Raw genomic sequence first — 49638 nt, 5'->3', positions numbered from 1 at the left:
TCGGTGCCGAGCCGCTCGGCGACCTTCCGCGCCCAGGGGCCCTCGTCGTACTCGGGCTCGGCGAAGGCGATCGTGTACGTGCGGACCGGCCCGGTGGCGCGCGCCCGCATGAGCGCGACGACGAGCGACGAGTCGATGCCGCCGGAAAGGAACGCGCCGAGGGGCACGTCGGCGATCATCCGGAGCGCGACCGCCTCCTCGAGCGTCGCCGCGAGGAGATCGAGCGCCTCGGCGTCGCTTCCCGCGAACGGGTCTTCCAGCCCAGCGCGCGCAACCTCGGGCAGGGACCAGTAGCGCGTGAGCGCACCGGGATCGCCGGGGCGGGGGACGGCGAGATCGAACGTGCGGACGCATCCCGGCTCGAGCTTCGCGAACCCCTTGAAGATCGCGTGGGGCGACGGGACGAAGTTGAACCGCAGGAACGCGGCCATCGCGCTCGGGTCGACTGCGGCCTCGAACGCCGGGTGGGCGCGGAGCGACGTGAGCTCCGAGCCGAAGAGGAGCGCGCCGCGCGACCACCCGTAGTAGAGGGGCTTGATGCCGACGCGGTCGCGGACGAGGTGCAGCTTCCGCTCCCGCCGGTCCCACAGCGCGAACGCGAACATGCCGACGAAGCGCGCGATCGACGGGACGATCCCCCACGCCTCGAACGCCGCGAGCATGACCTCGGTGTCCGATCCGCCGCGGAATTTCGCACCGCCGGCCTCGAGCTCGTCGCGCAGCGCTTGGAAGTTGAACACCTCGCCGTTGTACGCGATGACGTAGCGACCGCCGGCAGAGACCATCGGCTGATGGCCAAAGGCGCTGAGGTCGAGGATCGCGAGGCGCCGGAAGGCGAGGCCGACTCCCGCCGACGGATCGTTCCAGAGCCCTTCGTCGTCGGGGCCGCGGTGCGCGAGGGCGGCAGCCATGGCACCCAGACGGCGCGTCATCGTCGCCGAGTCCGCGCCGGGGTCGAACGCTCCCGCGAAGCCGCACATGCGGCGTCATTGTAGACGTTGCGGCGTGCTAGCATCCCGGCTCGTCACGTGAAGCTTCTCTTCTTCATCGCCTCGCTGGAGTGCGGCGGCGCCGAGCGCGTGAGCGCGCGCCTCTGCAGCTACTGGGCCGAGTCGGGTTGGGACGTGACCCTAGCGACCTTCGATGACGGAAGCGCGCCGCCGTTCTACCCGCTGAGCACGCGGGTACGCCACGTCACCCTCGACCTCAAGCGGCGCTCGACGAGCTTCCTTCATTCACTCGCGAACAACGGGAAGCGGATCAGGCGCCTGCGCCGGTTCGTGGCGGAGGAGAAGCCCGACAGGATCGTATCGTTCATCGACGCCACGAACGTGCTCGCGCTCATCGCGGCGCGCGGCCGCGGTATCCCGGTCGTCGTCTCGGAGCGGATCGATCCCCATCACCACACGATTCCCTGGGGTTGGCGCGCGCTCCGGCGCAGCGTGTACCCGTGGGCCCATACGATCGTCGTCCAGACGCAGGGCGCGGCCGACTTCTTTCCGGCGGCGTGGCGGGCACGCATCGTCGTGATCCCGAACCCGGTCCCGGACCTCCCGGCAGTCGCGATCGCCGCGCCGAAGCGGCCGTCGATCGTCGCGATGGGGCGGCTCGATCCTCAGAAGGGGTTCGACCTGCTCGTCGACGCCTTCGCGTCGATCGCCGCGTCGATCCCGGAATGGGAGCTGACGATCCTGGGGGAGGGGCCGGAGCGCGCCTCGCTCGAAGCGCGCGTCGCCCGCGGCGGCCTCGCGGGGCGCGTCCACCTCCCGGGGAGGGTGACGGACGTCGCCTCGGTCCTGAACGGGGCCGAGATCTTCGTCCTGTCGTCGCGCTACGAGGGGTTTCCGAACGCGCTCCTCGAGGCGATGGCGGCCGGGCTCGCGGCGGTTGCCTTCGACTGCCCGAGCGGTCCCAGGGAGATCGTGCGCGACGGGATCGACGGGATCCTCGTTCCTCCCGGCGACGTGCCCGCGCTCGCGGAGGCCGTCTCCTCGCTCGCGCGTGATCCGGGAAGGCGTCGCGCGCTCGGCGAGAAGGCGCGCGGCGTCCTCGAGCGCTTCTCGATGCCGGCGGTTGCCGGGATGTGGAGCCGGGTGCTCGACGGCGCCGGCACGAGGGAGAGCTGACGATGGGACAAGCGCGCATCTGGGAATACTTCCAGAACGAGGGGGCCGGTTCTTTCCGTCTCGCCGGGCCGCGACTCCGCTACGTCGCCGGCCTCTTCGCCGCGGGCGCCGACGTGCTCGACATCGGCGTCGGCGACGGGACGTTCGAGCGCCTGGCGGCGGCACGCGGTGTGCGCGTTTTCGTGCTCGATCCGGACTCGCAAGCGATCGAGCGCGCGCGGACCGAGCTCTCGCTCGGCGACCGCGCGCGGACCGGCCTCATCGACAAGCTCCCTTGGCCGGACGGCTCGTTCGACGGCGTCGTCGTCTCTGAAGTGCTCGAGCACCTGGACGACGCGACGCTTGCGGCCGGCCTCGACGAGATCCGCCGCGTCCTCAAGCCGGGCGGCCGCATCGTCGGTACCGTCCCCGCCGACGAGCCGCTCGAGTCGCAGCGCGTCGTCTGCCCCGACTGCGGCCGGCGCTTTCATCGATGGGGCCACGAGCAATCGTTCAGCCCGGAGCGGATGCAATCGCTCCTCGCCGGGCGCTTCGATGCGCCGGAAGTGACACGGCGCTGGTTCGTGCCGTGGTCGCACCTCAACTGGAAGGGGAAGATCCACGGCGCGATCCGCAAGGCGCTCGCCGTCGCCGGCCAATGGGGCGAAGGGCACAACCTCGTCTTCGTCGCGAGAAGGGGACAGTAACCGAGTTTTTGTTACACGCGCAGTTCGCGTGTAACAAAAACTCGGTTACTGTCCCCTTCTTATTTCCTCGCGAGCACCTCTTCGTAGAGCGACGCGAACGACCCAGCGGCGCGATCGATGTCGAAGCGGTCGGAGGCGCGCGCCCGCGCTTCGCCGCCGAGGAGCGCACGCGCCGCCGGCTCGAGGGCGAGAACGCGCTCCCACCCGTCGGCGAGCGCCGCGGGGTCGTCGGGGCGGACGAGCACGCCCGCCTCGCCGATGAGGTCCGGGATGTCGCCGAGCGCGGGAGCGACGCACGGGACGCCGGCCGCCATCGCCTCGAGGAGCGCGTTCGGTAGCGCCTCGGCGTGCGACGACAAGGTCGCGAGGTCCGCGGCGGCGAGGAGATCGGGCACGTCGGAACGGTCGCCGAGAAGACGGGTGCGGTCGCGGATTCCGGCTGCGTCGAGCCAGCTTCCGAGCTCGACGTTCGACCGGTCGACTCCGGCACCGGCCATGACGAACCGGACGTCGGGCCTGCTCCGGCCGAGCATGCCCGCTGCTTCGACGAAACCGCGATGGTTCTTGACCGGATGCCATCGCGCGAAGAGGACGATGGCCGGCGCTTCGCCGGGAAGACCGAGCGCTTCTCGGACCTTGCGCCGCACCTCCGGGTTCCGGGTGTACGACGAGACGTCGATTCCGTTCGCGATGACGCGCGTGCGCTCGGCGTCGTAGCCGGCGGCCTCGTGCTGGCGCGCGGCGTCGTACGCGTTGTAGACGATCGCCGCGGGTAGGTCGGAGCGGCGCGCACCCCACGCGACCGCCATCCTCGTCGTCCAGGGGCTCGTGTCGAGATCGCGCAGGCCCTGGCGCACGCTCCAAACGAGGGAGGGCCGGATCTTCGCCGGCGCGTTCCGCACGTAGCTCGCCGCGATGTTCCCGCGGTACATCCACCCTTGGAGGACCTCGGGCTGGAACGCGCGCACGATGCCGCGAAGACGCCACGCCGCCCGCCCCAGCTCCTCGACGGGAATGCCGCGGGCGGCGAGCACCCCGGCGAGCGGCTCCCCGGATCCGAGCGAGACGACGCGGCACGCGTGCCCGCCTATGGCGAGGCGCTCGACGAGGCGCGCGAGAAACCCCTCGGCCCCTCCTCGCGCCAGGCCCGACGTCACGAAGAGCAGGCGCCGGCCGGGCAAGGGCGAGTTACTCCTCGCCGCCCGTGCCGCGGAACCGGTCGTCGGGATCGGCGAACAAGACGTTGAAGCTCGTGAGGGTGCCGTAACAACCGGTGATGTAGGCCTGGAGCTTGATCTTGACGTCCTCGGGGATCTCGAGCGCGTTGACGTTCTGCTCGAGGACACGAAGGCGGTTCCGGAGCATGACGACCTTGTGGAAGAACGAGTCGATCGGCCAGGTCTTCTCCTGGAGCCCGGGGCTGCCGGGGCGGAGCACCAGCTCGCCGCCGCGCCACTTGTCGGCGGGAGCGACGGCCGTGAGGCCCGACTCCTCGCGGATCACGCGGCGGAGGACCATCTCGAGATCGGCGGGGGACTCGCTCACGGGGAAGCTCCTCTCACGCTCGGAGACGAGGGATGCGGGGTGGGGTGCCGCGGGCGCATAGGGGCGCGGCGACGACACCGTGCGCAGGGGACGATCGGCGCCGCCGTGATAGCGGTGGCGGCTCCCGCAGAAATCGCACTGAACCTGCGCGATCGTGCCGTCGGGGTTCGCGGCGACGACGATGTGCTCCCGCAGGACCTTGCAGGCGCGGCACTCGTCGTCCACGCGCTGTCCGGCTCGATAGTGGCGTGGCGGGGTCGCGCTCACGGGGGAGAGTCTACTCGTCGTCCAGGGAAACGGTGCTGACGACGAAGTCGAGGGCCTGGGTCGCATCGCCGCGCTTGATCTCGACGTGCCGCTTCTCGCCGTCTTGAAGGAAGAGCTGCCGGATCTCCGCGAGGCGGAGCTCGGACGCGGGCTTGCCGTCGATCGACGCGACGATGTCGTCCTTCTTGAGCCCGGCCTTCTCGGCGGGGGAATCCTTGCGGATCCCGGTCACTTTGAAAACGCGGTAGTCGTCGCCGTCCGAGAGGAACGTGGCGCCGAACGTCCTGCGCCCCTTGAACGGCTTGTCGAAGTCGGCGTTCGGCTCGAGGACGATGACGTTCCGGGCGTAGTCGTAGGTCGTCGTGAAGCGCCGCAGGATCGTCTCTCCGACGGTTCCGTCGAAGGCGCGCGACGCGTACGCGCCGGTCTTCGCGACCATCAGGTTGTTCGGGATGTCCTTGACGGTGAAGGCGCCGAGCGTGAGCCCGCCGATCTTCCCGCGCACGCTCGTCTGCGCGAAGAACTCCTTCTCGGAGCCCGCGAGGACGTTGGGCTCGCCCGGTGGCTTCTTCCGCGCGCGCTCGAGAAGCTTGTGATCGAGGACGAACGGCGTGCAGAGGTTCAGCGTATCGGCGGCGCCGGAGTCGATGACGAGGTCGGCGGAGATCGCGGGAGGCGTCGGGACGGTGATCGTCGCGGTGACGTGCGGGTGGCCGCCTTCCTCGATGACGAACGGCATCGCCTTCCCGTTCCCGCTGTACTTGAAGCCGGCCGGGTCGAGGAGGTCGATCACCTTCCGGTCGTAGTCGACGCGCACGACGAAGCGGCTGAAGAAGTCGTACCCGAACATCCCGCCCATCTTCCGGCCGTAGATCTTCTCGAGGCCGGACATGTCGATGACGCGGTGCCGCTGGTTCCGGAGCTCGACCCCGGGAAGGCTGACGACCGGCACCTTCGTGTTCTGGGTCGGAGCGGTATTGCCGCCCCCTTCGGCCTGGGACGCGCCGAACGGCGTGAGCCCGAACTCCGCCATCCGCGTCTTGTTGATGAACGACTGCTCGGCGCCGGTGTCGAGCATGAACCACATCGGCTCGTGCCCGTTGACGCGGACGTCGACCATGAGGTGGTCGTTCTCGAAGTTGAACGGGATTGAGAGCGCCGCGTGGCTGTTCGCGAAGAAGACGTCGCGCGGCCCATCCTCCGGCCGCGCCGGAACGGGGAGCGCCTTCTTCGCCGGCGCATAGAGCGAAAGCGCTGTCGTGTCCTGATCGTCCGCCTCGCCGCCCCCGGTCGCGATCGCGAACGGCACCTTGACCTTGTCGACGGCGCGCCAGTCGGAGGGGACGACGAGGACGTCGTCGCCGAAGTAGTTACGGGTGAACTTCGACGGCAGGCCGGTCGCGTCGTCGATCGTGACGTCGAAGCTCGCGACCTCCTTCGGGGCGAAGCGCAGCACCGTCGCCGGGTGCGCGTCGTCCCTGGGAAGGAGCGTGGGCGCCAATTTCGCCGCATCGACGACGCTCCCCGCGAAGAGGAGCGCCTCGATCAGTGCCTCGGCCCGCTGGTCGGCCCGGTCGCGCCCCTGGACGTCACGCACGTGGCCGTTCCAGTCGCGGAGCCACGCGCCGCCCGCCGCGACGGCCTCTTCCTGCGTGTCGCCCTGCTCGGTCGTGACACGGCGGAACGTGTCGCGGGCGACCGCGACGTCCTGCGTTCCCTTGATCTGCTGGAGGGCCGAGTCGGCCCGGTAGGTGGCCCCCTTGACCCCCTTCCAGGCCTTCTCGCCGCCGGTCGCCTCGACCCAGCGCTTCAGGACCGACGAGACCGTCGGGGTCTCGGCGGCGCCCGCGGGAAGAGCGAGCGCGAGCGCGGCCGCCAGGACGAAACGCCGGACGGTCACGCTACGGCTTCTTCCCTTCGGCCGGCTTCGGCGCGTCGGGCTTGGGTGCATCCGCCGGTTTCGCGAACTTCGCGTCGTCGACGTCGACGTTCGTCTTGGTCTCGTCGACCTTGATCGTGAACCGGCCCTGCGGGCGCGCCACGGTCCAGGTCTGCGCGACCTTCACGCCGCCGTCGTCCTTGTAGTCGTCGTAGTCGATCTGAGTCGGGTTCCGGCCGAGCGGGGTCTCGATGTAGCGCTGGAGCCGAACGAGCAGGCCGCTCTGCTGGTCGAGGTAGAGGCGGAGCGGCGGCTGGCCCTCGTTCCGCGCGATGACCATCCACACGTCGTGGCCGTTGACCTTGTCGGACGGCGCGACGTCGAACTTCGTGTACATCTTCTTCACGTCGGCGGCGAAGGTGAGATCCGCGTCCATCTTCGCGTGCGCGGCCTCGTCCGGCGACATGTCGCGCGCCGGGCGGCCGGGGTTGCCGAGCCAGCCGTTCTTCCCGTCGAACGCCGTGATGTTCGCGCCCTGGCCCATCTGCACGTACGCCGCGCGCTTGTCCGGCGCCTTCGCGAAGATCTCGACCGGCATCGTGCGGCCGCCGAACCCGCTCATCGTTCCCTTCTGGTAGCGGCTCTTGACCTTGGCGAGCGCGTCCGCGCCGCCGACCGCGGCGACGTACTTGTCGAGGAGCGCCTGCGCCGCGGGCAGCGACTCTGGCTTGACCGGCGGCTGCGGCGGCTTCGGCTCGGTGTCCGGGATCGCCGGCACGTTCGCGACGTTCGTGCTCCCGTGATGGCAGGTGAAGCACGTCACCGCCTTGTGCCCGTCGAAGTTCGCCTTGTTGATCTCGTTCATCATCTTGATCATCTCGCGCGCAGTCTTCTTCTCTTCCTTGTCGTCCTTGTCGAAGCTGCCGCGGACGTGGCAGAACTCGCAGTCGGCATTGAGCGCGTTCGAGATGAACTGCATCGCCGGGACGACCTGATCCGCCGGCACGCCCTTCAGGACCTGGATGTTCATGTACTCGTCCTCGGCCTTCTTCACCGGGGGAGCGGTGCTCTGGGCGAGGGCGACCGAGACGAGGACCGCCATCGCGGCGACCGCGATGAGCGCGCGGAACGTGAGACCGGAACGAGACATGGGGGGCCCCTTTTGAAGAATTGAAGCGCCGAGGATACCAGAGCGGAAATAAGGGGACAGGCACCGATTTCGGCCGGACGAGACGCGCCGCAGATCCGTCCCTCCGAAACTCGGGTACTGTCCCCCCATGCCCCGTGTCGTTTACAACTCGGATCGCGGAAGGGTCTGCCCGAAGTGCGGATGGCCGGAGGCTGGATGCCGCTGCTCTTCCGGTGCGGAGGAGGCGGTTCCGGACCGGATCGTGGCCAAGGTCCGCATCGAGAAGGCCGGACGGAGCGGAAAGACCGTCACCGTGATCGACGGCTTACCTCGGAATCAGGGCTTCGTGGCCGCCCTCGCCCAGGAGCTGAAGCGCGCCTGCGGCGCCGGCGGCAAGGCCGGCGACGGCGCCATCGAGCTCCAGGGCGACCTCAAAGAGCGCGTGCGCGAGCTCCTCTCGAAGAAGGGATTCGTCGTCAAGGGATGAAAGTCTTGGAAGTGAGGATGAGCCTGAGATCGTTCATCGCGTTGATCGTCAGGCTTTTCGCTCTCTCGCCCTAGTTCCTGGTGTCCCCGTTTAGAGCTGGAGGTCGTAGATCAGGAAGCTGGGGCGGCCGTCGGGAAGGTAGACGGTGTGGGCGGGCTCGCCGCGATGCCACTCGCCGGGGCGGGCGATGATGAGCACGTGGTCCTGGCGCGCGTCCTTGCCGAGCTCGCGGAGCGGCTCGGCGTCCTCGGGTGTGAAGATGAAATGGATCTTGCCGACGGAGCGGACGAGGTCGGTGTCGCTGCGCGGCATGACGACTTTCTTGTCCGCGAACCAGCGCTTCGGGTCGTAGCCGAGCTCGACGAGCGCGAGCACGAACGGCTGCTCCATCGCGGACGAGGACGTCATCGAGATCCACACCCCGTCGGCGCCGTCGAAGCGCGGCTTGACCCAGTCGAGCGCCTCGAGAAGGTCGACGTTGAAGTATTGCCAGGTGTTCACGTCGCGGTTGTAGGCCGGTCCGTAGAAGATCCGCGCGAAGCGCGCCGTGGAGAACGTCGCCCACGCCGCGAGCACGCACGCCGCCGCGATCGCCACGACACGCTGCCGCTGACGCAGCGCGCCCCACGCCCAGGCGGCGCCGAGGCCTGCCGCGAGCGCGAGCGGCACCATGCCGGGGGCGGTGCGCAGGAGATGCGGGCTCGGATGCTGCGCGAGCGCATCGGCGAGCGGGTAGACCACGAGCATCGCGGCAAGTGTTCGCGCCGAAGGGTCTCGGCGGTACGTGAGCACGATCGCCGCGAGTCCCGCGAGGAGAAGCGGCGCGGTGTAATCGCGTAGAGGCCCCGATGAGGGAAGCGTGTGGAGCGGCCACTCGTCGCCGTGAACGAAGAGGAAGTTCGGGCCGAGGCTGCCGGGGTAGCGCGCGAGGACTTTCCCCAGGGCAACGGACGTAGGGTCGTTCGCCGACCAGCTCGCCTGTTCGCGAGCGCGCTTGCCGATCGTGGGGTCCATCAGGTGGCGCGTCGCCAACGGACCGAGCGTGACGGCGAGGCCGAGGAGGAAGCCGGCGAGCGCGCGGCGGCCGTTGCGGCTTGTCGTGAACCTGGCCACGTTGCGGCCGTTCAGCAGCGCGGCGAGGACGATCGAGATCGGAAGGAAGACGCGGACTGCGAGGTAGCCGTAGCACGCGAGCCCCGCGGCGAAGCCGGCCACCGTCGATCGCCAGGCGCTCGCCTGCTCGGGATCCCGCGAGGTGAACGGCAGGCCAGACGAGGCCATGAGCGCGATGGGGAGCGTGACGAGGATCGGGACGATCCCGGATTCCTGTCCCCAGCGGCTCAAGAGAAGGTGCCACGGCATGAGCGCCAGGACCGTCGCCGCGATCAGGCCGGCGGTCTTGCCGAACATCCGCGCGCCCGCGAGGTAGAGGAAGAGCACCGACAGCGTGCCGGTGAGCGCCGAGGGAAGGACGGTCGTCCTCGCGCTCATCCCGAATGCCGCCTGGAACGGGAGGAGGAAGTAGTAGAAGAGGGTCGACTGCCCCTGGCCGAACCCGCGGCTCGTGAGCACCGGCCACGACTCGCCGTTCCAGTCCTTGCCGGTCGCGAGGAGACACTGCACGTTCCACGCGTTCGACGCGGCGTCGGGGTGGAGGCCGGGCGGCGCCGTTCCGGGGCCGGCGAAGCGCATCACGGCCGCGACGACCACGATCGCGGCGGCGATCCACCGTGCGTGACGCTCCACGAAGCTGGGCTCGCTCATACGAACTTCTTCGCCTTCTGCCACAGCGCGTCGATCGGCATCGTCATGCGGCGGCAGATCCAGATCGGGTTGTCGTCCTCGAACGGCATGCAGAGATCGCAGTGGAACGTCTCGCCGAGCGTGACCGAGCCGAAGATCGTCTCGAGGGTCTCGCGATTGTCGCCGATGACGATCCAGGTGTTCCCCGCGCCGCAGCTCCCCGGCCCCCACATCCAGTACGCGTTGTGGCCGGAGATCGCGCGCGGGAGGCCGAGCGCCGGACCGAAGCGATCGACGGCACCTGCCTCGCCGTAGTTCTGCCCGAAGATGCAGAGGTGGTCGCGCTCGTCCGGCGGCAGGCCGTCACGGACGCGCGCGACCGTTTCCGCCAGCGCCTGCCAGCCGTGCATGTCGGCGAAGTGCTGCGGCAACCGCCCCATCTCGTGCCGCTCGCCCGAGTGCGGCTGGATGTGGAGCGCCTGCGCGTACGCAATGTACGTCTCCTCGGGGAGGAGGCCCTTCGTCGCCGGCGCCAGGAGTGCGCCGCCGATCAGCACGACGGCGGCGAGCGCGGGGCGCAGCCATCGCCACGCCGGCCGGCTCGCTGCGAGTCGCTCCCAGGCCACCGCACCCGCGGCGAAGAGCGCCGGGTAGATCGGTCCGAGGTAGTACGGCTTCGCGCCTGTGGCGATGAAGAAGACGAGGATGACGAGGTACGCCCATCCGATCGCGCGCCACGGGCGGAGCGCCGGTGTGACGAGAAGCGCGCCGACGCCGGCGGCCCACACGGGGAGGAGGAACGGGCCGGCGTGGAGGATCTGCTGCGAGATGAACCCCAAGGGCGTCTCGGCGGACATCTTGAAGCGTTGCGCGTTGTCCATGAACTCGCGCGTCGGCCATGCGTGAGCGAGCTGCCACAGCACGTGCGGGGCGAAGAGCGCGCCCGCGATCAGAGCACCGATCCATGGCCAGCGCGATCGCAGAAGATCGAAGCGGCGTGCGAGGAGAATACCGGCGGCGATCCCCATCCCGAGGAAGAGCACGCTGATCTTGTTCTCGAGGCCGAATCCGGCGACGGCGCCGAACGCGAGCCAGAGACGCGGGTCGGCTCCATCCAAGATCGCGATGAAGAGGCGCAGCATCGCGGTCCAGAACACCATATCGAAGGCGTTCATCGAGAAGAACGCGCCCTCCGCGAGCCCGAGCGGGAAGGTCGCGGCGCACAGCGCGGCGAGACGCTGCGCGAAGGCGCCGCCCGAGAGGGCGCGGGCGCACGACGCCGCCAGGTACGCCGTGAGCCCCGCGGCGAGCGCGGGAGCGATCCTCACCGCAAGGAGGGACGACCCGAAGACGGCCCGGAACGCCGCGAGGACGGCGATCGAAAGCGGAGGATGGTCGACGTATCCCCAGGCGAGATGATCCGCGCACGCCAGGTAGTACATCTCGTCGCGGAAGATGCCGTAGCCGCGGAACGTGGCGAGCTGGAAGAGGACGATCGCGACAGGGATCCCGTAAGCGGCGAGCCGGTCACGGGACGATGCTCCGGGAATCACGGGCGACAGGGTATCCTGGTCGGCCGATGAACGTCACGATCAACCATCGCGGCCGGATCGCCGTCGTCGCCTACGAGGGCTCGCTCACGATCGGGTTCACCGCCGACCTGCTCGAGGAAGGCACCGGCAAGGCGCTCCGCAGCGACGCGAAGGGGCTCGTGCTCGACCTCCGCAAGATGAGCCACCTCGACAGCGCCGGCATCGGCGTCATCGTCGGTTGCGCCAAGAAGGCGGGCGAGTTGGGGAAGGTCGTGAAGATCGTGCTGGATCGCGCGACGGTCGCGAGTCGCATCTTCAAGGTCACACAGCTCGAGCGCGCCTTCGAGATCTTCGATGACCTCGACGAGGCCGTCGCCAGCTTCGCGTAAGCGAGAACAAGGGGACAGCAAAATGGGGACATTCTGCTGTCCCCTTGTTCTCGCTTACAGCAGCTTGCGGATGTTGGCGTAGCCCTTCTTGAGGTCATCGGCGACCTGGCCGAGCGCGTCCTTGAGTGCGGGGCCTTTGACGTTCTTCAGCTCGTGCCACTGCGTCTCGAGGCGCTCCCACTCGGACTGGAGGTCCTTCCGCCCGAGGTTCATCTTGAGCCGCAGCTCGTCCCGCTCGCGCTCGAGCTTCGCCACCATCTCGTCCCACTCCGCCTTGAGCTTGTCGGTATCCATCGATCTCTCCTTCGCCGTTGTCCCGCAGGGGTTCGGGAGCCGTTCTCTCTCCAGGCTATCGCTTCGGAACCGCGGAGGCACGCGCCTCCGCGATTCGCGCCACGTCGCCGAGCACGATGAGGACGGTGCCCGACGACAGCGCTTCCTCCGGCTCCGGGCCGTAGCGATAGCTCGCGTCGCCGTCGCGGAGCGCCAAGGTCGTGAGACCCCATTGCTTGCGGAGGTCGAGCGCGCCGAGGGTCTTGCCGATCCAGGGCGATCCCGCGGCGAGCGGGATCTCCTCGATGCGCACCGTCTGCGCGCGCTCCTTGAGCATCTGGTCGAGGAATCCGACGACGTGCGGCCGCACCGCTTCGGATGCGAGCCGCATGCTGCCGATCGCCGTCGGCGAGACGGCCGCGTCCGCTCCCGCCTTGCGCAGACGGTCGGCCATCAGCGGATCGACGTGCCGCGCGACGATGCGGATCGAAGGGTCCTTCTGGCGGACGAGGACGGTGACGACGAGGTTGTCCTTCTCGTGAGGTAGCGCGGTGACGACGCACGCCGCGCGGTCGAGCCCCGCGCGCTCGAGCGTCGCGAGATCGGTCGCGTCGCCTTCGACGGTGGCGAGCGTCGGCCGGTCGGGCAGCGCCTCGAGGCGCTCGCGCTTGAGGTCGACGACCGACGCGGTTGCGCCCGTCCTCCCCAGCTCGGCGACGACGAGCGTGCCGGTCTCGCCGGCGCCGCAGACGAGGTAATGCCCCTGGAACGTCGCGATGCGTTTTTCCATCCTCCGCCTCCGGAAGATCGACCCGAACTCGCCCTGGACGATGACCGCCGTCGCGAGCGAGATGACGTAGACGACCGCCGCGAATCCTCCGACGAGGACCGCGATGTTGAATGCCCGCAAACCGGCGCTGTGCGAGGTGTCGACGATCTCGTGGTAGCCGACCCCCGACAGCGAGATGACGACCATGTAGAGCGCGTCGAGCCACGGGACGTGCGCGAACAGGCGGAAGCCGACGACGGCGAGCGCCGCGAACGCGGCCAGGAGGCCGACGGCATGCACGAGTCTCCGGCGAAGCTCCACGCCCATTCCGCTCCGTTGAAGCGCGCTATTATGAGGCGGCACGGTCTTCCGACGAAAGCGAGCGCCCATGGCCGAGACGGCCCAGAGGCTCCGGCTCGTCCCTTCCGAGGGCGATGGAGATCTGCGCGCCCGGGCGACGTTCGCCGTTCCCGCCATCGACGACGTGGAGCGCGCGCTCGGAGTCCTCGAATCCGCGGGTCGCGTCGCGCCGAGACACCTCTCGTCGGACGAGCGCGAGGAGCGCTGGCTCGACACCGCCGACCGCCGGATCGCCGCCGCCGTCCGCCTGCTCAGGGTCGAGAGCGGCGGGATCGCGCGCCTGAGCCCGCTCGGGACGCCGCATCCCGTTCCCGCGGACGACGAGGGATCCGTACAAGCCTCTTCTCCGGTGGCGCCGGGCGAGCCGGCGCGGGCCGAGGGAGAGGTCGGCACGCGCGTCGCAGCGCTCGCCGGGCAGCGCCTGCTCGAGACGGTCGCGACCGTCCGCCTCCAGCGGCGTCGCGGTGTCGTCCGGGACGGTGACCGCCGGCTCCTCGTCGAGCTCGACGAGCTGCGGGCGGCGCAGCCCGGCGAAACGGACGGGCGGGTCGCGGCCCGGCTCACGATCCGCGGCACCGACGACGCCTCGGTGGCCTCCTTCGCCGCCGCGCTGAGCGAAACGTGCGCGCTCACCCCCGCGCCGCCGTTCGCCGCGACCGCGCGCGACCTCGCGGGCGTCGAGCCGCCGGGGATCGATCTCGGTCCCACCGAGCTTCCGCCGCGCCCGTCGCTCGCCGAGCTGGCCTTCGCGACCCTCCGGTCCGACGGCCGTGATTTCCTCGCCGTCGAGCCCGCCGTGAGGCTCGGCGACGATCCCGAGGCGGTCCACGACATGCGCGTCGCCGCGCGGCGTCTCAGGGCCGCCCTCGGCCTCTTCGAGGAGGCGCTCCCCGCGCGGGCGCGCGCGCTGCGCCGCGAGCTGAGGCGTTTCGGTGCCGCGCTCGGAGGCGTGCGCGACCTCGAGGTGCAGCTCACGCAGCTCGCCGCGTGGCGCCGGGACAACCCGCGGTCTGCGGCCGCGGCGTTCGACGCGATCGAGGGCGTCCTGCGGGTCAAGCACGCCGCAGCCCGCCGGAAGCTCCTCCGGGTGCTCGAGGCAAAGCGATACGGGCACCTCGTCGTGCACCTGACCTCGCTCTTGACCGACGGACCCAAGCGTCGGCCGGCCGCGGGGCGTCGCGCGGCGGTCGCCGAAGCGCCGCGCCTCATCCGCAAGCGCTACCGCCGGCTCCGCCGCGTCGGCGATCCGCTCTCGCGGCGGTCGGCACCGGCCGAGCTGCACGAGCTCAGGATCGCGTGCAAGCGCCTGCGCTATGCGCTCGATTTCTATCAGCCCCTCTACGATGGCGCCGTCGCCGCGATGATCGACGGGGTCAGCGGGCTCCAGAATCTGCTCGGCCACCATCAAGACATGTGGGTCGCGATCGGACATCTCGAGGCGCTGGCGCAAAGCAGCCGGCGGAAGCTGCCGCCTCAGGCGCTGTTCCTGATGGGAGCGATCTCGGCGCAGTGCGAGCGGCGTGCATCCTCGCTCCGGCGCTCCTTCTCCAGGAAGTACCGCAAGGTCGGGGCCCGCCGCAAGCGCGCCCTCAAGGCCGCGCTCGACGACGCGGCGCCTAAGCGCGCGACGAAATCGCGTCCGCTGCCTTAGACTTCCCGGATGCTGCGTCCCATCCTCGCGCTCCTGGCGGCCCTGGCCGCGCTCGCACCGGTTGCGGCCGCGCCGCCGGAGAACGAGCACCGTATCGATCTCGTTCCGATGATCGGCATCCGGAACGGCGCGACGCTCGAGGCGGACCAGCCCGGCATCGCCCCGGCGGAAGCCTCGGCCACCGCCTCGTTCGGACTGGATGCCGACTTCTACGTCCGCCCCGACGCATGGTTCGAGGTCTTCGCCGACTTCCAGAAGCTGACGTTCGACGCCGACCCCGCGATCTTCGGCGCTTCGCACTTCGACATGCGGGTCGACTACCTCCAGTTCGGCGGCGGTTACGAGCCGACCCAGGGGGCGATCACCCCGTTCGTGTCCGCCGCCCTCGGCGTCACCCGCTATGGCGCCGACACCGGCACCGTCGATCACACGCTCGGCTTCTCCGGCTCGATCGGCGGCGGCTTCAAGACGGCGATCGGCAAGCGTCTCGCGTTCAAGCTCGAGGTCCTCGGGTACGGGACGATCAACGACGCCGCGCTCGCCGTTAACTGCGGGCCCGGCTGCGACGTGCGCTTCGCCGCCGGCGGCTGGTACCAGTTCGAGGCAAGGGCCGGCCTGGCGATCCGGGTCCGCTGACACCCCCCTCACGGGACAACCGGGCGAACTGCGGTTAAATTGTGTGGCGCCATGGATTTCAACGCATGACGGGGTGGCAGCGCCTGGAGCGATTCTCCTGGATCGTGGGCGTTTCCCTCCTCGCGGCGTGGGCCGGCCTGCGCGGCCTGAGCACCTGGGCTTCGGCGCGGGCCGTCGAGGAGTTCGAGCAGCGGCTCGCCCCCTCCGACATGTCCCAGTGGTCCGACTCGCGGCGCCATCATTACGAAGAGAGCCTGGGTCAGGCGTCGGCACCGGCGATCGGCGTGCTGACGATCCCGAAGGTCGGCCTCAAGGCTCCACTCTTCGAGGGAACTGGAGACCTGGCGCTCGATCGCGGCGTCGGCCACATCGACGGCACGACCGCTCCCGGGGAATCCGGCAATGTCGGGATCGCCGGGCACCGTGACGGCTTCTTCCGGGGTCTGAAGGATCTCGGCATCGGCGACGTCATCGTGTTGAAGACGGTGGGAGAGACCGCGACCTACGTCGTCGCGGAGACACGGGTCGTGGCGCCCGAGGATGTCTCGGTCCTCGCGTCGACGCCGGTGCCTTCCTTGACCCTCGTGACCTGTTTTCCGTTCTACCACGTCGGCCCGGCACCGCAGCGCTACATCGTGCGCGCCGTGCGCCGCTGACGTCCGGGGAGGATCAGATGAGGCTCGGCAGGACGGTCGTGGCCGCGGCGTGGAGCGCCGCGGTCCTCTTCGGATCGGCGATCGCAGCGACCTACGACGTTCACGACGCGGAGGTGATCTCGGTCAACGACAACCGCGTCATCGTGCGCGAAGGTGATCACGCGTTCGACTACACGGTCGGCAGCGGCGCGTCGTTCACCGCCGACGGCGCACCCGGCAGCCTCTCCGTCCTCCGGCCGGGGATGAAGGTCAGCGGCACGCTCGGCACCACAGAACCGGTGCGGATGAGTGTCGTCGATCTGCGCGGCGCGCGCGTCGCCTACACGATGGGCGGGCACCTGATCGTCGCCGGCGACTCGGACAACGAGTATCGCGATTTCACGGACGGGACGACGGGGGGGACCGGCATCCTCATCTACCGGGCCGGCCAGATCGTTCCGTTGGCGGCGTTCGTCGCCGGCGACAAGATCACGGCGGCGGTCGTGACCAAGTTGCCCCCGAAGGCGATGTCGGGGTCGGACGTCGAGACGTTCGTCGATGTCGAGAAGCACAGGCCCGTGCCCCTCAGGTCGATCGCGAACACACCGAAGGTGAACCGCTTCTCCTCCAACATCGCCCGCCAGCCCGAATCCGCACCCACGGACGCCGCAGGCTCGACCGGATCGGCCGCGACGGCTCCGGCCGCGCACGCCACCACGCCTCCGGCGACGGCCCCGCCCGCGACGGAGCCTCCGCATACGGCACCGGCCGTTGCGCCGCCCGCCGCGACGCCGAAATCACTTCCGAAGACCGCCGGCGCGCAGCCGGTCCTCGCGCTCGCCGGCCTTCTCTTCGCGGGGCTCGGTGCGTTCCTCACTCTCCGGCGGCGGCTCGGCACGCGGGCATGACCACGATCCCGCCCGAGCACCGCACGCTCGCGGCGCTGACCCATCTCTCCGGGCTTTCCGGTTACCTCGTGCCGTTCGGCGGCGCGCTCGTTCCTCTTCTCATCTGGGTCGTCAAGAGCGATACACCGGTCATCGCGTCGATCGCGAAGCAGGCGCTCTTCCTGAACCTCGTCGTGTTCGGCCTCGTCCTGTGCACGGCCGTCCTGTGGTTCACCGTGATCTTGATTCCCGCGGTCGTCGCCTTCTGGGCCATCCTCGGACTCGCGGCGATCGCGTTACCGATCGTCGGAGCGATCAAGGCTTACGACGGGACGTACTTCCGGTATCCCGTCATCGGTGTCACCCCCTAGCCCTTCCGGGCTTCCCGTTCTCGACTTTCCTTCGCGGCGAGCGCGCGCTCCTGAGGAAGAACCGCGCGCTCAGCCAAGAAGCGTTGCGCAGAGGCAACCGTCCCGGGGCCTCCGCGAGCGGCACGGCATCCCATTTCCCTCGATGATGGCCGGCATGCTCGGAGTCATCTCGAGGCACCGCACGCTGCGAGCGCCGGCTGACGCCGGCTGGCTGCACGTCATGGGCCGCACCGATCCCGGGCGCGGCGGGGCGGAGGCGGTCGTGTGCCTGGCCGGGGCTTGCAGTCGCCTCCCGGTCGACGTGCATGCGTACTGTGTCCTGCCCCGGCACTTCCACATCCTCGTACGCGCTGCGCTCCGTCCCGCGTACGAGGCGGCGCGCAGGATCGCTCCGCCCACGGACGCCGCGATCAAGATCATCGGCATCACCTTCGGGCGCCATCTCATGGAGGTCAGCCGCTACATTCATCTCAACCCGGTCGAGGCGGGCGTCGCCGCGCACGCCGCCGACTGGCCGTTCTCGAGCCTTCGCTCGTACCTCGGCGATCCGGCGGCGCCGCGATGGCTCGTCACTCAAGCGGTGCTCGGCCGGTTCGGCACGATCGGTGCCCGTCACCGGTATCGGGCCTACGTCGAAGCGGGGCTCGATCGCGGGACACGCGACGCGAACGGACGCCCGCGGTGGGACGCGCTCTTCGCAGCCGGGTCCGGCCTCGAGAACACCGCCTGGAGGGTCGAGCCCGTGCTCGCGCCTCGGCGTCCCGCGCCGGCGCACTCGACCATCCCCACGCACGCTCCCTGGCCCAAGCCTGCTCTGGCGCACGCGGTCGCTTCGAGGTTCAGTGTCCCCGTCGCGGCGATCCGCTCCCCGCGCGAAGGCGGTCCCAAGGCCGCGCTCGCACGCGGCGCCTTCATCCATGAGGCGCGCGCCGGCGTGGACATTCGTTTGACTTCGCTCGCTCGATGGCTCGGATACCGTTCGGCCGCCGGCGCCTCCGCCGCGGTAGATCGGTATCGTCGTTCGTGGAAACCCGCTCCGTCGCGGTGCTGCCCGAATTCTCCCGGGGTCTCCGTCGCCGCCCCGTGAGTCACTCGTAGCGACCCTAGGAAGCGCGCGTTAGCGCCGGCCGGTCAGCGCCGCGCGGGCCGCCGCCAGCTCTCTCGCCTTCGCCTTGTCGACCTTCGGATACTCGAGCTTGAGGCTCGCCAACGTATCGATCACCGCCGCTGCGACGACCGCTCGCGTGTACCACTTGTTGTCCGCCGGCACGACGTACCACGGCGCCGACGAGGTCGCGGTCTCGCTGATCAGGTCTTCGTAGGCGTGCATGTAGTCGTCCCAGTGGCCGCGCTCGGCCGCATCGGTCGCGGAGAACTTCCAGTTCTTGTCCGAATCGTCGAGGCGCGCCATGAATCGCTTGAGCTGCTCCTTCTTCGAGACGTTCAGGAAGAACTTCACGACGGCGACGCCCTGGCGGGCGATGTAGCTCTCGAACGCGCGGATGTCGTGGAAGCGCTCGCTCCAGATCCTCTTGCCGACGAGCTGGGCAGGAATCTTCTGCTTGGCGAGAATCTCCGGATGGACGCGGACGACGAGCACCTCTTCGTAGTACGACCGGTTGAAGACGCCGATGCGCCCGCGCTCCGGGAGGCAGCGCGTCGTGCGCCAGAGAAAGTCGTGGTCGAGATCTTCCGCGCTCGGCGCCTTGAAGGAGTAAACCTGGCAGCCCTGCGGGTTGATTCCCGACATGACGTGCTTGATCGCGCCGTCCTTGCCGGCGGCGTCCATCGCCTGGAAGATGAGGAGTACGGACCAGCGATCCTGCGCGTAGAGCCGGTCTTGCAGCTCCGCGAGCACCTCGACCCCGCGCGTGAGCGCCTCCTTGGCTTTCGGCTTGTCCGCGGACTTCAGATCGCCCGTGTCTGACGGATCGAACTTCTTCAGCTTGAAATCCTTCCCGCGCGAGACGCGGTACGGATCGCAAAGCTCATGGCACCGCTGAATGATCTTCTTCAAGTCGTCCATCGGGGTCTCCTCATTCTTCTCCTGAACCGCGCCCCACCTCTCTTGCTCAAGCCCGTCTCCCGTGCGGTCGTGCGCTACACTGCGTCGTATCGCCCATTATCGCGGAGGAACACGTGATGCACGACGACAAATCGCTCCGGATCATCGCTTTCGGCGCGGCGCTGGCCCTCGGCCTGGCGACGCTCGCGACGGCGCAGGACAAGAAGGAAGAGCCGGCGCCGGCGCCGCCGCCCGCGGCGGCCGCAGCTTTGCCTTCGGCGCCCATGGTCAACGACATCAAGATCTACTTCGACGACAAGGCCAAGAACGACGGTCAGCTCCTCTTCCACTTCACGCCAGAAGGCGGCACCGCGAAAGAGATCCGCGTGACGATCGCGAAGAAGATGGGCGCTTCGGAGGTGGCGAAGGACGCCGAGAAGGAGCTGAAGGTCGCGCTCGGCGAGGCGTTCAAGGTCGACCGATACGATCCCGACAAGATCAAGATCGAGGGGAAGAACAAGGCGAAGTTCAGCATGACGATCGCCTCGCTCACCGCCAACGGCCTCTCGGTGCGTCTCAAGTGAGGACGACGATGCGTCACGCTTCGGCCCTCGCGCTTCTCACCCTGACCCTCGCCGCGTCGTGCACGACCCGAACCGAGCTGGTGACCTCGTGGGCCGCGCCGGGCGCGTCCAAAGCGAGCGTCAAGAAGGTGCTCGTCCTCGGGATCTCCCAAGACAACGGTATTCGCCGCCGCTTCGAGGACGATTTCGCCTCGAGGCTCATCGGCCGCGGCTTTCAGGCGATCGCCGGCTACCAGTGGGTGCCGGACGCGTCGAAGCTCGACAAGGATGCGCTCGTCCAGCGCATCCGCGCGGAGGGTGTGACGCACGTCCTCGTCACGCGCCTCGTCGGGAAGAAGACGGTCACCACCGACGTCCCGACGACGGTGACGACGGTCGGCTACGCGCCGTACGGACCCGGCTATTACGGCGGCTGGGGAACTTACTGGAGCGTCGGCTACGGTACCGTCGTGTCGCCGGGGTATACGACCGTCAACGACGTGGTGACGCTCGAGACCAACTTCTACGACGCGTCGAAGGGCGACAAGGACGCGCTCGTCTGGACCGGGCAGACCGAGACGTGGATGGATGACGGCGGCGGCACGCAGCAGAAGATCGACAGCGTCATCAGCAAAGTGGTCTATGAGATGAGAGCGAAGGGAATCATCTGAGGAAGTCGGTAGTCTCGAGTCGATCGTCCGACTAGAAAAAGGCCGCACGGCATCGCCGCGCGGCCTTTTTCTTTCTCAGAAGCGATAGCCGACGAGGATCGGCAGCATCTGGGTGGACGGATGGCTCGCCTCCATCCAGTGGTAGCGCGCTTCGACGTAGAGCGTGCCGTGCCCGACCGGGAACGTGACGCCCGCTCCAGCGCTGTACGTGAACTTCGTCACCGTGTCGTCGGCGACGATGGCTTGGCCCGCACCGTATCCGGGGTAACAAAAGCCGGTCCACGGGTCGCACCAGATTCCCGAGAGGGGAACGGTCGTCGTCAAGTTGCCGTAGCGGCGCATGCCGCCGAATCCCGCGGCGACGTAGCCGCCGACGCCGCCATGACCGCCGAACTCGTACATGAGCTCTGCGGTCAGCGTGCCGAGGCTCATGTTGCCGTCGTTGACGAGGAGTCCGTTCGACTGCGCGACGTCGATCGCGTGACGGTTCGCGTCGAACCAGTTGAAACCGAGGTCGAAGCGGAGCGCGAGCGGGAGCTCGGGCGCGGGACGGAAGATCGCGCCACCCGAGATGTTCCAGCCGTCGTTGGTGAAGTCGCCGGTCCCGCCCTCCGAGAGGACGTAGCCGCCGGCGATGTAGCCTTCGACTTCCTTCTTCGACTGCGCCTCTGCTTGCGTCGCGACGCCGAGGGCGATCGCGCCGAGGGCGGCGACTCCGAGCCAACGATTCATGACAGTCTCCTCTTCGTGTAAGAAAAACTTGGTCCCCTTCGATTACCGCTTCGCTTCTTCCCTCATCATGTAGATCTCCCACAGATCGCGCGAGGTCGTCCGCAGGAACGGCTTCATCGTGAGCTTGCCGACGGTGCCGATGCTGCGCTCGAGGAAGTCCAGCTCCTCGAGCTTCGCCTTGTCGTTGCCGTCGAGGACGACCGGGAACCCGGCCTCGCGCATCATGAGGAGGCCCTTCGCCCGGAGCGACAGCTCGAGGTGGAGGCGGAGGTAGCAGAGCATGTCGACGAGGACCTCGCCCGGGAAGCGCGAGCGCAGCTCGCCGAGGTAGTTGCCGACCGGCGTGCCCGACACGTGGCCGGAGAGCACCAGCTCGAGGAGCTCCGTGTCGGCGTCGAAGCCGACGTTCAGCCACTGCTCGAGGGAGCGCTCGCTGCGACGGAAGATCATGTAGGCGAGCGGCGGGAGGAAGAGCACGATGACCGCCGCCTGCGTCACCGGCGCCAGGAAGAAGCTGTTGAAGAACGAGTGGATGAGGATGGCGACCGCGATCGCGGCGGCCCACGCACCGGCGGTCGGCCAGCGTCCGCGCTCGGTGAGCGCCTTCCCCACGATGCCGACGATCGCGGTACAGCCGCCGTGCATGATCGCGGTCCCGAACCCGCGTACGAGCCAGAGGCTCCACGAAGCATCGGTGAGGGTCGACCAGTAGACGACGTTCTCGACCAGCGCGAAACCGGTGCCGATCGCGAACCCGTAGATCGCCGCGTCGACGAGGAACCCGATCCGGTTCGCGCGCGCGAACCCGATGATGAGGAGCGCCTTGACGGATTCCTCGACGATCGGGGCGATGAAGCGCGAGTAGCCCTCGTACCCCACGGGAATCGCCCCGCCGAGCGCCGTGTTGATGCCCCAGCAGACGACGGCGAGAACGCAGCCGCCGACGAGCGCGCCGGCGACGAACCGCTTCCGGACGAGCTTGTAGCTGTCGAGGTAGATGAGCGCGCCGAGGAAGAACAGGACGGGCAGGAGCCCGACCGCGACGGTCACGGCATGACCTTGAGCGAGACCATCGCCTCGTGGCGCGGCGCGTGGCCGTCCTCGAAGGCGGCGGCGTAGCCGAAGGAGAGGGTCATGTCGAGGCGCGAGAGATAGGTGAACCGCATGTCCATCTGCACGCCGGCGTCGGCGACGTTGTTCGAGATCTTGGCCGTGAACGGCTCCCAGTTACCGCTCGGCCCGATATCGTAGAACGTCCCGTTCTGGTGGTCGAAGTTGGTCGCCAGGCCGCCCGCGAAGAGGGCGGTGCGGATCCACGACGCGTAGAACCCCGGCGTGCCGAAGCGGCGGAAGCGGATCGGCGGGAGGTTCCACTCCAGCATCGACTTCGCGAAGGTGCGGCCGCCGATCTCGTTGATCGCGAGGCCGGGGAACGAGAAGAACTCGCGATAACGCTTGATGTTTCCGTTGTCGACCCAGTTGTTCCCGAAGGCGCCGAAGAAGAAGTTCGCGAACGGGCTCGTCGGGTCGCCGGTGCCGCCGCCGGCCGCGCTCCGGAGCCAGATCGACGAGTGCTTGAGCGGGAGCTGGAACCCGACGTCGAAGGTGCCGAGCACCTGCGGGTAGAAGCCGCCCGCCGGCGCGGTCGTGGTGTTGCAGTTGTTGAGAGGCTGGGCGATGTTCGGGGTGCAGTTCGGGTTCGGCGTGTAAGTGCCGGAGACGTAGAGCGAGGCGTGCTCACCCTTCTCCTCGTCGACGCGCCCGAGGCTCGCGCGCGCGTTGTCGAACTGGAACTTCGCGAACAGGGTGGCGAGCGTGGACGCCGGTGAAGCGACGTTCTGGTAGTAGGGCAACGTGTCGAGGTTTCCGTAGTAGGCGCCGTCGACCGTGACCTGGAACTGCCGCGGGTTGTCGCGGTAGAGCATGTGGTTCCACGCGGCGCGCAGCGAGTACCCTTTGCGGCTCACCTTCGTCGGCCCGAAGAGGTCGTAGAAATCACCGGCGTTGTACTTCGCGTCGACCTTCCAGTCGTAGCGCTTGTACTCGAGCTGCAGGTGGAGGCGCTCGTCGGTCGCCAGCGCCTGGTCCGGCGAGTAGCTCGCCCACAGCGTGAACCGGTTGATCCCGATCGGATCGGTGAAGTTGAATCGCATGCCGGCAGCGGCGGAATCCTTGTAGCCCTGGAGGATCGGATAGAACGACTCGGTGCCGATGTCGCGCCACTTCGCGTAGGGCTCGCGCGCGACGACGAGATCGTCGAACGGAATCCGCGCCGGCGAGCCGACCTTCCACTCCTTGACGATGGGGTGGGTCTCGACGAGCTTCGTCCCGAGGAACGTGATCGCGCTGACGTCCTCGATCGGCTTCGGGTCGATCGTCGACGCGACGAAACCGTCTCCTGTGTAACGGAACACGAACATCGAGCCGTCGGATCGCAGGAGCGGGTGGAAGAAGCCGGTCTCCGCGTTCGAGAGCGCGTCGAGCTTCTTCGTCGCCAGCTCGTAGCGGAAGATGTTCGAGACGCCGGTGTAGTACGAGCTGCCGTAGAGGAACTTGCCGTCCTCCGAGAAGATGAAGTTCTCGGGGATGAACGTGTCGAAGTCGAACCTGGCAACGTCCTCGAGCCGACCTTGCAGAAGATCCTCGATCTTCATGACGTGGACCGCGTGCCGGCCGTCGATCCCGCCGAGGGACGCGGAGAGGAGCGTGCCGTCGGGGGAGATGTCGAGGTTGTAGGGGACCTGGCCGTAGGCGAACGAGACGACCTGCTGCCACTCCTTATAAGGGTAGGGCATCCGAGCCAACGTGCAGATCCCGTTGAAGTGACGGACCCCCCACAGCGACCGGTCGGTGCGGTCGAAGACCAGCTCGCCGATCCGGACGTCCTTCAAGAGGCGCTTCGTCTTCCCGGTCGCCGGGTCGAGCTGGACGACGTCGCGGAACTCGGTGTTGTCGGTCGAGTAGTAGAGCATCTTGCGATCGGGGTCCCACGCGAGCGAGGTGACGGTGAAGAGGACCGGACCCTTCACCTCGACGATCGGTTTCAGGGCGCCTGTCTCGAGCGAGATCGAGCCGATGTGGGCGACGAGCCCCGGCGCGTTGAACCCGACGTACATGACCTTCTTGTCGGGATCGACGAACTGGCGCGACACCGAGCCGAGCGCCCGCGGTGAGACATCTTTCGTGGGTGTCGTCGGGTACTTCCGGATCGCCGCGAGGTTCGCGTTCTGGAACTCGTGCTCGAAGGCGATCCACTCCGACCACGCCTGCGCGAGCGGGATCCCGAAGACGGCTTTGAAGTTCGTCGCGTACCAGGCGCGGCTGCCGTCGTGGCGGCTCACCCACTCGACGACCTTCTCGGGCGAGTAGTGGTAGCCGAGGTAGGTCATGAACCGGGTGCCGTAGAGGTAGTTGTTGACGTCGACCTGGAAGTCGATCTTGGTCCCCTCGGCGGCGAGGCCGAGCGGGTCGTAGATGCGCGCACCGTCTCGGACCTTCGAGCGGAAGACCATCTCGTCGTAGGGGCCCTGCGCCCGTCCCTGGCCGCCGGCCATCCAGGTCTCGATGAAGACGGCGATTCCCTCGAGGTACCAGCCGGGAGCCGACACGCGGGGTGTCGTCAGGTAGAAATAGCCGATCGATTCCGGGTCCTCGTTGTTGGGGAGGACCTTCCCCCCGAAGAACTTTCGCGCACGACGGTCGGGCTTCGCCGCCATGTCGGTCGTCGTGACGTGGATCAGCTCGTGGTTGAAGAGCCAGTTGAATCTCTCGTTCGTCGTCACCGTCTCGTACGCCGCGGAGAGCGGCGAGACCTGCATCGAGATGAAATCGCGCGGGACCGACGAGGCGCTCGCATTCCCCATGTCGGAGAAATCGTTGAGGAGGATGGTGACCTTTTCCGAAGGGGTGAAGTTGAAGAGCTTGTGGTCGAACGCGAGCGAGTTCGTGAAGCAGGCGCCGACGTGGGGGACGAGGTAGGTCTGGAACGGATCGAGGTAGAGAAGGCGAAGCTCTTCGGTCTCGACGGAGGAAAACTGAGCGAACGCTCCGGTGACCGCGCAGCCGAGAGTCAGTAGCCCGGCGGCCAAGAGCCGCGTGCCGCGGTCACCCATCGATCCGCCCCCCACAAGACGACAACGGGGGCGCGCCCTACCGGACGCGCCCCCGTTGTCACGGAAGCGGATTGTAACTCTTAAAGTCTTAGTTGCCGTTCTGCTTGGTGGCGTCGTCCCTCAGCGGCGAGACCTTCTGAGCCTCGTTCTGGAGGGCGTTCATCGTCGCCGCGTTCTGAAGGGCCTGGCAGAACGCCGAGTCCTTGAGCGCCTGCTGGATGGCCGGGTTCTCGAGGGCCTGCCGGACCGCGTCGCTCTGGAAGAGCTTGTGAGCATCGCCAACGGTGATGAACTTGTTCGCCGCGTCGCCAACGACCATCTTCTGGGCGTCGCCAACGACCATCTTCTGGGCATCGCCAACGACCATCTTCTGGGCATCGCCGGCAACCAGCCTCTGGCTCCGCGCGTCGCCGATGACCATTCTCTGGCTCTGCGCGTCGCCGCTTTCGATCAGCTTCCGCGCGTCGCCGACGCTCATCACGTGCTGCGCGCCGTTGTCGATGTTGCGGCTGCTGAATCCCTTGATCGCAGCGCCGGTCGAGTCGCCGGCCACCATGAGGTTCGTGCCGTCCTTCTGGAGCTTCTGCGCATCGCCCGCGCTCACCTTGGTGGCGTCGAGCGCGATCAGCCGCACGGCGTCGTTGGTGAAGAGCTGGCTCACCGCGCCGCTCGCGAAGAGCTTACGGGCGTCGGGATCCTTGACGATCTTGTCGAAGGTGTCGCTCTGGATCCAGGTCGAGAGAGCGTCCGGCGCCACCTTGACATCGCTCGGAGTGATCTGGGTTTCGTGATAGCGGCTGGCACCCTGGATCGTGCCGGTGGCGTCCGCGGGCTTGGGCGGGTAGTTCTGGAAGAACACCACCAACGCGATCGCCGCGACCACGCCGCCGCCGATGAAGAAGAATTTCGCGGTCCCCCGATTTCCTCTGCTGCTAGCCATGTTCCGCCTCCGTGTTGTCGGACCTTTACGGCCCGTTACCACCTAACTTACCAACCAGTTCTCAAAAGGTTGGTGGTTTTCTTCCACCCACCCGCGCTCTCAATCGCGCCCTGGGATCCCGACGGAACCGCCGCCGCTGACGGCGCCGGTATTGAAGCTGACTGTCACCTGGGACGATTCGCCGGTTTGGGGGGTCAAGAAGAGAGTCACTCGCTGCGACGAGGTACTGTGCCAACGCACGGTGCCGTTCGCGGCCTCGAGCGGGCCGACCTCGCCACTCCGGTCCGTCCAACCGACGAATTTCACCACCGCCGGGTCGTAGGCAACCCGGACGTCGAGCCCCGAACCGGCGGGAAGATCGACGTCCAGGGCGAACGTCGTCTCGAGCTTCCGGAGAGTGGCCGTGCCGGTGATTCCGGCGCCGCTCAAGACGACCCGGCCCGCCTCGGTCCCGGCCGGCTTCGAGCCGATCGTCGCCGCGGCATCCCGCTCGACGGCGTCGAATGAGCCCTGCCCGGTGATGATGTGGAACCCGACGATCCCGATCATGGCACCTGCCGCCGCCGCGTAGGCGACCGGCAGAACGGTGCGGCTGGTGAGCCACGGCGGCGCGATGCGTTGCCAGAATCCCATGGAGCGACGGGCCTTTTCCGCTCGTACGGAGCGCATGATCCGCGCGCGCAGAGGCTCCGGCGGCGCCTCGGGGGCGACGCGCGCGAGCACATCTTTCAGGGCGGCGAGGCGCTCGTGCTCCGCCCGGGCTTCGGGGTTCGCGTCGAGCAACTCGCGCAGCCGGGCGCGGTCGGCCGGACTGGCGGTTCCGTCGATGTCAGCATGAATCAGCTCGTGGAGGTCCGTAGGGTTCGTCATGGCAACCTACCCTGGGCCGCGAGCAGCTCGATGAGCTGGCGTCGGGCGCTGGAAAGTCGGAGCTTTGCTGTCCTCGCAGGTGGCGTCTTGTCGGCGGGTCGTCCGCGCCGCGGCGGCTTCGATGAGCAGGATCTCGAAATCGTTTCCGTCTCCACTCGTGCACCCCTGAAGCAGCGCGTTATCGTCTCACGTTCCAAGTACACGCCGAGGGCCGGGAAGTTGGCCGGATGATCACATCTGGGCCGAATAAGCTCGAATTCTGGCGCGAAACGAAGAAAACTGCCGAGGGGGCAGATGGGCCGACCCTGCAGGCGATCCGCCTCATGAAAAGACGAAGGGGGTGCGCCGTGTTGGCGCACCCCCTTCGTTCACAGAAGCGGATGTCTTACGGGCTTCAGTCGCCGTTCTGGGGCGAGAGCTTCCTCGCCTCGGTCTGTAGTGCAGTCAGGGTCGCGGCGTCCCGGAGAGCCTCGCAAAACGCGGCGTCCTGGAGCGCGAGCTTGATGGCCGGGTTCTCGAGAGCCTGCTTCACGGCGTCGGTCGCGAAGAGCTTGCGAGCGTCACCCACGGTGATGAACTTGTTGTGGGCCTCGCCTGTGATCAGCTTGCCCGAGTCGATCGGGACCATGTACTTCGCACCGGCGTCACCCGTGATCAACCGACCCGAATCGATCGGGACCATCTTCTGCGCATCGCCGGCCACCATGAGGTTGGTGCCGTCCTTCTGCAGCTTCTGCGCCTCACCGGTGATGAGCTTGCCGGAGTCGACGGGGACCATGTACTTCGCGCCGGCCTCACCGGTGATGAGCTTGCCGGAGTCGACGGGGACCATGTACTTGGAGCCCGCGTCACCGGTGATCAGTGTGCGGGAGTCGACCGGGACCATGTACTTCGGGCCGGCCTCGCCGGTGATGAGCTTGCCGGAGTCGACCGGCACCATCCACTTCGCGCCGGCGTCGCCGGTGATGAGCTTGCCGGAATCGACCGGGACCATGTGCTTCGCGCCGGCCTCGCCGGTGATGAGTCTTCCGGAGTCGACGGGGACCATGTACTTCGGGCCGGCCTCGCCGGTGATGAGCTTGCCGGAGTCGACCGGGACCATCCACTTCGCGCCCGCGTCACCGACGATCACCTTCGTCGCACCGTCTGCGAGTGCGATGTGCCGCGCGGCATCGTTGACGAAGAGTTCGTTCACCGCGCCACTGGTGAACAGCTTACGGGCCACGGGATCCTTGACGATCTTGTCGAACGTGTCGCTCTGAATCCACACGGCCAGAGCGTCGGGCGCGACCTTGACGTCATCCGGAGTGATCTGCGTCTCGTGGTGGCGCGAGGCGCCTTGAATCGTGCCGGTGGCGTCTGCGGGCTTGGTCGGGTAGCTCTTGAAAGCCACCACCAAGACGATCGCGACGAGCACGCCGCCTCCGACGAATAGATATTTCGCGCTCCCCCTGCCTGTTGTGCTGCTAGCCATTTTCCGCCTCCAGGTTGTCGGGCGTTTCGGCCCCCCGTTACATGTAACGTACCAGTGAAATTTGAAAAGGTTGGCTTTTTTTTGGCCCGCCAACAAACTCGCCCGGATTCAACCCGGCAAGGGGACTTAGCGCGTCGAGGCAGTATTCCCGCGTTTGGGGTATGCCGACAGCGTCAAGGCAGCATGCCCTCGGCCTCGAGTAGCTCCTTGAGCTGACGTCGGGCGCTGAAAAGTCTCGACTTTACTGTTTTCTCGGGGATGCCGAGGATCGCGGCCATGTCCTCGTACGAGCAGTCGTGGAAGTGCCGGAGCACGAGGACGGCGCGGTAGTCCGCAGAGACCTTCATGAGAGCGCCCTGAACGTGACGGCCGATCTCGGCCGAGACCACGGACCGCTCGGGATCGGCCGACTCCGCCACGCCGTCACCGTCGAGCGGCTCCTGCCGCCCGCTCCGCTTGACGAAATTCAGGCTCTCGTTGATCGCGATTCGGTAGAGCCAGCTGAAGAACTTGTAATGAGGATCGAACTTGGAGAGCTGTTGATACGCTTTGAGAAAAGCGTTCTGCGTGAGATCCGAGGCGTCGTCCCGGTCGCGCACCATCCGGAGGACGGCGTTGTAGATCGGCCCTTGATAGCGGACGACGAGGATCTCGAAGGCGTGTTCGTCTCCGGCCAAGCACCCCTGAACCAGCGCGTTGTCGTCGTTCTCATTCGTCATAAGCGCACGCCGGTTCCGGGGAAGTTGGCCAGCCGATCACGCCGGGGGAGCCGGGTCGATCTCAAAAACCTGCTCGAAGCCGGAAAAATGAAAGATCTCCCGTACATGTCCCCGGACGTTGACCAGACGAAGACTGTGACCCGCTCCCATCAGGCGTTTCTGGGCCGAGAGTAGCACCCCCAGCCCCAGGCTGGAGATATAGCTCAGGTCCTTGAGGTCGACGACCCGGCTCTCTTTGACGCCGGAGAGGAAGGTCTCGGCCATCTCGGCCTGCGAGGCATCGAAGCGCCCCGCCATGATCACCTCGCCCTCGGGTCCGAACTTGATCTCGAGCATGGGACTCACTCCAGGCTCTTCACGAACGTGGTGGTGCTGCAGCCGTCTTCGTACCGGTAATCGATCTGATCGACCATCCGCCGCACGAGGTGGATGCCGAGCCCGCCTGGTTTCCGCTGGTCGACCGAGAGATCGACCTGCGCGTCGGGGACGGTGCGGATGTCGAACGGCTCGACGCCGAAATCGGTAAGGCTGACGACAAGGCGGCCCGCCTCCCGCGCCAGCTCGATCCGGATCTCCTGCGTCCCGCCGCGGCTGTACTTGACGAGGTTCGTGAAGAGCTCCTCGACGGCGAACTCCGCCGGGTTGCGGTGCGGCTCGGCCACGCCGGATGTCTCGAAGAACGCCTCCATGAATTCGAAGATCTCGGGCAGACACGCGGCCGAGCGCGGAAAAGACCTGAAGGCGCGGGCGTTCATCGGCCGTTAGTCTACCCCGGCGATTCCACCATTCCGTCACTTGCCTTTAACACATAGAAGAGAATGGAGGGCGCTGGGCCCTCGCTCATGTCCCGGTCGTCGCTCCCAGGAGTCGACGAGCATCGGCCGGGTCGGCCGACACATTCGTGTCAATGGCGTCGTCCACCTCGCCATCCTGGTCGACCGCGAACGTGAGAGTGACGATCAGAAGAAGCGTGTGCACCGATGTTCGAGAGTTCATTGCGTGATCGACTCTCGACGTTGAGCTGTTGACCGTCGATGCGAACGCTCGTTGTGTGCTGTCGACGCTACAGCTCCGACGCTATCGACTACTGACGACCGACTCTTCCCGCGTCTCGACCAGATCAACAGGCTTCTTCTTTTCTTTCGCGAGGAGGATCACCGCGGCGATGACGATCGCCGTGCCGGCGAGCGATTCGAGAACGGGGCGCGTTCCGAACATGAGCCATCCGAAGGCAAGGCCGAAGACCGGGCCGGTCATCGTCACCGCGGTTGCGCGCGCGGCGCCGGCGCGCGCCAGGCCCGAGGTCAGGGTCCACTGGCCGACGAGCGCGGAGACGAAGACGAGGAGATGTCCCGCGATCTCCGCGCCCGTACGAGGAAGCGCGGCTTTCCCCGCGTGGAGCGTCGCGACGAGCGAGGCGGGGATGCTCGCGAGCGGGAACCAGATCAGGATCGTGAGCGCGTGTTCCGTGCGTGAGAGCCGGCGCACCGCCATGTACGCCGTGCCCGAGAGCATCGAGCCGCAGAGGCCGATGAGCGCCGCGCCGCGGAACCCGTGGGCCGGTCCCACGATGAGCGCGACGCCGGCCAGGGCGCCGACGACGAGCGGCCAGTGCCAGCGCCCGGTGGCCTCGTGGAGGACGAACGGCGCGAGCGCCGCCACGAAGATCGGATGGCTGTATTGAAGCAAGACGGCATCGCCGAGCGGGAGGTGCTGGACCGACCAGAAGTAGCAGGAGAGAGCGCCGTAGCCGAGGAGTCCCCGGAAGAGGAGCATCCACGGATGATTCCCGATGACCGGCACGCCTTGGCGCCGCGCGAGCGCCACGAACGTCGTCGTCATGAGGATGCCGCGCGAGAAGACGACCGCTTGCATCGGCGTCGTCGGGAGGAGCTTCTTCGCGATCGCCGCCATCAGCGCGAAGCAGGCGGCGGAGACGACCATGAGGACGAGGCCGAAGCGCTCGCCGGGGCGGCGCGATTCTTCGCGCACGGCGGCGAAGACGTCCGCGAGGCCGGTGATCAGGAGCGATCGCGTCTGGCCGAGGAAACCCAACGGGCGCCCTTCCGTACCCTCGCGGGGGGGCGCCTAGGCTACTAAGAATCGGGTTGGCTGTCCCCTCGGCGCCGTTGTAACGTGCGCGGACTACGGAGGTCGGTGCATGTCCATCTTGAAGAAGCTCGTCCTGGCGTTGGTGATCCTCGTCGTGGTGCTCGCCGGCGTCGGGATGTTGCTGCCGCGAATGGTTCACGTCGAGCGTCAGGTCACGATCGGCGCCCCGCAGGCGACGGTCTACGCGCTCATCGATGGGTTCCGACCATTTCCGAAGTGGTCGCCATGGCAGCACAAAGACCCGAACATGAAGGTCACGCTCGAAGGGCCGGAGTTCGGCGTCGGCGCGAAGCAGAGCTGGACGGGCGACCCGAAGACGGTCGGCACCGGCACGCAAGAGGTCGTCGAGGCGAAGGCGCCGGAGCTCGTGGTCTGGAAGCTCGTGTTCCAAGGATACCCACCGGCCGAGGCACGCATGACGCTCTCGCAGGCGGCCGCAGGCGGGACGCAGGTGGTGTGGGGGATGGACAACGACATGGGCGCGGGGCCGGTCGGGCGCTACTTCGGGCTCATGATGGACAAGATGATCGGGCCCGACTTCGACCAGGGGCTCGCGAACCTGAAGAGCGTGGCCGAAGGATTGCCGAAGACCGACTTCGCCGACCTCGCGGTCGAGAAGATCGACGCGAAGCCGGTCACGGTCGCGTACCTTCCGGCCACGGCGTCGAAGGACGAGACCGAGATCGCGAAGACGATCGGCGCGTCGTACATGCAGGTCGGGAAGTTCATGAAGGCGAACGGCCTCCAGATCGCGGGCGCGCCGATGACGATCAACACCAAATACGACGACACCGGCTACGCGTTCGACGCCGCGATTCCCGTCGACAAGTCACCCGAGAAGGAGATCGCCGCCGACTCTCCGGTCAAGGTGAAGCAGACGTACTCGGGGAAGGCGCTCAAGGTCGTCATGAAGGGGCCGTACTCCGGGATGGCGGCGACGTACGACAAGCTCCACGCGTACATGGCGGCGCGCGGCTACGAGTCCGCGGGGTCGCCGTGGGACGAGTACGTGACCGATCCGGGGACGACGGCGCCGGCCGATCTGCGCACGAACATCGTCCAGCCGGTGAAGTAAGCGATGAGGCCCGTCATCTTCGTCGTCGCGGCCGCTGTGGTGGCCACGTTCCCCGCAGTCGCCGCGGACGAGCAGGTCGGGCGTCTCGGGAAGGACGTCGTCCCGAAGGCCCAGTCGATCGTCCTCGATCTCGACCCGCGCCAGGAGGGCTACACCGGCACGGTCGAGATCAAGCTCGACGTGAAGAAGCCGGTGACCTCGTTCCGGATGCACGCGAGACAGATCGACCTCGACACGATCGCGCTCGACGAGTCGCCATGGACGTCCGCCGTCAAGGACGACGGGATGATCGAGCTGCAGGGGAAGGCGCCGCTCGCGCCGGGGGCACACCTCCTCCGGATCGCCTTCCACAACAAGTTCGACACCGCGGCGAAGGGACTTTACCGCCTGAAGTCCGCGGGCGAGTGGTACGCCTTCACGCAGTTCGAGGCGGTCGATGCGCGTCAGGCGTTCCCGTGCTTCGACGAGCCGTCGTTCAAGATCCCGTACTCCATCACGATCACGGCACCGTCGGATCAGATTTCGCTCGCAAACACGCCGGAGGCGAAGACCTCCGAGGCGAACGGCAAGCGCACGACCGTCTTCGCGACGACGAGGCCGCTTCCTTCGTACCTCGTCGCGCTCGCCGTCGGTCCGTTCGAGACGGTCCCGATTCCGGGCACCTCGATCCCGACGCGGGTCATCTGTCCCAAGGGGTCGAAGGCGCTCACCGCCGAGGCGGTGACGATGACGCCGCCGGTCTTGAAGGAGCTCGAGAAGTACTTCGGCCGGAAGTACCCGTACGAGAAGCTCGACCTCATCGCGGTGCCGGAGTACTGGTACGGCGCGATGGAGAACCCGGGCCTCATCACCTTCGTCGACAGCTCGCTCCTCCTCGACTCGAAGACCGCGAACGCGAACGAGCGCGAGCGGCTCGCCGTCTTCCTGGCGCACGAGATCGCGCACATGTGGTTCGGCGATCTCGTCACGATGGCGTGGTGGGACGACCTCTGGCTCAACGAGTCGTTCGCGACCTGGATGGAGCAGAAGATCGTCATCCAGCTTTACCCGGAGTACGACGCCTCGATCGAGCAGGTGAATTCCAAGCAAGGCGTCATGGTGACGGACACCCTGGTCTCTACCCGCGCGATGCGCCAGCCGGTCCAGTCGGTCGACTCGCTCCTCCAGTCGGCGGACTTCCTCGCGTACTCGAAGGGGGCGGCGGTCCTCGACATGGTCGAGAGCTGGATCGGCGCCGACACGTTCCGCACCGGCGTCATCGCGTATCTCACCGCGCACGCCGACGCGAACGCCACCGCCGACGATCTCTGGTCGGCGCTCGGCGCGGCGGCCAAGAAGGACGTGAAGGGCACGCTCTCGTCGTTCCTCGACCAGCCGGGCGTTCCCATCGTCACCGCGGAGATCCAGGGCCTGTCCGTGAAGCTCACGCAGACGCGCTTCCTCTCGGCGGGGGCGAAGGCGCCGAAGCCGCAGCTCTGGTCGATCCCGGTGTCCCTGAGATACCCCGCGGGCGACGGCACGCGCGTGCAGCGCGTCCTCCTGAAGGAAGCCTCACAGCTCGTCAAACTCGACGCCTCCGCCCCGCCCGCGTGGGTGCACCCGAACGCCGACGAGGGCGGCTACTACCGCTGGTCGGTCGCGCCCGACGCGCTCGCCGCGATGTCGTCCGCCGCGACCAAGTCGCTCACGGTGCGCGAGCGCGTCGGCCTCGTCGGCAACGTGAACGCGCTCCTCTCCGCCGGACAGCTTCCCGGCGAGGTCGCCGTCAAGACGGTCGTCGCCTTCGCGGGCGACGACGAGCCCGACGTCGTCATCGAGGTCGTCAAGGGGATCGACACGATCCGCGAGCGCTTCTTCTCCGAGCACGACGACGCTGCGATCGCGCCGTTCGTCCGGCAGACGCTCGGCCCGCAGCTCGAGAAGATCGGTCCGTCGCCGGTCAAGGGCGAGCGGTTGTCGACGACGAGCCTTCGTGCGCTCCTCTACGACCGCCTCGCCGACGCGGGGCGCGACGAGAAGGCGCTCGCCGAGCTCGAAAAGCTCGCGAAGGCGTACCTCGCCGACCGCACCTCGGTCGATCCGTCGCTCGTCCGGAGCGCCGTCATGGGCGCCGCGATCCGCGGCGACGCCGCGCTCTTCGACACCTACAAGAGCCGCTTCGAGTCCGCGAAGATCCCCGCGGAACGCAGCCTTTTCCTCTCGGCGCTCGGGAACTTCCGCGCTCCGGCGCTCGTCGATCGCGCCCTCGCGTACTCCCTCACCGGCCCGCTCCGTCCGCAGGAGACGACGCGTATCGCGCGCACGATGGGCGGCGTGCCCACGTCGCGTGGCGCCGCATGGACGTGGATGACGACGCACTATGACGAGCTCGCGGCGAAGATCCCGTCCGACTACATGATCTACATGCCTTACTACGCCGCGGGCTGCTCGGAAGAGCGCGTCGCCGCGGCGCGCACCTTCTTCTCCGACCCGAAGCACGCGCCGTCCGGCACCGCCACGGAGCTGGCGCGCGTCGTCGAGTCGGTGGACGAGTGCGTCGCGCTCGACCGCCGGTTCGGTGATACGGTGAGAGCCACCACCACCCACTGAGCAGGAGGCGACATGAAGAAGAAGCTGGCGATCGCCATGTGTGCGGCCGCTCTTCTCGCCGTGACGGCGGGGCGCGCGCAGGAGGCGGCAGGGGTCGGGTTCCGCGGCTGGGGGCCGCGCGTCGGCGCGCAGAGCGATCTCGATCAGTTCCTGATCGGAGCGCAATTCGACCTGGGTGACTTCGCGAAGAACGTGCGATGGCAGCCGAGCTTCGAGCTCGGCTTCGGCAACGACATCATCTCGCTCTACGGCAATTTCATGGTCGCGTACTACTTCCCGGTGAAAGCCGCGGTGACACCGTACGCGGGGGCGCAGGTCCAGCTCTGGATGTTCGACAACAACGGGAACAATTGCGACGCCGACGGCCACCACTGCGACAACGGCTACAACGACGGTTTCAACACGCACATCGGCCTCGACGCCGTCGGCGGCATCGAAACCAAGTTCAAGAGCGGTAATCGCTTCCTCGCCGAGCTTCAGGTCGGCACCTCCGACGTCCCCGAGATTCGCGTGCTCGTCGGCTGGACCTTCAAGTAGGGCCGTCGTGGGCGCGCCCCGGGAAGATGTCGCCCGCGCGCTTCTCGAGGCGCTGAAGGGCGTCCTCGCCGACGTCAACGACCCGTCGCAGGTCCTGGCGATCGTCCTCGATCAATCGGTCCGCCTCAGCGGCGCCGACCGCGGCGTGCTCGCCGAGGTGGGGGAGTCCGGCGAGCTGGCGTTCCGCGTCCTTCACAAGATCGACCAGACCGAGCTCGCCGGCCAAGCGGGGACGTTCAGCCGCAGCGTGTTCGGCGAGGTCTTGAAGACCGGCCGGCCGCTTCTCCTCAAAGACGCGCTGCGCACCCCGGGACTCAAGGACGCCGCGTCGGTCCAGGCGATGCGAATCATCTCGCTCCTCTGCCTTCCGATCTCCGTCGACGGGAAGGTCGTGGCGCTCGTGCACCTCGAGCACGCCACCCCCGGACACTTCACGGCGGCCCACGAGGCGATGCTCGCACCGCTCCTCGACGTCGCCGGCCCGGTCATCGGCGCGCTCCGCGCCGGCCGCGGCGTTCTCAAGGAGCGCGACCAGGCGCGCGAAGCGGAGCGCCGCGCAAGGAAGGAGTCGGAGGAGAGCCGGCACCTCCTCGCGCAGGAGTGGTCGTTCGGCAGGTTCGTGGGGCGCACGCCGGTCGTGCGCGACCTCGAGGCGACGGTTCGCCGCGCCGCGAAGAGCGACTATCCGGTCCTCCTGATCGGAGAGTCGGGTACCGGCAAGGGTGTCCTCGCACGCATCCTCCACCACGCCGGTCCGCGATCCGAATTGTCGTTCGTCACGGTGTTCTGTCCCTCGCTCGAGCGAGGGCTCATCGAGTCCGAGATGTTCGGCCATCGCCGCGGCGCCTTCACCGGCGCCGATCACGATCGCATCGGCAAGGTGCAGGCGGCCGAAGGCGGAACGCTCTTCCTGGACGAAGTCGGAGAGCTGCCGCTCGAGATCCAGGCGAAGCTCCTCCGCCTCCTTCAAGAGAAGACGTACGAGCGCGTCGGCGACTCAGCCGAGCGGAGCACCGACATCCGCGTCATCGCCGCCACGCATCGGGATCTCGAAGCCGACGCCGCCTCCGGACGATTCCGACGCGACCTCTTCGAGCGCCTCAACTTCCTGCCGATCGCGGTTCCACCACTGAGAGAACGCGTCTCCGACATCCCGCTCCTCCTCCGGCACGCGCTCGATCGCCACGACGCGGGACGCTGGATCGAGATCGACGACGACGCCGTGCGCTGGCTTGCCGACCTCGACTTCGTGTGGCCCGGGAACGTCCGCCACCTCGAGCAGCTCGCCGCCCGTCTCGCCGTGGAGCAGCCGAGCGGACCGGTAGGGCGAGCCGACCTCGAGCGCCTCCTCGGCGGAAGGAAGGACGCCGCGTCACTCGCGAAGAAGGGCGACGACCTCGCCCTCGGCCTCCCGACCCTCGTCTCGAACTCCGAGCGCGACTGGCTAAACGCCGCTCTGAAGACCTACACCGGCATCACGCGGCGCGAGCTCGCGGAGAAGCTCAAGATCAGCGAGGCCGCCCTCTACAAGAAGCTCAAGCAGCACGGGCTCGGTGGCTGAGCCACGCCCAAGCGATACTCGAACCTCGATCCCGCGCACGTGCCGGCCAGCCGGCGCGCCGTCTTCCGCTGGGCGATCCTCGACAAGCTCACAGGCAAGCGCAAGGTCCAGCCGCACGGCCCTCCCGCGCCATGGGTGCAAGCCGATCTCGAAGCCGCCCGCGACAAGGCGACCGCGCGCGTCACCTGGATCGGCCACGCGTCGTTCCTCGCGACGATCGGCGGCAAGGCGATCCTCCTCGACCCTGTGTTCTCCGAGAAGATCGGCTTCTTCATCCACCGCCACGGCAAGCCCGGCTTGACGCGCGAACAGCTCCCGCCGATCGACGCCCTTCTCATCACTCACAACCACTACGACCATCTCGACGAGCCGTCGGTCCTGTCACTCCCGCGCGACCTTCCCGTGTTCACGCCAGAAGGCCTCGGCGCTTGGTTCACGGGGCGCGGCTTCACGCGCGTGACCGATCTCGCGTGGTGGCAGAGCGCTCGAGTCGACGGCGTCACCATCACCGCCGTCCCGGCACGCCACTGGTCGCGACGCCGCTTGGCCGACACCAATGAGACGCACTGGTGCGGCTACGTCATCCAGGGCGGCGGCAAGACCCTCTACGACGCCGGCGACACCGCCGCCTTCTCCGGCTTCTCCCTGATCGCCGAGCGCTTTCCCGCGATCGACGTCGCTCTCCTCCCGATCGGCGCCTACACGCCCGCGTGGTTCATGGAGCAGCAGCACATGAACCCGAGCCAAGCGATCGACGCGTTCTCCACTCTCCGCGCTCGAATGATGGTCCCCATGCATTGGGGCTCCATCCAACTCACCGACGAGCCGCTCTTGGAGCCGATGGAACGGCTGGGCGTCGCATGGGCGAAGCGGGGCGGGGGAGATGCGCTGCGGCTACTCCCCATGGGTGGCTCCATTCGTTTCTAGCAGCGTTTTCCGGACTTATTCCGCACATAGGCCGGTCATAAAGCCGGTGACATTTGGAAGCACCAGGACTAAGCTCCTCGCAACGAGGAGCTTGATGATCGTGGGCCATGGTGGCGCGTGGTGCTACGCGGCGAGTTCTCGCAGCGTACGTGGATATCAAGTTCGGTCGAATTGTAGTTGGGCAGACTGAAGGCAGCACAGTGTCCGACCGAGAGAAAGAGTTTCCATGGGCTGATGAGTTGTGTCGGAAGTGTGGGCATCCTTTCAACCCACACTTGGTTCTGGGATATGGCAGCCCACCGACGGAAGGATGGATGAAATGCCCTGTCGAAGGGTGCAATTGCTGGATGACGTGGAGTATGGGTCCGAGTGACGCCTCAAGTGAATCGGTTGCGTCGCGTCTCACTGACGAGCTTGGGCAACTGCCTGCGGCCCATCGTCGGTGCTTCGAGGCTATCCGCGTTCGACCACGACGGATTCCAGTGTCTTCGAGCCCAGGCGAAACCGTGGTTGTTGTGGCGGAACACGGAGGACGGCTTCTCTACTACTCCGATGTGGAGGAAGGTTGGGAGCTCGCCTTCCCGAACGCGTCTGGTGGCATCGATGCCCGAGGTGCCAACCAGTTCACCTTGAACCATCTCATGTGGCAACTTTTTGGTGATCCGGTGCAGCCGTCATGATCCGGAATCGCAGCGCAGGCTCCCAGCCACGCTGCCCAACTACGCGGTCAACGCGTCGCACTCCCGTGTCACGCGGCTTGCGAAGCAACCCGCGCGCCACGGGGCGCGCGCGTTACGCTGGGCGTTAGGCGCATTGGAAAAGCCAATGAGGGCTCGCTTGATCGTCGCTGTATTGGCTACATGTTGGGCTGGAGTCGCGCTCGCCCAACAGCAGAGCGACGCGGACGAGATGTGGCGCTTCCTACATGAAATCGAAGCCGGTGGTCCATTCAGCGGAAAGGACTCTTGTTCCCTTGCAGACTCCTCGATCCCACTGGTGAAGCCGGTGATCGGTCGAAAGGGCGACGGATGGCCAAGTCAGGTGAGAATCACAGGAACAGTGGTCGGCGCACTGCCGGGCGTCTGCGGGTTTGGGGACCATGCGGCATCGCTGCGCGTCCGAATCTCCGAGAGTAGTAAGTCGCTTCCATCCTCTGAGTTGTTCGTCTTCACGTGGTGCATCGACGAGCGCAAGGCGCCGAACTACTGCGGCAAGCAGGTGCGGTTTACGGCCGTGAAGCTGCGTGACCCGCAAGCCTGGTCAGGGATCTCGGCCTCGTTTGATTCGCACGGCGCGCCGTACTACGTCGTCGCCGATGCGGAGACCGAAATCGAGTTCCTTTCCCCAGACGAAGACCCCGCACGCGGCGACCAAGCGCCTAACAGCACGGTCCAGCCGTCGCACTCTCGCGTCACGCCGTTTGCACAAGGCGGCAAGCGCCGCGCCGCTCCGCGCCCGGCTGAACGCGGGCGTTAGACATCGGGAAACAGAAATGAGCGCACTGGCAAGCTTGGTACTGATCGCGATTGGGGCTACATCGCCGAGCGGCTATCAGTGGTACGAAGATGGCAAGCCAGTTGCGGACACGACCTGGCGAAAGGGGTGGGGGCAGTACGGGGCGATGCTTCACATCACCGACAAACCTGATGAGTTGTTTGCGGCTTGGGAGAAGCCTGGAGCGGGTGTTCCCGTTTCAATCACGGATGTAGCCGAGAGGGGAAAGCCCGTGGTGGGGGTTGTGTTCTTCACGGGCTGCAGTGTGAATGACTCGGGGAACTGCGACGCCCAGGCAGTATTCCAAGTCTTCAAGCCAGACGGTTCACCGTATGGAAAAGAAGAGAAGGGAGTGCTCTGGAACCGTCAACCTCCCACGGCGGGGCAATTGCAGCTGAGCGTGGGTGCCATCGGTGTGAGAATCGAGCCACAGGATCCAGTGGGTATCTACTCCATTCGTGCGCGGCTTCACGATGTTGTATCCGGTGCAGAAGTCGAATTAACGAGGACCTTTCGTGTCGAGCCTGAGAAGAAAGTGAGCACTCCGTAGGCCTGAGCGGTCGGGGAGATAGGTAGCAGATCAGTCCGGGGACATGGGTAACGCTTGTTTGAGGACCCATCGCGCTTGATTGTCGTCGAAGCTGATCGAGAGCTGGAGGCACGCATGAAGCGAGCAGTTCTTCTCGTCATCGTAGCTCTGGCCATCGCGATTCCCGTGATGGCCGGTCCGCCTGCAGGCATCGTCGCGCTGGATCGACTCCAGGCGAGGGACGTGCCCGTCGTGCTGACCTTCGAGAACCGGAATCTCTCGGAGGTGATCCGCACGATCGGTGCTGCAGCTGGGTTCGAGGCGTCCTTCGCCGATGAGTTCACGGACCGCAAGGTCACCGTGAGCGGCCGTGAAAAGTTGTCCGTCAAGGAGCTGTTGACCAAGCTCGCGAGAGAGCACGGCTTGGCCTACGAGGTGCCCTCCGCGAATCGGCTGGTCGTGAAGGGTGGGGGGAACGGCGGCCGCGCGACGTAGCTTCCGCGCTTCCGAGCCCTCACGATCGTTCGTGACTTCGATCCTCGCCCAGGGTAGTTTCCCGGCGATGCGGCTCGTCGTCCTCTGTGGCCCGCCGGGTGTCGGAAAGCTGACGATCGCGCGCGAGCTCGCGGCCCGCTCGGGCTATCGGCTCTTTCACAACCATCTCATGGTCGACTTGCTCGAATCCTTGTTCGAGTTCGGCTCGAAGCCTTTTGTCGAGCTGCGCGAGCGGTACTGGATCGAATTGCTGGGGCGGGCGGCGGACGAGGGGATCGACGGCGTGGTGTTCACGCTGGCGTTCGATCGCACGTTGTCGCCGGATTTCATCGCCCGTCTCACCGAGCTCTCCCGGGAGCGTCGCAGCGACCTGTCGTTCATCGAGTTGTCGTGCGCACCTGACGAGCTCGAGCGCCGCATTCTCGCTCCCGAGCGTGCGCAGCACGGGAAGCTCAATTCCGTCGCGCGATATCGCGAGCTTGCGGCATCGGGCGCGTTCGTCCGCCCGGCGCTTCCTGACCGCACGGTTGTCATCGACACCACCGGCCTGTCCGTCGCGGAAGCCGCGGGCCGCGTTCATCGGTACATGGAGGGGGGAGCATGAACGGCAAGTCGGTCCTGAGCGTGAGTGCAGCAGCGTTCGGCATCTTCGGCGCGGGATGGTTCTTCGCGCCCGGTGTGTTCTACAAGTACTGGGGGATCGTTCCGGACCCCGACTCGTACATGGGCCGCCGGTACGGCGCGTTCATGCTGGGTCTGATGGTCATCTCGTGGTTGGCGCGCAACGCGGCCAATACCGAGGCGGGCCGGGCGATCATGATGGGCTCGCTCGCTTGCTGGTTGCTGGCCGACGCCCTCAGTCTCTACGGCGCGCTCGCGCTCGGACTCAATGGCTGGTGGCCTTTCGTGATCGAGCTCGCACTCGCCCTCGGCTTCGTGTGGGTCCTGTTCGTACGAAAAGAAGGTAGAGCGAGCGCTCGGGAGCGGGCCGCGTGATGGTGCGCCACGTCTCCGTTGTTATCGCGATCGGCGTTGAAGCTCGTCTTCCGTGAGGACCTGCGCTCGAGAAGGGTATGCTCTCACGACGGAGGTTTCATGACCGACGACGCCATCGCCAAGTTCAAAGAGAACCAACGTCAGGGATGGAAGCATTTCGCACCCCTCGAGATGATGACGACTCCGGCGGCGGCGCGCCTCGTGCGCCACGCCGGCGTTCGGGCGGGGATGGAGGTCCTGGACGTCGCCTGCGGCACGGGCGTCGTCGCGATCACCGCGGCGCTAGCGGGAGCGCACGTGCGTGGGCTCGATCTCACGCCGGAGCTGCTCGAGCGAGCGAGGGAGAACGCGGTCGTCGCGGGCGTCGACATCGATTTCCGAGAAGGGGACGTCGAGGCGTTGCCGTACGCGGACGCCACGTTCGACGTCGTCACGAGCCAGTTCGGCCACATGTTCGCGCCGCGCCCCGATGTCGCGATCGCTCAGATGCTCCGCGTGCTGAAGCCGGGCGGGATGATCGCGTTCTCCACCTGGCCGCCCGAGCTTCTGATCGGCGCCAGCTTCAGCCTCGTCGGAAGCTACATGCCGCCACCGCCGCCGGGTGTCTCGCCGCCGCCGCAATGGGGTGACGTGTCGGTCATTCGAGAGCGGCTCGGCAAAGGGGTGCGAGACATCCACTTCGACCGCGACTGCATGCTCGTTCCCGCGCTCAGCGAGCGGAACTACCGCGACCGCATCGAGCAGACCGCCGGCCCGATGCTGAAGCTCGTCGAGATGTTGAGCGCGTCCGATCCCGGACGGCTCAAGCAATTCCGCAGCGAGTACGACGCGCTCGTCGCGCCGTATTTCGCGGACAACATCATCCGGCAGGATTACCTGATGACGCGCGCGATCAAGGTGTGATGTCCGGTTACTCCGGACCGCCGCTCGCGAAGAAGCTCGGCATCACGCCGGAGAGCGAGGTGCTCTTGCTCGGTGCTCCGGCTGGTTTCAAGACGAACCTCGAGCCGTTACCGGCGGGCGTGCGATTCATCTCCCGGGTCAGCGCGAATGTCGACTTGGCTCACGTCTTCGTCACGGCCAAGGGCGATCTGGCCGATCGCCTCGTCACGTTCCGTCGTACCTTGAAGCCCGACACGCCGGTCTGGATCTCGTGGCCCAAGAAGTCGTCGGGTGTGCCGTCCACCGTCACGGAAGACGTGATCCGCGAGGTGGCCCTTCCTCTGGGATACGTCGACATCAAAGTCTGCGCCGTCAACGACGTCTGGTCGGGACTCAAGCTGGTCGTCCGTAAGGAACTGCGTTGAGCCGGGGGAAGGAGTAAGCACCATGTGCAGGAACATCAAGACGCTCTTCAACTTCGAACCGCCGGCGACCGATGAGGAGATCCAGGCATCCGCGATCCAGTTCGTGCGGAAGCTGAGCGGCTTCCAGAAGCCCTCGAAGGCCAACGAAGTCGCGTTCAACGCGGCGGTCGAGCAGGTTTCGGAGGCGGCCAGAACTCTCGTCCAGTCGCTCGTGACGCAAGCGCCGCCGAGGGATCGAGCGGTGGTGAGGGCCAAGGCGATGGCCGACGCTGCCAAGCGGTTCGCGAGTGAACGCGGACGATGAGCTTCGCTAAGGCGCGTTCGTCTTCCACCGCCGGTGCATCCACATCCACAACTCCGGTCGCTCGCGGACCTTCCCTTCGAGCCATGAGGTCGTCTCGGCGGTGATGCGGCGCACGTCGGTGTCGCGGTCGCCGGTGAGCCCGTCGAACTTGAACCGCTCGTAGACGATCGTCCAACCCCCGTCGGATTCGGGGTAGGCGCAGACGCCGACGACCGCGGCGCCGGTGCGCAGATGCATCATGCCGACGGTCGGGATCGTGGAGGCGGGGCGGCCGAAGAACGGGACGAAGATGCCGGCCTTGCGCGCGTCCTGATCGATCATGACGGCGACGCCGATGCCGCGCGCGAGCGCCTTGACGGCCGAGCGCATCGCGTTCTCCTTCGCGACGACCTCGTTGCCGGATCCTTGGCGGACGCTTGCGAGCGCGCGCTCGAGGCGGGGATTCTCCATCGGCTTCGTGATCATGAGCATGGGGCAGCCGAGGAAGCCCTGCATGTAGGCGACGAGCTCCCAGTGGCCGTAGTGGCCGGAGATGACGAGGACGCCTTTCCCCTCGGCGTAGGCGGAGCGGAGGGCGTCGACGTTCTCGTAGCGGATCGTGGTGCCGATGTCGTCCTTGGTGAGGCGGGGGAAGGCGGCGCCGCTCGCCGTGATGCGGCCGTAGTGGCGCCAGCACTCGCGGACGATGCGGCGGCGGTCGGCGTCCGTGAGCGCGTCGCCGAAGGCGGTTTTCAGGTTCTCGAGCGCGACGCGCGTGTGCTTGCGGTCGAGGCGGTAGGCGAGCGAGCCCATCATGCGGCCGAGGCCCGCGAGGAGCGCTTCGGGGAGGGCGCGCGCCAGCGCCAGGAGGGTCGTGGCGGCGGCGGTTTCGAGCGCGAAGCGGAGGCGCTTGCCCGCGGAAGGTGAGGAGCCCACGGCGCGACTATAATCCGTCTCTTTTCGCGTGGGGCATGAGCACGGACGAAGAGCTGCCGCTCCTGTCGGTGACGCCGCGGTCGTGGGCCGAGATCGCGTCGCGCTCGCTCGACGTGTTCCTCGCCGATCACGCCGTGTGCGAGCAGCAGGCGGCGCTGAACGCCTTGTCGCTCATCGGGCAATACCCGGCCGACGAGGAGCTGGTCGAGCGGATGTCGTCGCTCGCCGCCGAGGAGATCGCGCATCTCCGCCGCGTCGCGGGGATCCTGCGTCGCCGCAAGATCCAGCCGGCGGGGCGGCGCACGAACCCCTGGGTGCGCGGCCTTCACGACCGGATGGAGACGAAGCGCGAGCCGGAGCGGCAGGTCGATCGCCTGCTCGTCGGCGCGCTCATCGAGGCGCGGAGCTGCGAGCGGTTCACGCGGCTCGCGGAGGTGCTCGACGATCCGGAGGTCGCGGCGCTGCTCCACGACCTCGGCCCCGCCGAGGCGCGGCACTGGCGTTTGTTCTACGGGCTGGCCGCTCGTCTCATGCCGGCCGGCCTCCTCGAGGCGCGCTGGCGTCAATGGCTCGAGGTCGAGCGCGACATCACCGCGGGCTTGGGAGTCGGGCCGACGGTCCACGGATGAGGCGAGCGGCCGTGATCATCGCCGTCCTCCTGGGGACGACGGCGGCGCTCGCCGACGACGCGCCGATGGAGCGGCGGTCGGGTGGGCTGATACGCGCGGCCCTGGAGTACCCGGGGCAGGTGTCGTTCACCTTTGGGACGATCGTCACGAGCATGCCCGCCGACTACGACTGCACGACCGTGTGCCCGTACCGCGGAGCGACCGTCCAGGGGACGGTCGGATGGGGAGCGGGAAAGCTGGCGATCGGATACGGCTCCCTCGTCGGCGAGACAGGCGCCGCGAAGTGGCTTCTGAAACGCGTCTACCTCGGGTACGGGTTGCGCATGGCGCTCCTTCGCACGTGGGGGTCGTCGAACCTCGACCCGCACGGCGTGACGTTCTGGGGAGGCGAGGCGGCGTTCACGATCACGCAGTTCAGCATCACGGCAGGCGCGTACCGGCCGGTCGATCCCGGCGCCGACCCGCGCTCGTGGCGCCTGTTCGGCGGCGTCGGCTGGGGGTTCTGACGTGCGCTTCGCCGCGGCGGTCTTGCTCCTGATCGTCGCGTCGCTCCCGGCGCGCGCGCTCGAGACCGACCAGTACTATGCGTGGACGCGGCACCTGGACGATGCGTCCGCCGCGATCAACCGGAAGATCAACGCCGAGATCGCGATCGCACTGAAGGACGTGAACGAGCGCCTCGGCGCCGACGAGTGCAGCTGCGACCGCGTGAGGAAGGCGATCCGTCACCGCTTCAGCTGGCTCCTCTTCCAGAAGCCGGAGATGTGGGTCGTGAACACCTCGCAGGTCGATCGCGTGCCGAAGGCGCCCGCGGAGGAGCTGTCGTACCGGCACGACTGGCTCTACGGCGCGACGAGTCCGTTCGACCCGATCAAGTTCATGCCGCCGAGCCCGACGATCGAGATCGACGGCGTGCGCATCGGCACCGACAAGATCAGCCACTTCTTCTCCGAGGGGGCGTGGCTCTTCATCTCGTACCACTACTACAAGAAGATGGGCCGGCCCGACGACGAGGCGGTCTTGAAGGCGCTCAGCCTCGGCCTCGCCGGCGAGAAAGGGATCCTCGGGCTCGGGGCGTCGGGAATCTTCTCGCTCGCCGACCAGGAGGCGAACTACCAGGGCCTGCTCTTCTGGCAGAGCTTCTGCTTCGGCCCCGACCCCAACCTCGAGAAGACGCCGCAGGGTTGGCGCGTCAAGCGGCCGTTCGACATCGCCGCGTACGTGTCGCCGGAGTGGGACGAGAGCTGGCAGCCGAACATCTACACGCCGTCGCGGTGGAAGAAGGTGCTGCCGGTCATCGTGAAGTACTGCCCCCTGCTCGACGACCCGCTCGTCCAGGCGCGGCGGCAAGCGTACGCGGCGCGCGGGCGCTACACCGCCTCGGAGCAGGTGATTCACGCTCTCGTCGAGAGCGGGAAGCTCGAAGACCCGCGCCGGTACACGATCGAGGCGGTCTGCGGCCGCCCGTTACGTGACGTGCTGGCGCCGCCAGATCCCCCCGGGAACCACCGGTAAGCCCGAGACCTCTCCGGCGAAGAGGTAGGTCCATGCCATGACGGACGGAGCGTCCCCCCCGAGCGAGACCGAGACGACGCCGCGGCGGTACTGCGACGAGGGATCGCCGAACCCGAGGAACCCCTCGACGCGATCGGTCTCGCCCAGGACCCGCGCGAGATCGTCGAAGGCGTAGATTTCGCCGACGACCGGGTGCTCGCGCGCCTGCCCGATCAAACCCGGGTGCGGGCCCAGATCGACGAGCGTCCCCTCGATGCGTCCCTCGCCGATGAGTCGCCCGCCGTGCCGCTCGAGGATCGGGTGGCGCATCTCGCCGCGCCGGAGCGTCCCGTAGACGAAGAGGGTCGCGACCGCGCCGGCCGGCGTCTTGCCCTTGGCGGCTTCTTCGAGCGCGTCCAGCTCGACACCGTGCGCCTCGTACCCTCGCCTCACCGCGTCGAGGTAGTCCGGGTTCGGCGGGACGTAAGTTTCTCGGAAGCGCGGATCGACCTCGTAGAGGAACGCCGGCGACTCGCCGCCGCCCGGCGTGATGACGATCTCCTCGATGCGGCGGTAGACGTGCCCCTCGTTCTCCTTGCGGTCGAGCGTCGTGAGCGTCCGCTCGTCGGCGCACCGAAAGACGACCCCCTGGACCGCGCGGCCCACCGCCTCGGGGACGTCGAGCACCCCGCCCGCGCGGGTCGTCGAGCGATGCGAGAAGGCGAGGGTGCGGTCGGGCAGGAATGCCAGCCCCTCGGGCTTCAGGTTCAGCGCGGGGAGGTCGCGGCGTGCGCACCAGCGATCGAGGTCGAGGCGGTTCAGGTTGGAGCCGTAGCCGAAGTAGTGCATGCTGTCGAGTCTACCGTGCGACGCGCCACTCTCGCCCTCCTGCTCGCGGCCGGGCTCACCGCCGCGGCCGCCGCGTTCGATCCGGCGGCGCCGATCCCCGCCGACGGGCTGCGCTCGGACATGACCGCGCTCGAGCAGCTCCTCCAGCAGTCGCACCCCGGGCTGTACCGTTACGTCCCGCAGGGCGCGATGGACCGCGCGCTCGCCTCGGCGGCCCGGGCGATCGACAAGCCGATGGACGAGGCGAAGTTCTACGGCGAGGTGACGGCGCTCCTCGCCAAGGTGAAGGACGGGCACACGCGCGCGTTTCTGAGCGGCGACTACCGGAGATATCTCCGCGAGGAGGCGCGCCTGTTCCCGGTGACGCTCCGGTGCACCGACGGCCGCCTCTTCGTCGTCGATTCGCCGGGGAACGAGGTGCCGAAGGGGCTCGAGGTGCTCGCGATCAACGGCGATACGACCGCGCGCCTCGTCGGGACGATGCTCGATCACGTGAGCGGCGACGCCGACATCCTCACCGGGAAGTACGCGCGGATCACCGACGACTTCCAGACGTACTACGCCGTCTTCTTCGGGAGGCCGCGCGCGTTCCTCCTCCACCTGCGCGACGCGGCGGGGAAGAAGTCGTCGGCGACGGTGATGGCGATGACGCAGGCCGACCTCGCGGAGGCCGGCGGGCACGATCCCGACCCGAAGCCCGCGGCGCCGCCGCTACGGCTCGAGATGCTGAGCGGCGGCAAGGTCGCGGTCATGACCCTGGAGACGTTCGCGCTCCCCGCGGAGGACGAGGGCGGGCCGAACTACGCGAAGTTCCTGGCGACCTCGTTCGCCGAGCTGAAGCGCGCGGGAACGTCCGATCTCGTGATCGATCTGCGGGGGAACGACGGCGGCGCCAACGACGGTCCGCTCCTCGTGTCGTATCTCGTCGACAAGCCGGTGCGCTTCTACGACTCCGTCGAGGCGGTCTCCGCCGGATTCTCGCTCCTCCACCAGTACTCCCACCTCGGACCGGAGTTCGACGACAAGTTCGACGGGCATCTCCTCTCGATCGAGAACAGCGACCGCTACCGCATGATCGGGGACGCGGAGCTGGCCCCCGAGCCGATCGCCCCGCAGAAGGACGTGTTCAAGGGAAAGGTCGTCGTCCTCATCGACGGTCGAGTCTTCTCGACCGCCGCGCAGCTCTGCTCGGTCTTGAGGAGCCAGAAGCGCGCGACGTTCGTGGGCGAGGAGACCGGCGGCGCATACCACGGCAACGCCTCGGGCGAGCTGGTCGTCGTCACGCTGCCGGCGTCGAAGCTGAAGGTCACGATTCCGGTGCTGCGCTACGAGATGGCGGGATCGGACAAGGCGGCGGCGCGGCGCGGGATCGTGCCCGACCATCCCGCGAGCCCCGACGACGCTCTGGCTCAGGCGCTCGACCTGGTCAAAGCCCGTCCCGCGTCGAGACCGCGAGCGCCAGGAGCTCGTCGAAGACGCGTTTCGCGTCGGGCCGGTCGGGCGCGGTCCGAAGCTCGGCGAAGCGGTCGACGATCTCGTAGAGGGCGTCCGGCCCCAGCTTCGCCCGCCGGCGCGTGAGGTGCGCCGCGGCGTGCGCGACCGCGTCCCCCGTGACGCGCGCGTAGGCGTTCACGACCGACGAGCGCGACGCGACCCCCGAGAGGATCGTCTTCGTCGTCCGCCCGGTGAGACGCGCGGCGCGGCGGAGCAGGGCCAGGTACGCCGCCTGGAACTCGTCGGCCCGTCCCCTCCGCGCCGCGGTGACCCGGCGGTCGGAGCGCGACGCGTACGACGACGCCGCGATGTCGAGGACGACCTCGGCGGGGACGGCGCGCGCCTCGCGCGCGTAGATGCGCGGCAGCTCGCGGAGGAGATCGCGCGTCGAGTAGACGGCGTTCCAGGTGATCCCGTCGGGGACGGCGACCCGGCCGCGTGCCGAGCGCGCGGCCTCGAACCAGCCGTGCGCGCGGTCGAACCGCTTGACGAGCGCGCGGCCGTGATCGAGGAGCGCGCGCTCCGAGCGCGCGTCGAAGCCGATGCGGCGGAGGAGCAGGCGGTCGCGCGTCGCCTGGAACTCGCGGTCGAAGAGGACGAGCAAAGGGTCGCCGGCGAAGGTGCGCAAGGGACGGCGCCGCCCGGCCGCGAGCGCGTCGACGATCTGTGCGACGCAGCGCACGATCGCTCGCGCCTTCGCCTTCTGCTCCGGCAGCGTCGTCGACCAGCGCGGACCGTCGTCGAACCGGTACTCGCGGTGGAAGAGGCCGAACTGCCGCACCGAGCCGTAGTCGATGATCGAGCCGTCGAGGAGCACGTTGTCGCCGTCCCAGTCGAGCCAGCAGAAGACGTACTCGCGCTCGAACGTCGCGGCGGCCTG

51 protein-coding genes are annotated in these 49638 nt (G+C 67.6%); 29 read left to right on the top strand and 22 right to left on the bottom strand.

Features of this window, described 5'->3' with window-relative positions; all coding sequences use genetic code 11:
* Positions 1 to 980, bottom strand: a 980-nt coding sequence (gene asnB / locus VFV19_06015; GenBank protein ID HEX4823847.1) for an asparagine synthase (glutamine-hydrolyzing), incomplete at its 3' end; no start/stop codon positions are given.
* Positions 981 to 1028: 48 nt separating this feature from the next.
* Here asnB and VFV19_06010 point away from each other — a divergent pair.
* A complete protein-coding gene (locus VFV19_06010; GenBank protein ID HEX4823846.1) occupies positions 1029 to 2126 on the top strand; it encodes a glycosyltransferase family 4 protein in 1098 nt (365 codons plus the stop codon).
* 2 nt (positions 2127 to 2128) lie between these two features.
* Positions 2129 to 2812, top strand: coding sequence for a class I SAM-dependent methyltransferase (locus VFV19_06005; GenBank protein HEX4823845.1), 684 nt, complete (start codon positions 2129 to 2131; stop codon positions 2810 to 2812).
* A 59-nt stretch (positions 2813 to 2871) separates the two neighbouring features.
* On the opposite strand, the gene VFV19_06000 is transcribed toward VFV19_06005, so the two are convergent.
* The 4 genes from VFV19_06000 to VFV19_05985 are packed head-to-tail and all read right to left on the bottom strand — an operon-like array spanning position 2872 to position 7653.
* Positions 2872 to 3993, bottom strand: coding sequence for a glycosyltransferase (locus VFV19_06000; GenBank protein ID HEX4823844.1), 1122 nt, complete (start codon positions 3991 to 3993; stop codon positions 2872 to 2874).
* A gap of 7 nt (positions 3994 to 4000) precedes the next feature.
* Complete coding sequence (locus tag VFV19_05995; GenBank protein ID HEX4823843.1) at positions 4001 to 4624, bottom strand: hypothetical protein; 624 nt, start codon at positions 4622 to 4624, stop codon at positions 4001 to 4003.
* 10 nt (positions 4625 to 4634) lie between these two features.
* Positions 4635 to 6524 (bottom strand): aspartyl protease family protein, encoded by a 1890-nt coding sequence (locus tag VFV19_05990; protein ID HEX4823842.1) that lies wholly within the window; start codon positions 6522 to 6524, stop codon positions 4635 to 4637.
* A 1-nt stretch (position 6525) separates the two neighbouring features.
* Positions 6526 to 7653, bottom strand: a complete 1128-nt coding sequence (locus VFV19_05985) for a c-type cytochrome (GenBank protein HEX4823841.1) — start codon at positions 7651 to 7653, stop codon at positions 6526 to 6528.
* Positions 7654 to 7780: 127 nt separating this feature from the next.
* Between VFV19_05985 and VFV19_05980 the strand changes: the two genes are divergently transcribed.
* On the top strand, positions 7781 to 8119 hold the full coding sequence (locus tag VFV19_05980; protein ID HEX4823840.1) for a hypothetical protein: 339 nt from the start codon (positions 7781 to 7783) through the stop codon (positions 8117 to 8119).
* Between the two features lie 90 nt (positions 8120 to 8209).
* On the opposite strand, the gene VFV19_05975 is transcribed toward VFV19_05980, so the two are convergent.
* Positions 8210 to 9883 (bottom strand): glycosyltransferase family 39 protein, encoded by a 1674-nt coding sequence (locus VFV19_05975; GenBank protein ID HEX4823839.1) that lies wholly within the window; start codon positions 9881 to 9883, stop codon positions 8210 to 8212.
* Positions 9880 to 11415, bottom strand: a complete 1536-nt coding sequence (locus VFV19_05970; GenBank protein HEX4823838.1) for a glycosyltransferase family 39 protein — start codon at positions 11413 to 11415, stop codon at positions 9880 to 9882. The genes VFV19_05975 and VFV19_05970 overlap by 4 nt, the downstream gene beginning before the upstream one ends.
* Positions 11416 to 11441: 26 nt before the next feature.
* Here VFV19_05970 and VFV19_05965 point away from each other — a divergent pair, with 26 nt between their 5' ends.
* A complete protein-coding gene (locus VFV19_05965; GenBank protein HEX4823837.1) occupies positions 11442 to 11783 on the top strand; it encodes an STAS domain-containing protein in 342 nt (113 codons plus the stop codon).
* 54 nt (positions 11784 to 11837) lie between these two features.
* On the opposite strand, the gene VFV19_05960 is transcribed toward VFV19_05965, so the two are convergent.
* A complete protein-coding gene (locus tag VFV19_05960) occupies positions 11838 to 12077 on the bottom strand; it encodes a hypothetical protein (GenBank protein HEX4823836.1) in 240 nt (79 codons plus the stop codon).
* A gap of 55 nt (positions 12078 to 12132) precedes the next feature.
* A complete protein-coding gene (locus VFV19_05955; GenBank protein ID HEX4823835.1) occupies positions 12133 to 13146 on the bottom strand; it encodes a potassium channel protein in 1014 nt (337 codons plus the stop codon).
* A gap of 67 nt (positions 13147 to 13213) precedes the next feature.
* Between VFV19_05955 and VFV19_05950 the strand changes: the two genes are divergently transcribed.
* The 6 genes from VFV19_05950 (at position 13214) to VFV19_05925 (ending at position 18452) form a co-directional block, all read left to right on the top strand.
* The gene (locus VFV19_05950; protein ID HEX4823834.1) at positions 13214 to 14836 is read left to right on the top strand and encodes a CHAD domain-containing protein; all 1623 of its coding nucleotides are present in this window, start codon (positions 13214 to 13216) and stop codon (positions 14834 to 14836) included.
* A 9-nt stretch (positions 14837 to 14845) separates the two neighbouring features.
* Entirely contained in the window at positions 14846 to 15472 is a 627-nt protein-coding gene (locus tag VFV19_05945) for a hypothetical protein (GenBank protein HEX4823833.1), read from the top strand.
* A gap of 65 nt (positions 15473 to 15537) precedes the next feature.
* The gene (locus VFV19_05940) at positions 15538 to 16128 is read left to right on the top strand and encodes a class D sortase (GenBank protein HEX4823832.1); all 591 of its coding nucleotides are present in this window, start codon (positions 15538 to 15540) and stop codon (positions 16126 to 16128) included.
* Positions 16129 to 16145: 17 nt separating this feature from the next.
* Positions 16146 to 17015, top strand: coding sequence for an LPXTG cell wall anchor domain-containing protein (locus VFV19_05935; protein HEX4823831.1), 870 nt, complete (start codon positions 16146 to 16148; stop codon positions 17013 to 17015).
* Entirely contained in the window at positions 17012 to 17365 is a 354-nt protein-coding gene (locus tag VFV19_05930) for a DUF4870 domain-containing protein (protein HEX4823830.1), read from the top strand. Before VFV19_05935 ends, VFV19_05930 begins: the two co-directional genes overlap by 4 nt.
* Positions 17366 to 17519: 154 nt before the next feature.
* On the top strand, positions 17520 to 18452 hold the full coding sequence (locus VFV19_05925) for a hypothetical protein (protein HEX4823829.1): 933 nt from the start codon (positions 17520 to 17522) through the stop codon (positions 18450 to 18452).
* 30 nt (positions 18453 to 18482) lie between these two features.
* Here VFV19_05925 and VFV19_05920 read toward each other — a convergent pair whose 3' ends face one another.
* Positions 18483 to 19391 (bottom strand): polyphosphate kinase 2 family protein, encoded by a 909-nt coding sequence (locus VFV19_05920; GenBank protein ID HEX4823828.1) that lies wholly within the window; start codon positions 19389 to 19391, stop codon positions 18483 to 18485.
* A gap of 113 nt (positions 19392 to 19504) precedes the next feature.
* Here VFV19_05920 and VFV19_05915 point away from each other — a divergent pair, with 113 nt between their 5' ends.
* Positions 19505 to 19954, top strand: a complete 450-nt coding sequence (locus VFV19_05915) for a hypothetical protein (protein ID HEX4823827.1) — start codon at positions 19505 to 19507, stop codon at positions 19952 to 19954.
* A gap of 8 nt (positions 19955 to 19962) precedes the next feature.
* Positions 19963 to 20604 (top strand): hypothetical protein, encoded by a 642-nt coding sequence (locus VFV19_05910; protein HEX4823826.1) that lies wholly within the window; start codon positions 19963 to 19965, stop codon positions 20602 to 20604.
* A gap of 75 nt (positions 20605 to 20679) precedes the next feature.
* On the opposite strand, the gene VFV19_05905 is transcribed toward VFV19_05910, so the two are convergent.
* From VFV19_05905 to VFV19_05860, 10 genes are all read right to left on the bottom strand, one after another.
* A complete protein-coding gene (locus VFV19_05905) occupies positions 20680 to 21336 on the bottom strand; it encodes a hypothetical protein (protein ID HEX4823825.1) in 657 nt (218 codons plus the stop codon).
* A 42-nt stretch (positions 21337 to 21378) separates the two neighbouring features.
* On the bottom strand, positions 21379 to 22386 hold the full coding sequence (locus VFV19_05900) for a PrsW family glutamic-type intramembrane protease (GenBank protein HEX4823824.1): 1008 nt from the start codon (positions 22384 to 22386) through the stop codon (positions 21379 to 21381).
* The gene (locus tag VFV19_05895) at positions 22383 to 25448 is read right to left on the bottom strand and encodes a hypothetical protein (GenBank protein HEX4823823.1); all 3066 of its coding nucleotides are present in this window, start codon (positions 25446 to 25448) and stop codon (positions 22383 to 22385) included. Before VFV19_05895 ends, VFV19_05900 begins: the two co-directional genes overlap by 4 nt.
* Before the next feature lie 88 nt (positions 25449 to 25536).
* Complete coding sequence (locus VFV19_05890; GenBank protein HEX4823822.1) at positions 25537 to 26388, bottom strand: hypothetical protein; 852 nt, start codon at positions 26386 to 26388, stop codon at positions 25537 to 25539.
* A 99-nt stretch (positions 26389 to 26487) separates the two neighbouring features.
* Positions 26488 to 27258, bottom strand: a complete 771-nt coding sequence (locus tag VFV19_05885) for a hypothetical protein (protein ID HEX4823821.1) — start codon at positions 27256 to 27258, stop codon at positions 26488 to 26490.
* Between the two features lie 394 nt (positions 27259 to 27652).
* Positions 27653 to 28675 (bottom strand): hypothetical protein, encoded by a 1023-nt coding sequence (locus VFV19_05880; protein ID HEX4823820.1) that lies wholly within the window; start codon positions 28673 to 28675, stop codon positions 27653 to 27655.
* 230 nt (positions 28676 to 28905) lie between these two features.
* Positions 28906 to 29451, bottom strand: coding sequence for a sigma-70 family RNA polymerase sigma factor (locus tag VFV19_05875; protein ID HEX4823819.1), 546 nt, complete (start codon positions 29449 to 29451; stop codon positions 28906 to 28908).
* A 36-nt stretch (positions 29452 to 29487) separates the two neighbouring features.
* Complete coding sequence (locus VFV19_05870; GenBank protein HEX4823818.1) at positions 29488 to 29787, bottom strand: STAS domain-containing protein; 300 nt, start codon at positions 29785 to 29787, stop codon at positions 29488 to 29490.
* A gap of 5 nt (positions 29788 to 29792) precedes the next feature.
* Positions 29793 to 30206 (bottom strand): ATP-binding protein, encoded by a 414-nt coding sequence (locus VFV19_05865; protein ID HEX4823817.1) that lies wholly within the window; start codon positions 30204 to 30206, stop codon positions 29793 to 29795.
* Between the two features lie 322 nt (positions 30207 to 30528).
* A complete protein-coding gene (locus tag VFV19_05860; GenBank protein ID HEX4823816.1) occupies positions 30529 to 31506 on the bottom strand; it encodes a DMT family transporter in 978 nt (325 codons plus the stop codon).
* A 106-nt stretch (positions 31507 to 31612) separates the two neighbouring features.
* Between VFV19_05860 and VFV19_05855 the strand changes: the two genes are divergently transcribed.
* The 13 genes from VFV19_05855 (at position 31613) to VFV19_05795 (ending at position 43377) form a co-directional block, all read left to right on the top strand.
* Positions 31613 to 32638, top strand: a complete 1026-nt coding sequence (locus VFV19_05855; GenBank protein ID HEX4823815.1) for an SRPBCC family protein — start codon at positions 31613 to 31615, stop codon at positions 32636 to 32638.
* 3 nt (positions 32639 to 32641) lie between these two features.
* Positions 32642 to 35227, top strand: a complete 2586-nt coding sequence (locus VFV19_05850; GenBank protein HEX4823814.1) for a M1 family metallopeptidase — start codon at positions 32642 to 32644, stop codon at positions 35225 to 35227.
* Positions 35228 to 35239: 12 nt separating this feature from the next.
* A complete protein-coding gene (locus VFV19_05845) occupies positions 35240 to 35764 on the top strand; it encodes a hypothetical protein (GenBank protein HEX4823813.1) in 525 nt (174 codons plus the stop codon).
* A 7-nt stretch (positions 35765 to 35771) separates the two neighbouring features.
* Positions 35772 to 37325, top strand: a complete 1554-nt coding sequence (locus VFV19_05840; protein HEX4823812.1) for a sigma-54-dependent Fis family transcriptional regulator — start codon at positions 35772 to 35774, stop codon at positions 37323 to 37325.
* 39 nt (positions 37326 to 37364) lie between these two features.
* On the top strand, positions 37365 to 38252 hold the full coding sequence (locus VFV19_05835; GenBank protein ID HEX4823811.1) for an MBL fold metallo-hydrolase: 888 nt from the start codon (positions 37365 to 37367) through the stop codon (positions 38250 to 38252).
* Between the two features lie 837 nt (positions 38253 to 39089).
* Positions 39090 to 39728 carry a hypothetical protein gene (locus VFV19_05830; GenBank protein ID HEX4823810.1) on the top strand — a complete coding sequence of 213 codons (639 nt, stop codon included), beginning with the start codon at positions 39090 to 39092 and terminating at the stop codon, positions 39726 to 39728.
* Positions 39729 to 39744: 16 nt separating this feature from the next.
* Positions 39745 to 40296, top strand: a complete 552-nt coding sequence (locus VFV19_05825; GenBank protein ID HEX4823809.1) for a hypothetical protein — start codon at positions 39745 to 39747, stop codon at positions 40294 to 40296.
* A gap of 75 nt (positions 40297 to 40371) precedes the next feature.
* Positions 40372 to 40770 carry a hypothetical protein gene (locus VFV19_05820; protein ID HEX4823808.1) on the top strand — a complete coding sequence of 133 codons (399 nt, stop codon included), beginning with the start codon at positions 40372 to 40374 and terminating at the stop codon, positions 40768 to 40770.
* Positions 40771 to 40837: 67 nt separating this feature from the next.
* Positions 40838 to 41374: an AAA family ATPase gene (locus VFV19_05815; protein HEX4823807.1), complete on the top strand. Its 537-nt coding sequence runs from the start codon at positions 40838 to 40840 to the stop codon at positions 41372 to 41374.
* Complete coding sequence (locus tag VFV19_05810) at positions 41371 to 41766, top strand: hypothetical protein (protein HEX4823806.1); 396 nt, start codon at positions 41371 to 41373, stop codon at positions 41764 to 41766. The genes VFV19_05815 and VFV19_05810 overlap by 4 nt, the downstream gene beginning before the upstream one ends.
* 99 nt (positions 41767 to 41865) lie before the next feature.
* Positions 41866 to 42669: a class I SAM-dependent methyltransferase gene (locus tag VFV19_05805; protein ID HEX4823805.1), complete on the top strand. Its 804-nt coding sequence runs from the start codon at positions 41866 to 41868 to the stop codon at positions 42667 to 42669.
* On the top strand, positions 42669 to 43073 hold the full coding sequence (locus VFV19_05800; GenBank protein HEX4823804.1) for a DUF3052 family protein: 405 nt from the start codon (positions 42669 to 42671) through the stop codon (positions 43071 to 43073). The genes VFV19_05805 and VFV19_05800 overlap by 1 nt, the downstream gene beginning before the upstream one ends.
* A gap of 22 nt (positions 43074 to 43095) precedes the next feature.
* Positions 43096 to 43377 (top strand): DUF2277 domain-containing protein, encoded by a 282-nt coding sequence (locus tag VFV19_05795; protein ID HEX4823803.1) that lies wholly within the window; start codon positions 43096 to 43098, stop codon positions 43375 to 43377.
* A 6-nt stretch (positions 43378 to 43383) separates the two neighbouring features.
* Here the strand turns inward: VFV19_05795 and VFV19_05790 are convergent, their stop codons facing one another.
* Positions 43384 to 44292, bottom strand: coding sequence for a lysophospholipid acyltransferase family protein (locus tag VFV19_05790; GenBank protein HEX4823802.1), 909 nt, complete (start codon positions 44290 to 44292; stop codon positions 43384 to 43386).
* Between the two features lie 35 nt (positions 44293 to 44327).
* Between VFV19_05790 and miaE the strand changes: the two genes are divergently transcribed.
* The 3 genes from miaE to VFV19_05775 are packed head-to-tail and all read left to right on the top strand — an operon-like array spanning position 44328 to position 46436.
* Positions 44328 to 44921 carry a tRNA isopentenyl-2-thiomethyl-A-37 hydroxylase MiaE gene (gene miaE, locus VFV19_05785; protein HEX4823801.1) on the top strand — a complete coding sequence of 198 codons (594 nt, stop codon included), beginning with the start codon at positions 44328 to 44330 and terminating at the stop codon, positions 44919 to 44921.
* Complete coding sequence (locus VFV19_05780) at positions 44918 to 45427, top strand: hypothetical protein (GenBank protein ID HEX4823800.1); 510 nt, start codon at positions 44918 to 44920, stop codon at positions 45425 to 45427. The genes miaE and VFV19_05780 overlap by 4 nt, the downstream gene beginning before the upstream one ends.
* A gap of 1 nt (position 45428) precedes the next feature.
* Complete coding sequence (locus VFV19_05775; protein ID HEX4823799.1) at positions 45429 to 46436, top strand: hypothetical protein; 1008 nt, start codon at positions 45429 to 45431, stop codon at positions 46434 to 46436.
* On the opposite strand, the gene VFV19_05770 is transcribed toward VFV19_05775, so the two are convergent.
* On the bottom strand, positions 46389 to 47264 hold the full coding sequence (locus tag VFV19_05770; protein ID HEX4823798.1) for a gamma-glutamylcyclotransferase: 876 nt from the start codon (positions 47262 to 47264) through the stop codon (positions 46389 to 46391). The two genes, VFV19_05775 and VFV19_05770, sit on opposite strands and share 48 nt — an antisense overlap.
* Before the next feature lie 15 nt (positions 47265 to 47279).
* Between VFV19_05770 and VFV19_05765 the strand changes: the two genes are divergently transcribed.
* Positions 47280 to 48842: a S41 family peptidase gene (locus VFV19_05765; GenBank protein HEX4823797.1), complete on the top strand. Its 1563-nt coding sequence runs from the start codon at positions 47280 to 47282 to the stop codon at positions 48840 to 48842.
* Positions 48843 to 49638: the final 796 nt, after the last annotated feature.

It is taken from the genome of Candidatus Polarisedimenticolaceae bacterium, from assembly GCA_036275915.1.
Taxonomy (GTDB): domain Bacteria; phylum Acidobacteriota; class Polarisedimenticolia; order Polarisedimenticolales; family DASRJG01; genus DASRJG01.
This window is presented reverse-complemented; position numbering and strand designations above follow the sequence as displayed.

What these genes read in the sequence shown, in the direction of transcription:
- VFV19_05870 (HEX4823818.1), bottom strand. Translation starts at nt 29,787, where the DNA reads ATGCTCGAGATCAAGTTCGGACCCGAGGGCGAGGTGATCATGGCGGGG.
- VFV19_05810 (HEX4823806.1), top strand. Translation starts at nt 41,371, where the DNA reads ATGAACGGCAAGTCGGTCCTGAGCGTGAGTGCAGCAGCGTTCGGCATC.
- VFV19_05925 (HEX4823829.1), top strand. Translation starts at nt 17,520, where the DNA reads ATGCTCGGAGTCATCTCGAGGCACCGCACGCTGCGAGCGCCGGCTGAC.
- VFV19_05855 (HEX4823815.1), top strand. Translation starts at nt 31,613, where the DNA reads ATGTCCATCTTGAAGAAGCTCGTCCTGGCGTTGGTGATCCTCGTCGTG.
- VFV19_05945 (HEX4823833.1), top strand. Translation starts at nt 14,846, where the DNA reads ATGCTGCGTCCCATCCTCGCGCTCCTGGCGGCCCTGGCCGCGCTCGCA.
- VFV19_05865 (HEX4823817.1), bottom strand. Translation starts at nt 30,206, where the DNA reads ATGAACGCCCGCGCCTTCAGGTCTTTTCCGCGCTCGGCCGCGTGTCTG.
- VFV19_05975 (HEX4823839.1), bottom strand. Translation starts at nt 9,883, where the DNA reads ATGAGCGAGCCCAGCTTCGTGGAGCGTCACGCACGGTGGATCGCCGCC.
- VFV19_05805 (HEX4823805.1), top strand. Translation starts at nt 41,866, where the DNA reads ATGACCGACGACGCCATCGCCAAGTTCAAAGAGAACCAACGTCAGGGA.
- VFV19_05845 (HEX4823813.1), top strand. Translation starts at nt 35,240, where the DNA reads ATGAAGAAGAAGCTGGCGATCGCCATGTGTGCGGCCGCTCTTCTCGCC.
- VFV19_05895 (HEX4823823.1), bottom strand. Translation starts at nt 25,448, where the DNA reads ATGGGTGACCGCGGCACGCGGCTCTTGGCCGCCGGGCTACTGACTCTC.
- miaE (HEX4823801.1), top strand. Translation starts at nt 44,328, where the DNA reads ATGAGCACGGACGAAGAGCTGCCGCTCCTGTCGGTGACGCCGCGGTCG.
- VFV19_05950 (HEX4823834.1), top strand. Translation starts at nt 13,214, where the DNA reads ATGGCCGAGACGGCCCAGAGGCTCCGGCTCGTCCCTTCCGAGGGCGAT.
- VFV19_05885 (HEX4823821.1), bottom strand. Translation starts at nt 27,258, where the DNA reads ATGACGAACCCTACGGACCTCCACGAGCTGATTCATGCTGACATCGAC.
- VFV19_05930 (HEX4823830.1), top strand. Translation starts at nt 17,012, where the DNA reads ATGACCACGATCCCGCCCGAGCACCGCACGCTCGCGGCGCTGACCCAT.
- VFV19_05935 (HEX4823831.1), top strand. Translation starts at nt 16,146, where the DNA reads ATGAGGCTCGGCAGGACGGTCGTGGCCGCGGCGTGGAGCGCCGCGGTC.
- VFV19_05910 (HEX4823826.1), top strand. Translation starts at nt 19,963, where the DNA reads ATGCGTCACGCTTCGGCCCTCGCGCTTCTCACCCTGACCCTCGCCGCG.
- VFV19_05770 (HEX4823798.1), bottom strand. Translation starts at nt 47,264, where the DNA reads ATGCACTACTTCGGCTACGGCTCCAACCTGAACCGCCTCGACCTCGAT.
- VFV19_05800 (HEX4823804.1), top strand. Translation starts at nt 42,669, where the DNA reads ATGTCCGGTTACTCCGGACCGCCGCTCGCGAAGAAGCTCGGCATCACG.
- VFV19_05905 (HEX4823825.1), bottom strand. Translation starts at nt 21,336, where the DNA reads ATGAATCGTTGGCTCGGAGTCGCCGCCCTCGGCGCGATCGCCCTCGGC.
- VFV19_06005 (HEX4823845.1), top strand. Translation starts at nt 2,129, where the DNA reads ATGGGACAAGCGCGCATCTGGGAATACTTCCAGAACGAGGGGGCCGGT.
- VFV19_05850 (HEX4823814.1), top strand. Translation starts at nt 32,642, where the DNA reads ATGAGGCCCGTCATCTTCGTCGTCGCGGCCGCTGTGGTGGCCACGTTC.
- VFV19_05980 (HEX4823840.1), top strand. Translation starts at nt 7,781, where the DNA reads ATGCCCCGTGTCGTTTACAACTCGGATCGCGGAAGGGTCTGCCCGAAG.
- VFV19_05780 (HEX4823800.1), top strand. Translation starts at nt 44,918, where the DNA reads ATGAGGCGAGCGGCCGTGATCATCGCCGTCCTCCTGGGGACGACGGCG.
- VFV19_05920 (HEX4823828.1), bottom strand. Translation starts at nt 19,391, where the DNA reads ATGGACGACTTGAAGAAGATCATTCAGCGGTGCCATGAGCTTTGCGAT.
- VFV19_05875 (HEX4823819.1), bottom strand. Translation starts at nt 29,451, where the DNA reads ATGACGAATGAGAACGACGACAACGCGCTGGTTCAGGGGTGCTTGGCC.
- VFV19_05825 (HEX4823809.1), top strand. Translation starts at nt 39,745, where the DNA reads ATGAGCGCACTGGCAAGCTTGGTACTGATCGCGATTGGGGCTACATCG.
- VFV19_05815 (HEX4823807.1), top strand. Translation starts at nt 40,838, where the DNA reads ATGCGGCTCGTCGTCCTCTGTGGCCCGCCGGGTGTCGGAAAGCTGACG.
- VFV19_05985 (HEX4823841.1), bottom strand. Translation starts at nt 7,653, where the DNA reads ATGTCTCGTTCCGGTCTCACGTTCCGCGCGCTCATCGCGGTCGCCGCG.
- VFV19_05795 (HEX4823803.1), top strand. Translation starts at nt 43,096, where the DNA reads ATGTGCAGGAACATCAAGACGCTCTTCAACTTCGAACCGCCGGCGACC.
- VFV19_05960 (HEX4823836.1), bottom strand. Translation starts at nt 12,077, where the DNA reads ATGGATACCGACAAGCTCAAGGCGGAGTGGGACGAGATGGTGGCGAAG.
- VFV19_05940 (HEX4823832.1), top strand. Translation starts at nt 15,538, where the DNA reads ATGACGGGGTGGCAGCGCCTGGAGCGATTCTCCTGGATCGTGGGCGTT.
- VFV19_05965 (HEX4823837.1), top strand. Translation starts at nt 11,442, where the DNA reads ATGAACGTCACGATCAACCATCGCGGCCGGATCGCCGTCGTCGCCTAC.
- VFV19_05890 (HEX4823822.1), bottom strand. Translation starts at nt 26,388, where the DNA reads ATGGCTAGCAGCAGAGGAAATCGGGGGACCGCGAAATTCTTCTTCATC.